The following is a 45,186-nucleotide window of genomic DNA, read 5'->3' as shown; positions in this document are numbered from 1 at the left end:
ACTCGCTACGACAAGTTGGCCATCGTCTACCGATCAGCGGTCGTCCTCCATGCAGTGATCACCTGGACAAGGCATTGTCAGACACGACCTAGTGCACGCACGTGACCCGGGACCAGGTTGACCGGACCGCCGAGCAGGAAGCGCTGGCCTTGGCGCCTGCACCGTCGAACGGCAGACTACCCGCGGCGTGCCATCAGAATGCCCCTGGCTGCTCACTTACTGCGCTCGAGCGCGTTTCCCCGCGCAGTTACTGAGCTCAAGGACGGCCGCAGTTGGTACTGCCCTCTGACGCCTTGCGTGGAGCTTATGGATACAAAGGCCGTGCTCAGGGAGCAGGTTTTGCCGCGACGCCGCCCCACCCGTATGAGCTCGCGCTGAGTTCGTCCGGCCAGGGTTCGTGGTCGGGTCGCCAGTGGGGTAGGCGGGTGATGCCGGGCTCGAGGAGGTGCCAGTCGCCGAACCAGGGTGTGAATTCGGCGCGGTCGCGTAGCCACATGGGGTTGCTGGTTTTCTGGTAGGTGGCGATCATGTCGCGGACGCCGGCGGTCTCCTTGTTCTCGGGGGCGTCGTCGATGCTGGCGTGGGAGATGGCCAGCCAGCTGCCGGGTGCGGCGTGTGATCGGTAGGTCTCGACGATCGTGCCGGGGTGGTCGTGGGGGCCGATGAAGTGCATGACGGCGATCAGCAGGACGCAGACGGGTTCGTCGAAGTCGATCAGGGCGTGGGTGGTGTCGTCGTCGAAGATGGCGTCCGGGTCGCGCAGGTCGTGTTGGACGATGCCGGCCCAGTCGGTGGCCTCGTCTTTCTCCAGGATCAGCGTGGAGTGGGCGGCGGCGACTGGTTCGTAGTCGACGTAGACGACGGTCGCGTCATGGTCGGGGGCTCGGTTGCGGATGATCTCGTGGACGTTGCCGACGGTGGGAACTCCGGAGCCGAGGTCGAGGAACTGGCGGATGCCGGCGTCCAGTGCGGCTTCGACGACGCGGTTCATGAAGGCTCGGTTTTGCCGCGCCATGGCGGGCATGCCGGGCCAGTGTTGCACTGCTTTTTTGCCGAATTCCCGGTCCACGGCCCAGTTGTGGTCGCCGCCGAGGTACCAGTCGTAGATGCGGGCGGCGGAGGGTTTGGTGGTGTCGACACCGGCCGGCGCCACGGGCGCGGTGTCATCGTCAGGGACCATGCGTGGAGGGTATAGCCGCCTCCTGCGCCTGACCAGTATCGGACCCGCGTAGGACGGGGCAGAGAGGAGATCGGCACCAGCCCGGCTCTCCTACGGCGAGGTGCACCTTCTCGACTGGGCCACCCGGCCGGAGTCCTCGGCCGTCGCCGCGCACCCGGCTCCCTTCGCCGATCGGCAACCTGCCGCGGCGTCCGTGGGAGTCTGCTCGTGTTGTGCCGCATGCCGTGACCGTTGTCAGAGGCAACGTTGGCAATGTCCTGCTCCGCATGGCATCACGTGAGCCGGTCACGGCATGCCGCGGCGCCCCGGAGCTGGTGGCGGGTCACCGCCCGGCGCCGTGGCTCGGCGTCGCAGGCGATGCCGAGCTCGGCGAACCGAGGGCCACCCGTGTCGGTGACAGTCAGCACGCGATCACCAGGGTGGCGCTGCACCCACTGTCGCTCGAGCAACGCCGTCAGCAGCGTCGCCCCCAGCCGGCCCGGCCACGTGCACCGAACCATCGGTCCAGTCTGCACAGCCACGCACCTCCTACGCCGAACCGTAGCGCCGCGACAGCTGGGACACCTCGAGCGCCGCGAGCAACGAATCATTCAGTGTGTGCACACGATCCCGCTCTCGCCGCATCCAGCGGCGACACGACACCCGCCCCGACCCACCGACCCGCGACCGCGAGAGCGAGACTTCCGGCCAGATGACTCCGGCAGACCCGCGCGACCTGAGAACGACTCTTCGCGCCGGCCTCCTGGGGAACCCGCCCGGGCGACGCCGGTGACATCGCGGCCATCAGGGCCTCGATCGCTGCCGCGACCTCGCGAGACCTCAGCTCGTGCAATCTCCGTCGGCCCGTCTCGCTGACCGTGACCAACCCGGCCGTCACCAGACGTCCGAGGTGCGCGGCCGCAGCCGGAGCCGACAGATTCGCCGCGGCCGCCAGATCGCGCACTGTGTGCACGTGGCCGTCCATCATGCGCAACACCATGGCCGACCGGGCCCGTGCCGCGATGGCACGCCCCGCGGCCGCAAAATCGACCTCCGCGGCCCCCAGCAGGAGAGAATACGCCGAGCCGGCCCGTAGCCGCACACGATCGACCCGGCCGATCGGTCGATCGAGGCGGCGCCGTGAGGTCAGCGGCTCACCCAAGGTTGTTCTAATCTCGGTGCAACGATGGGCTGCGGGTGGATCGGTTTGTGAGGTGCGGGTGTCGCTGGCGGAGGCGCGGATCCCCGAAGGCGTCGACGTCCGGTTGCCCAGCGCCGCCCGGGTCTATGACTGGCTGCTCGGCGGCACCCACAACTTCGACGCCGATCGCGCGGTCGGCGAAAAAGTCATCGCGGTCCTGCCCTCGGGCCGGCAGGTCGCCGCGTCCAACCGGGCGTTTCTGCGCCGCGCGGTCCTGTACATGATCACCCAGGGCGTCACCCAGTTCCTCGACCTCGGCTCCGGCATCCCCACTGTCGGCAACGTGCACGAAGTGGCCCAGAACGCCGATCCCGGATGCCGGGTGGTGTACGTGGACTACGACGAGGTCCGGTCGCCCACAGCCGCGTCATCCTCGAGGGCAACCCGAACGCCACCGTTGTCGCGGCCGACCTGTGCCGGCCCCACGCGGTACTGGGCACACCGGCCGTGCAGACCATGCTGGACTTCACCCGGCCGATCGGGCTGCTGCTGGTCGCGGTGTTCCACTTCGTCCCCGACCACCTGCGGCCACCCGAAATCGTCGCCGACTACCGCGCGGCCCTGCCGCCGGGAAGCCTGGTCGCGCTTTCACATCTGACCGCCGATCACGCGCCGCGGGAAATGGCGGCCGTGACCGCGGCGATGAAGCACAGCCGGGACCCGATGTATTTCCGCCCCTACAATGAAGTCGTCGCGCTCTTCGACGGCCTCGAGATCGTCGAACCCGGCGTCTTGAGCGCACCACTCTGGCGCCCGGAGCCGGGCATCCGCGACATCGCACCGGATGACGTCTACGCCGGTGTCGGCCGGCAACCGTAGCACCCCAAATTCCCGGGCCGCCCTCGACCGCGGACGGAGGTGCATCCCTCGGTTTACGGCGCGCAGCCAGGTCACTACGCTAGAGTGACCAATCGTGTGACGACCGTGTGCGAGGGTGGAGATGACGCAGTCGGAGTTCCTGGCACCGAGTTCGGTTCCGGTCGGCGTGGACCCGACCCGCGCCAGCATCGCCCGGGTCTACGACGCCGCACTCGGCGGCAAGGACAACTACGAGATCGACCGCGAGGTGCTGCGGCAGGTCGCAACGAGGGCCCCCGAGGTCGCCGACCTGGCCTGGTCCAATCGCAATTTCCTGACTCGCGCGGTGCGGTTCCTGGCCCAGCAGGCGAAGATCAAGCAGTTCCTCGACTGCGGCTCCGGCCTGCCCACCGCGGAGAACACCCACCAGATCGCGCAACGGGTCGATTCGGACACCCAGGTGGTGTATGTCGACAACGACCCGGTGGTCATCGCGCACGGCCGCGCGATCCTCGAAGAAAACCCGCACACCCACTTCGTGTCCGCGGACATCTTCCAGCCCGCCGACGTCCTGAACAACGAGGTAGTCCGCCAGCACTTCGACTTCACCCGGCCCCTGGCGCTGCTGCAGGTCGGGACACTGCACCACTACGTCGCCGACAACGGCGCCGAGCTCATGCGCGATTACATCGCCGCGCTGCCCAGCGGGTCCTTCGTCGTCATTGCGCACTTCTTCGACCCGGAAACCGATGAGCTGAGCGGCCTGGCCCGCAAGATGGAAGAACTGTTCATCCACAGCCCGATGGGGTCCGGGAAGTTCCGCACCGAACGGCAGCTGCTGGAGTTCGTGGATGGTCTGGAGATCATGCCACCCGGGCCGGGCAAGGAGCCGAAGCTCGAGCTGTGCGACTACTGGTGGCCTGACGGACCGAAACTCACCCCGCTCAACCAGGTCGAACGCTGCATCGCCGGCATCGTCGCCCGCAAACCGTAGCCAGGGCAGGTGCGCGCGGGGACGGCGTCCCCGGCGCCACGCCGCCTAACGCCGCGTATCGGCAAACTCGTCGTCGCGGATGGTGGCCGGATGGCCGGCCGGGTCATCACGCCGATCTTGGTCGTTCGCCGGGCCTGAGCACCCTTGCGGCGCCGACCTGATCGAGGTCGGCGCCACGGGCGGTTCAGCGCAGCTTGCTGAAGAACTCTCGGACGTCGCCGACGAGCAGATCGGGGGCTTCCATGGCTGCGAAGTGACCGCCGCGGTCGAATTCGGACCAGTGCACGAGGTTGTGTTCGAGCTCGATGGTGTGCCGGATCGACACGTCCATGGGGAACACCGCGACCCCGGTCGGGACCGGGGACCGCTCACTCGCGCCCCAGGCTCCGGCGTGCGCGGTCTCGTAATAGCTGTTGGCTGAGGACCCGGCGGTTCCGGTCAGCCAGTACAGCATCACGTTGGTGAGCAACAGGTCCCGATCCACCGCGTCCTCGGGGAGTTCGGCGGCCGGATCGGTCCACTCCTTGAACTTCCCCACGATCCACGCCAACTGCCCGACGGGGGAGTCGTGCAGCCCGTGCGCCAGGGTCTGCGGCCGGGTGATCTGGATCATCGCGTAGCCGGACTGCTCGGTCTTCATATAAGCGAGGTGCCCGAGCCGTGTCCGCTCGGCCTCGGTCAGTTCGCCCACGTCCGCCGGGTCGACCTCGGTGAACGCGGAGAGCCCGTTCGCGTGCACGCCGACGACCCTGCCAGGGTTGAGCCGGCCCAGCCCGGGTGAGATGACTGCGCCGGTGTCGCCGCCCTGCGCGCCCTAGCGGTCGTAGCCGAGCCGATGCATCAGCTCGGCGAATGCCCTGGTCACCCGGCTGGTGCCCAGCCGGCCTCGGCGGTCGGGCCGGAGAAACCGGTGCCCGGTATCGACGGAATCACCAGGTGGAACGCGTCTGCCGAGTCGCCGCCGTGTGTGACGGGGTCGGTCAGGGGGCCGATGATGTTCAGGAATTCCACGATCGTGCCGGGCCAGTCGTGGGTCAGGATCAGCGGTAGCGCGTCCGGCTCGGGTGAGCGCACGTGCAGGAAATGGATGTTCTGCCCGTCGATCTCGGTGGTGAACTGCGGGTAGGAGTTCAGCTCCCGCTCGTGGGCGCGCCAGTCGTAGCCATCGCGCCAGTACTCCGCCAACCCCTGGAGGTAGCTCGCTGGCACTCCGCGGCTCCAGCCGGCATCGGGCAGGTCCGCGGCCCACCGGGTCCTGGCGAGCCGGTCGGTCAGGTCGTCCAGATCGGCCCTGGGGGATGTCGATGGTGAAAGGCCGGATCTCGCTCGTGTTCTCCATGCCGAGAACTCTAGGAGCCAGTTAGGTCAGATGTGGTCCTAAGCGGGTGGCAGACTTTCGGCCATGTGGGAGACCTCGGCGCGGCTGCTGCGACTGCTCTCGCTCCTGCAAACCCGGCGCGACTGGTCCGGAACCGAACTGGCCGAACGGCTGGAGATCACCCCGCGCACTGTGCGCCGCGATATCGACCGGCTGCGCGGCCTGGGCTATCCCGTGCTGGCGACCGCGGGCACGGCGGGCTACCGGCTGGGTGCCGGCGCGGACCTGCCGCCGCTGCTGCTCGACGACGACGAAGCCGTCGCGGTCGCGATGGGCCTGCGCACCGCCGCCGGCGGCTCGATCACCGGCATCGAGGAGACCTCCGTGCGAGCCCTGGCCAAGCTCGAACAGGTACTGCCGTCCCGGCTGCGCCACCGGATCAACGCCCTGCAGTCGATGACGGTGCCCATGGCCAACACCGGCCCCACCGTCAGCCCGGACACCCTGACCGCCATCGCCGCGGCCTGCCGCGACTCGCTGCGCCTGCGCTTCGACTACCGCACCCACGACGGAACCAGCAGCGCCCGCACGACCGAGCCGCACCGGCTGGTGCACACCGGCCGGCGCTGGTACCTCATCGGCTGGGACGTCGACCGCCAGGACTGGCGCACCTACCGCGTGGACAGGCTGGACCCGTGCACTCCCACCGGCCCCCGGTTCACCCCACGCACCCCACCGGACCCCGATGTCAGCGGCTGCACCTCCCGGGCGATCTCCACCTCGGCCTACCGCTACCAAGCCCGCTTCACCCTGCACGTCAGCGCCGAGACCGCGGGGGAGCGGATCACTCCGACCACCGGCGCGCTGGAACCGATCGACGAGCACAGTTGCACCTTGCGAGCCGGATCCAACTCACTGGACGAGCTCGCCAGCTACGTGGCAGGCAAAGGATTCGACGTCCACGTCCACGAACCCCCAGAGCTTGTCGAGCACATCAAGACACTTGCCGTCCGGCTCGCCGGTAGCACGGACTGATACCGCGCTTGGGCCGGGCGGCAGGAGCAAGCCAGGCGGTTCCGGCCGCTGCTGGACACGACGTCCAGCGTCCTCTTCTGTTCATGAGCGGCACCTCGCGGCGAGTCGTGGGCAGCTGATCGGACTGTGCTGCCGCACGGTCTGCGCGAACCCGGTGAGCCGCGATATGGCGGCGGTCGGAGAAGTGGTGGCTGAACCCCGCCGTTGTCGGGGCTGGGTGCTCGGGCGCGGTCGACGCAGGAGACCTGCGCACAGACGGTTTTGCCGGCTGCCGCACGATCTGCTCGCCTGTCGTGGGCACCCGGCACGTGGTGGTCACAGCTGGAAGTAGGCGCGGGTGGTCGTGCCTGCGGTGCCGGTGTGGACGCGGACCAGGTCGGACATGTCGTTGACCAGTTGCAGGCCGCAACTGCGGTGCTGGTCCGGGGTGGTCGGGCGCCGTCCGGCCAGTGGGTCGGTGAGGGTGCCGTGGTCGTCGACCTGGCAGATGAGATATCCGTCGGCGGTCCAGATCCGTAGCCCGGCGGTGCCGCCGCCGTGTTCGATGCTGTTGCTGACGAGTTCGGTGACGACCATGTCCACGTCGCCGGTCTGGTCGTCGGGCAAGCCTGCGTGATGGGCGCGGGTACGGGCGAAGGCTCGGGCCTGGGGGAGGTCGGCGGCGTCGACGGTGAGCGCGGTGGCGGCGGGTGGCTCGGGCAGAGGCTGGTCGTGGTTGTCGATAATCTTGTCGGGTTCATAGGCGGTGCTGGTTCGCTGGCCGGCGTGCTCGATGAGCAGCGGGTGGGTGGCTTCGGCGTCGGCCAGGACGGCCGAGGGGAGGTGCTGGGTGTCGTAGGGGCAGAGGATGGTGACGTTCCGGCCGGTGAAGGCCGGGTTGATCAGGGCTTCGTGCTGGGCGCAGGCGGGGGTGCTCGTGGTGGCTCCGGTCCGGCCAGATCGATTCGCCGATGATGCGGACGTGGTGGCCGGGATGGGTGTCGGCGAAGGCGCGCAGCACACCGGGGATGATCCGGCCGGGGTTGCGTCCGGCGAGGCCCATGTCCACGAGTCGGACGCGGTCGGCGTCGGCGCCGAGTTCGGTGCTCAGCAGGGTGAGGTTGGGTTCGGGGACCGCGGCGGCGACGGGCTCGTCGGTGGCGAGTCCGGAGCGGATGAACGGGATGGTGCCTGCGAGGTAGGCATCGGTATCCCGGTAGAAGAGGGCGGGATGGGTGAACGGCTCGGAACCAAGTGATGCGGTGGTAGTGCTCATGGTGCTTCCCGTTCTCCGATCACGAACTTCGCCGACTCGGCCGGGCCCAGCAGCGTCAGCATCCTGCGCAGGACCGTTGGCGGGCGGGTGAGCGTCAGAGGTGCACTGCCGGGCTGGCGATGGGCTGCGGCGATCAGCATGGCGGCGCCGCGGGCGTCGATGAACGACAGCTGAGACAGCTCCAGCCGGGTGGGGGCTTTACTCGCGGTCGCCGAATCCAGGCCGCGCCGCCAGACGTCGTGGGTACTCCGGTCGATCTCGCCGATCACCCGCAGCCCACCTGCTGGGGCGCCGGCACGCTCGACAACCTCGGTCACCCCTCCGTCGCCTGCGGACAACCACGAGCAAGCTCGCGCGGTGTGGCGGAAGACGCGGAAGCTTTGCCGGGAACAAGGCCGCGACGCAGGCGCTCAACGCATCCAACGACAGCTCGATGAGCTCGACAGTTCTACCGACAGCCGCTAAACGGGGCGAGACAACCGGCCATGCCGTCCTGAATTCCACGGGCAAGCCTCCGAGCCTCCGGGCGCGTCGGCCAACTCGGATTGTCGAGAGATGGCATTGCGGACAGCGTTGCGGTAGTGCAGCTGGGCAGTCGTTAGTGCCGAAAAGGGGCTGACCTGGCCCTCAGATGTGGGTCGGGAAGTCGAGATAAATCGGGTGGATTCCTTCTCATCGAGGACTTTTGCCGGACAAGCAACTACTGCGCGAAACGGTTGAGCCCGGGGTTCATGAGCCTTTGCGTAGCTTCGCGGTGATCAGTCGGCCTAGCCGGGGAGTGAGCTCCTGGTGCGTCTCGGTCAGCTTCAATGCTTGAGCGAGATCGGGGCCGTGAAGGTCGACACTGGCCTCGATGAGGTCGGCGAATGCTGCGATGGCTCCACGGGCTCGGTGGACCGCGGCGAAGAAGCATGCGAGTCCGATCGCGAAACCAGGCCACCACCCGATGCCTACACCGGCATAGAGGACGGCCCAGCCGGCGAGCGTCGCCGCGTTGTCGAACGACGAGCCGGCGCTCCGGAGGTCTGCTCGGAGGTTGTCGGGAAGTAGCGTCCAGAGCCGCGGCCACGCCGAGGCGAGGTCGAGTTCGTACGTTGCGCGGACACGGGCGTCGACGGCCGCGATCCGGTCGCCGGTCCAGCTCGGACGCGTCGGCGGCGCGAGGGCGATGGCGTTGCGCCGTGCGGCGAGGCGTTCGACGGCGTTGTCGCCGGCCTGGCCAAGGACGGCGTCCGCGTAGGCGTCGGCGGCGGCCTGCCAGCGGCGGGCTCGTTTCCGCACCAGGGGAGCCAGCAGACGCCGTGTCCAGCCGGGCCACTGGCCGAGCCAGACCCGGCGCACCATTCCACCGAGGAACCGCGCACCCAGCGCGGCCGCGCAGGCAGCGAGCGCCAGGACAGGGATGAGCACCCACGGGCTCGCGCTGTCGCCCCGTCTGATCGTGGCGACCCGGCCTACGGTGTCGGACACGAACCGGCCGGCATCGAGTGCATGTGCGTGGCCGAGCGCGACGGCAGCGAGCGCTGCGCCACAGAAAAGCAGGCCCGGCAGCAGGAGCACGGTCAGCCATCGGTCTGCGAGTTTGCGGCCGACTTCGTCGAAGAACGCGTTCATGAGATTTCTTCACGCTGAAGCCGGCCACTATGCAAAACGCATTCGGGGGAACGGACCCCGGGCTGCCGCACCCAGGCACGGGAACACTTTCCGTGCGGGCATCGGTGAATTTCCGCAATCGGGTGACCGGAATCCAGGCCGGGAATTCTCACCACCCCGCCGTCGCCGGCTCTGCTCGTCCCGGCCTTCGGCAGCCGGAGGCGTCGGCGGAGTTCGTCCGCTCGCTCGGCGACGTCCTTGCCGGCCCGGGAATCGGAGAGCAGCGTCGCCAAGAGGTCCTCGGCGTCCGTGCCGGCCGATCGTTCCCGGATCACCGGCAGTGCCTCGCATAACCACGCGAGAGCGTCACGATTGTCCATATACTCCCACCTCCGGTGCGGTAGTGTAAGGCCGTTCAGGGTTGGGGGTGCTCGCTGATCCAGAATCCGATGGCCGCCGTCGAGGCGCGGATCTCGGCGTACCTGCAGGGCGGGGATCTCGGCCCGCTGCTCGAAGACGAGGCCGTCTCCGAAACGTACTCGCTTCTCGACACCATGACCGGGCATGAGGACTTTCCGGTGCTGCGCACCGCCGGGCTGATGTTCTGGTATCGCCACCGTGCCACGCCGGACCCGGGTGAGGCGACAGGCTCGCGCCGGGCCGCGATCTCGCTGCTGTGGCCGGTGTTCATGTCGGACCGGACGGCATTGCCGGCCGCGGTCGCCGGCTTCCTGGGCTCCACGGGCGGGGAGTTCGCCCGATCGGCCGCGGTGGTGGCCGAACTGAAGCCGCGGTGGGACGTCGGAGATCGCCGGGCTCTGGACGAGGCCATCGAGGCGGGGCTGGCGGCGTTTCGCTGTGAGATCGAGGACGATCTCGAGTTGCCGGACCTGTGGTTCGATCTCGGGTCCGCGCTGATGACGCGCTACTTCGAACGCCGTCTCGACGCCAGCGACGCGACGATGGCGGTCAAGGTGTTCCGGCAGGCCGCGGCCGCGAGCCGGACCGAGGGCCAGCAGCATTACGCGACGTCATACGGTGCTGCGATACTCCTCGAGTTGTACGACAGCACCGGGCAGCCCGAACACCTCGCCGGTGCGGTCGAAGCGTTCGCGACCGTCCGTGCGGCCGGGGCGTCCACGACCGGTGATCTCGTCGAGTTCGGGCAGGCACTGGTGCATCGGTTCGAAGCCGGGGGCGAGCCGTCGGATCTCGACGATGCGACCGCGGTGCTGACCGAGGCGTGGCGCTCCGCCGAATCGGACGACGATCGGCGCGACGACTGTCTTCGCTGGCTGGGTGCCGCGCACGCGGCGCGGTTCGGCGTCACCGGCAGCCATGCCGACCTCCGCGAGACGATGCGTTTCCTGCACTACGGCTCGCGCTACGACGAGTCCGTCGATCCGGCGCCGCACGAGGTCCTCCTCTCCGTGGCCACGAGCATCCTTGAGAACCTCCAGGATCAACCACACTCGACTTCCGGCTTCGATCGTGTGGCGATCATGCTCGGGGCCGCGCTGCGGGCAGCGCCCGAGAACCACCAGTCCCTCGTGGAGGTCTTGGGCGCCGTGCTGATGGAGAGGTACGCCCACACCGGTCATCCGGCGCAGCTCGACCGTGCACGCCGCGCCCTCCGCGACGAACGCTCGGCCGGGCTGTCCGAGAGCTGGGCGGAACCGCTGCTCCGTGCGGCGCTGTCAAGCACCGCCGTGCCCGAAACGGACCTCGCCACCATCCGATGGGCGGCGAGGGTGACGCGGTTCCTCGGTGTCGTGATGCCGGTGCACTGGAAGGACCGGGCGCTCGCCGGTGTCGCGCTCGCCGACTACCTGCGCAACGGCTACGAGGCAAGCGGCCTGATCGAGGAACTCGACGAGGCGATCACGACCGCGCGTGACGCGTGGTCGGAGCGGGATCCGGGCGATCTGGGTGTGTCCCAGCTAGCGGGTTTGCTCGCTTTGCGAGCAGAGCGCACCGGCCGAGCGGACGTAGACGAGGCGATCGGCATGCTGGCCGCGGCCCCGGACACCCAGCGGGTCCGCGCCGCGCTCGGGCCGGCGTTGCTCCAGCGGTGGGAGCTCGGCCACGATGCCGACGACGCGCGACAAGCCCTCACCGTGATGCGCCAGGTGGTCGCCGAGACACCCGAGCGCGACCTGAACCGGGTCAACCGCGTGACCAACCTGGCTGCCGCACTGCAAGTAAACTACCGCGTGTCCCGCGACGACGAGCACCTGGACGAGGCCATCGACCTCTACCGGACAGTCGTCGAGGCCACGCCCGAGCGGACACCGCACCACCTTGGCCGGGTCTACGAGCTCGGCCGGGCGCTCTACCGGCGCGGCCTCGACCGCGACGACGCCGTCGCGGCCAGCGAGGCCGTGGTCCTGTTTCGCCGGGTCGTCGACCACGACGTGGATGCCTGGCGAGTCAGGGCTTTCGACGACCTGATCGCGGCACTGGACGTCGCGAGGGCGCGGACGGGTGATCCCGACCTGCTGCGAGAGATGCTCGACCGACTGCGAGACATCGGCGACGATCCGGCCTTCGACGACGAAACTCGGCTGAAGTCGCACGAGTTCCTCGGGACAACGCTGTTGCGCCGATACGACCGGACCGCTGATCTGACCGATCTCGACGCGGTCATCGACACTCTGAAAACGGCGGTGGCCACACCGACGGCGGCGATGCCGGAGCGCCTGGAGGTGCTCGACCTCCTCGGTGTGGCCCTCCGCGTGCGGTGCGAACGCAACGGGCTGGAGGTGGATTCCGACGCAGCGGTGGACACCCACCGTGCAGCGCTGGAAGGTACCGAGGTGACGTCGGCGGAGCGCGTCCACCGGCTGGCGGCCCTGGGGCTGACGCTGTGCTCGCGGTTCGAGGTCACCCACGCCAGGGAGGATGTCGACGACGCACTTATCCTGCTGCGGCAGGCCGCGGCCGCGCTCCCCGCAGACGACGACGAACTGCCGAGGACCCTCTCCGACCTCGGGGTCGTCTTGATGCGCCGTTTCGGCGTCACCAATGACCAGGCCGAACTGGACGAGGCGATCGACCTGCAGCGGCGGGCGATCGCCGCCGCGGGCTTGGGCCACCCGGATCTGACTCGGCGGCTGCTCAATCTCGCCGGCCCGCTCCGGCTGCGCTACAGCCGCTTCGGCCGACTGGCCGACCTCGACGAGGCCATCAACGCCCTGCGCACGGCGGTCGCCGACGAGTCGTATCGGGCCGGCGAGCGACCGGAGCTGCAGGCCGATCTCGGTGTCAGCCTGCGGGCACGAGCGCGCCGTACGGACCAGGACGCCGACTTCGACGAGGCGGAGACTCACCTTCTGGCGGCTCTGGCGGCCCTGCCGGAGGGCCATGCCATTCGTCCCAAAGTTCTCTCCGGGCTCGCCACCGTGCGACTGCTCCGGGCCCGACGAACCGAACCGCCCAACCAGGACCTCCTCGGTGAGGCAATCGCGCTGGGACAGGCCGCGGTCGAGGCCGGAAACCCCGACCACTACCAGTACCAGGATTCGCACGGCAACCTCGCGGCAGCCCTGGCCACCCGATACCTCCTCACCGAAGATCGGCGAGACGGCACACGGGCGATCGCGATCCTCCGGGAGTTGGTCGACGGCACCGGCAGCGGCGCCGACCGGAGCAACTGGCTGATCAACCTCGGCCACTGCCTGGCCGTGACGGCGGGGGAGGACGAAAACGACTACGCGGCGGCGCTGGCTGCCTATCGCGAGGTGACGATCTCCGAGACGACCCCGGCCGACCTCCGCTGCGACGCCGGCAGGTCGTGGGGGCGGCTGGCCGGTCGGCGCCATGACTGGGCGGCCGCCGTGACCGGGTACTCGCGCGCGATCGAACTGCTGCCGCTCGCGGTCGCGCGGGGACTCCACCGCAGTGACCAGGAGTTCAAGCTCCGCGCCTTCGCCGGGCTCGCCCCGGACGCGGCCGCGTGCGCTATCCGCGCGGGCGACCCGGAACTGGCGCTGGAACTCCTGGAACACGGGCGCGGCGTGCTCCTGGCCCAGGCGTTCGAGACCCGTGACGACATCAGTGACCTCGAGCGGAGCCATCCCGAGCTCGCTCGCCGTTTCGTCGCCTTGCGGACCCAGCTCGACGCGCCGTCGACAGAGTTCGGCCGGGACAACGACCGGCTGCACCGGCTGGCCGAGGAGTGCAACGCTGTCGTCGCCGAGATCCGCGCCCTGCCAGGCCGGCAGCGGTTCCTGAAGCCGCCGAGCACGGACGACATCCTGCGCGCAGTGCCGGCCGGCGCGGCCGCAGCCGTGCTCAATGCCAGCCAGTTCGGTTTCGACGCGCTCATCGTGACAGCCGGAGAGCTCCGGCTCGTGCCGTTGACGACAGTGGACGACGAGACCCTGCGCCGGCGCACCACCGAGCTGAACGCGGCGATCCGGTTATTTCACGCGCAGAGCGCCTCGTACGACATCCGAGTCTCCACTGTCGACAAGGTGGTCGAGGTCCTCGGCTGGCTGTGGGACGTGGTCGCCGAGCGCGTCCTGCGCCACCTCGGTCCCACCTCGTCGCCGCTGCCCAGGCTCTGGTGGGTGCCGACCGGCCCGTTCGTCCAGCTTCCCCTGCACGCGTCAGGCCGCCACGACGAGCCCGGCGACCGCACCGCCCTGGACCGTGTCGTGTCCTCCTACGCCCTGACCCTCCGCAGCCTGGTGCGCGGCGAGCAGCGTCGCGCGTTGTCCGGCAACGAGAACGCGATCGTCGTCTCCGCGACCGAGGTGCCAGGATACCCACGGCTCACCGCCGGTGAAGCGGAGGCCGCCGTGGCCGCGACGCACCTGCCCGACGCCCGGCTCCTGGCGAGGGCCACGCCGGGCTCCGTCCTGGCGGCACTCGACACGGCTACGCACGCCCACTTCGCCTGCCACGCGACCGTCGATCTCGACGACCCGTCCGCTGGCCACCTGGTCCTTCACGACGGCAGCCTGTCGATCAGCGACATCGCGGCCCGGCATTCCAAGCATGCCTCCTTCGCATATCTGTCGGCCTGCGACACCTCGAGGACCAGTGACGATCTCGCAGACGAGTCGATTCACCTCTCCTCGGCGTTCCAGCTCGCGGGTTTCCAGCACGTCATCGCCGCACTCTGGCCGCTCTCCGACGCCACCGCGCGGGACATCGCCGAACTTGTTTACTCCGGCTTGGCCGTAGGGCCGGCCCTCGCGCTTCACGAAGCGATCCGCACTCTCCGCGACAACGACCCCGGCGACATCGTGAACTGGATCGCCCCGATCCATTCGGGAATATGAGGGCGCCTGCTGCGCGCGCGTGGTGCCAGCTCATCGCGGGCCGCGAGGCAGGCTGTCGCGGTTGATCGAGGACCTCATCCCCATGTAAGTCGTGATGTCGGCGGCGTCGAACAACCCGGCGGTGGTCTCGACGAACTGGTCGTAGGAGGGCTTGTGCTCACGCGGGGTCCGCCCGCGCCTCACCCAATCGGCCAGGACCATCAACGCCGGCCTCTCGTCGTTGACTGCGACGAAGCGACACACCTTCTCGACGAGTTCCTCGTGACGCCGGGTTTCCGCAGCCGCCACCGAAGCAAGCGGTTCCGTGGCGAGCAACTCCAGGACGCGGAGATTGCCCCACCGGAGGCCGGGGCGAAGGGAGCGGACCGGAATGTTCCCGTGGTCCCACTCGTCCTCCGCTGCGTCCGTTTCGTTCGACAGGCGCACCAGACGACTGGCAGCATCGAGGTAGTCACCGAGCATGCCGGGCGGATCACAGTGGAGACCCTCGGGCAGCTTGCGGTCGGCAAGGGTACCGCTGGCCGGCTGGACGAACTCCTCGGAGCGCACCCTTGTCTTCAACGACCTGCACTCCGGGTCGGCGTGCCAGCGCGTGCCGGTCTTCGTCGCCCACACCTGCAGTGTCGTCTCGGCCCACGGGCCGAGAGGGAGGTCGCCGAGGCTGAGCGGGGTCCTCGGTGTGCCTTCGTCTCGGACGAGCTTCAGCATGCAGCACTCCCGGAAGTCGCCGGATGCGCCGACGGTATCGTCGCCGAGCTCACTGGTTCTGACCGTGAATCTGGACGTCCGTTCTCCGGCATTGGCGACGTCGCCTTCAAGCCGAGCGACTCCGTGCTCGCGAATGTTGACGTCACTGCCGACCACGGGTCTCAGTTGCTGGGTCCGCTCGTCCTGGCCATCCCGCCGGTGACGAAGCTGCTGGTCCAGGTGGAGCGCCCGTAGCGCAGCGAGGACGAACGACCTGGATCAGCAGCGAGCATCGGCCACGATCGGCCGCTTGGACGGGCCCGGGTGCCGTCAGCATTCGTGGACATCGATCTTGCTCGGCGCCGTCACTTTTCGCGAGCAAGTGCCGTCGAAATTCGCGGACACAGCCAGCTCACCCGCCGTTACGTCTCCGAGGCCCGCGCCTGAGCTGCCAGCGGCCGATCGACACGACGAGCGTGGTCGAGTCGACCGACGTAGCGGTTGCCGGTTCGCCTTGTCTCCGCAGTGCCAGGATCAGCTCGGCGCACAATGACAACTTCGCCCGCACGAGAGCGTCCTGGCGATTGGTGAGGACAAGGTCTTCTCGAACTGCTTTCGAACCCAGCCAAGCCAGGAGCAGGTGCCACAGGCTGAACGCGATCACGAGTACCGCGGCCACGATCGGGCCGGAATCGAACTGGACGGTGCCCAGCCAAGCGACGGCGAACGCCAACGCCGACCCGAGCACGAGCGGGAGAAGGAATGACCGCCGATGCCCGTGCCAGAGCCAACGCCGGCCTGCGTGCCGATCAAGCTCGTGCCGGACGATCTTCGTCCATTTCGCCGAATCGTGGTCCGGGGCAGCCGGCCATTCCTCAAGTGCGGCCGGAGCCTGCATGCCCAGGCGCATGAGGTCGTCAGCAGTCTTCAGACCACGGACCGACGGCTTGCGCCGGAGATCGGCGAGGTTCTGTTCGAAGTCGTCGACCATCTCTCGAGGTGCTGGTCCTTCTTGTACGCGGCGTCGCAGGGTGGCCTCGAGGACGAGGGGGTTGGTGATCCAGGCGCGCAGCGGACGGGATGCCCAGAATCCGATGATCAAGCCGCCGAACTGAACCGAAACCAGTGCAATGCCGAGCAGGATGACGGGCAGGAGTGACGTCGTGAACTGGAATTCGCTGTTCACGACGTACATCGACGCTCCGAGGCCGGCGAACGCACCGGCCACCGTGTTGACCGGGCCCATCAGGGAGAGTTGAGCGGCGAGGCTGGCCCGGTTGCGCACGTCTTCGACGTGGTCACCCGTGGTCCACCGCAGACGTCGGTTGGATATGCGCGACTGGATTGGAGTGACGACGATGTACGTCACCAGCCACAGGTCGGTCACGAAGAGCGCGACGGTGGTGATGGCCAGCGCAACGATCACGACTGCGCAGGGTAGCCGTCTGGGGGTCCTCGGTCGTCACCAAACACGCACTGATCAACGGCGGCACCACTCGAACGGACGAACGAGTTCGCAATGGTCGCCGTGCTCTCTGCCCCAGCGTGCCTCTGACAGCCGGTGCATTGGTCGCTACGGTGGGATTCGGCAGTCGGCTGAGCGGGGAGGGACTGGTCGTGGCAGGAGGCTACAGGCCGCGTCGGGCTGTTCCGTTTCTCGATCGAGCTGCTCCTCGGCAGCTGATTCACGACTTCCTCGTCACCCGGCGTGACCCGGAACGGCCAGGCCTCGTGTGCCTGCACGCCAGGGCCGGGCTCGGGAGCTACAGCCTGGCCGCCGAGGTGTGCGAGGACCACCTGGGCTACGGCGGCGCCTACGTCGAGGTGCAGGCGACGGCGGCGGACGGCCAGGCTGTGCCACCCGGCGAGCTGCTGGGGCAGGCGCTCCGCGGCCTGGGGCTGGCGGAGGCGGAACTTCCCGGTTCGGACACCGAGCGTGCGCACACCTTCCAGCGCAAGTCCGCGGGCCGCCGGTTCGTGCTGCTGGTCAAGGACGTCGTCGCGGCCGAGCAGGTCGAGCCGCTCATCCCGCACGCCGCGCCCGATGCCGTGGTGCTCGTGACCAGCCGTCGTGCGTTGCGCCGGCTCTATCCGCACGGCTTCCTCGCCGTCGCGCTGGACGGTCTGCCCGCGGCGGAAGCGCGCGAGCTGATGCTCTCCAGCCTGGGCCCGACGGCCGGGCAACTGGAGTCCGGCCTGGTGGACGAGCTGTGCAGCCTGTGCGACGGTCACCCGCTGCTCATCCGGCTGGTCGCGGCGCATCTGCTGGGGCGGGCTCGTGCAGCCGAGCCGCTGGTCGCCCGGTTACGGCGGTCGCGCGCCGCCCTGCTCGAATTGGACGTCGCCCAGCCCGTCGCGTCGTCACTCAAGCTCGCCTACGACGGGTTGGCCGACCCGTTTCGCCGGGCATACCGGCGGGTGGCGCTCATTCCTGGACCGGGTTTCACCCCGGCCGCGGCCGGGGTCGCCTGCCGCACCGATGTGCTGAGCGCCGCCGAACTGCTGGACGAGCTGGTCGACGCGTGCCTGCTCATCTTCGATGAAGTGACCGGCCGCTACGCTTTCCACGCCGTGGTTGGCGAGCACGCCCGCCTTCGGGCCTTCGACGACGAGGACAGCGAAGTCCGGGACGCGATCGTCGCCGACGTCGCGGAGTGGTACCTGCGAGAGGCTGCGCCACGCGACGCGGCTCTGTCGGGACGGTGGCGTGTCGGTGAAGTCTTCACCGCCGTCTCACAACCGCTGCCGTCCAGAGACGACGCGATAGAGTGGTTCGACGCGGAGTGGCAGAACCTCGTGGCCTGCGTGAGTGCCGCGGAGCGCGTCGAACGCCACGACGTCGCCTGGCAGTTGTGCGTCGCGCTGTTCAAGTTCCTGCATATGCACGGGCACAGCTCGGCCTGGCTGGAGAGCCACCGGATCGGGCTTGCCGCTGCCGAGCGGGCCGGTGACCCCGCGGCGATCATGCAGCTGACCAACCAGCGTGGGGCGGCGTGGATCGCGGTCGGTGACCTCGAGGCCGCTCGCGCGGACTTCGTCGCGTCTCTGGCCGCGGCGGAGTCGGCAGGACACGTCTTGGGGAAGCAGTCGAACCTCGAGTGGCTCGGCAAGGTGTCGGCTCGCCAAGGCGATCTCGCGCAGGCGCTGGCCCGCTACGACGAGTCCGAGCGTGTGGTCGACACGTCAGGCGCGGCGATCCCCGCTGGCCAGGCGCCGCGGATGCGGGCGTTGCTGGACCTGCAGCGGGCACGTGCTCACCAGCGGGCGGGTGACGCGCCGCCTGCTCGCGCCGCGGTGGAGCGGGCCTTGACGTACTTCGGCGGCGCGTCGGGAGAGCGCGAGAACCGGGCGAAATGCTTGCTGGTCCTCGGGGACGTGCTGGAGGTCTCCGCACCGCATCGCGAAGCTGCCGGGTTATTCGCCGCTGACGGTCTCCGTCGGCTGGAAGCCGAGGCATGGCACCGGGTCGGCTGGCGAGACGCCGATCCTGAGGCGCTGGAGCGGGCGCGGGCCCTGTATGCGGAGTTGGGAGACCGCCGGGAGGATGACGTCAAGGCCGACCTTGACGGGTTACCGTGACTTCGACGGGAATCGATCCCACCTGGACGGTGAGAACCATGTCGAGTTCGTCGCTTCCTTCGAACCAGGGGAGCAGCGCGGAAGCGACGACCTCCGGATGGGCGGATTCGATGGTTGCGGTTGCACCACGGCGTGCGGTGACCAGGCACCGCCCCAGATCGACGAGCTGCACAACGAGGCGACAGACCAAGTGAGCCGCGAACACCTCCGTTGCGGCCGGCCCGTCCGCCCTCGTGAGAACGACAGCGGCGAGGTCGCAGAGGTCCCGGCGAGGGTGGTCGGCGGCGACGACGAGGTAGCCGTCCAGAGACGTGGGTTGGCCGCTCTGCGGTGATGTCACGTCGGCGGGCCAGCGGTCCAGCCGGAAAGCCCGGTCGCCGATCACTTCGGTGACAGCCCACCACGCCCGGCAGGGGACCTGGATCGGGGTGAGGTCCGAGGTGCGGTAGTCCGCGACGATCGCGGCGGTCGCCGGCTCCGGCAGGTGTATCAAATCGTAAAAGGTCCTGCGGAGGTTCGCGGCGGAAGCGCCTGGCGCGGACGTCGCGAGCCGCCGAACTTCTCGATGGTCGACGGGCGCCGTAATGGCTTCGTGGAGCTGGATCGGAAGCGGGCGGTCTTGGTCGAGCCGCCGGCCAGTCCGGCCGAGGGCGCCGATCGCCGACTCGGTTACGACGTCGTCCTCGGGGAAGGTGGCGAGGAGGACGGGTTTCCCGTGGGCGGCGGCGTAGCCGGTGACGGCGCCGTGGTCGCCGATGACGATGTCGGCGGCGAGCAGGGCTTGCTGCCAGCCGCGCGCTGGCGGGACGAGGCGGAGTCCGGCGCGCAGGCAGTCGCCGAGCCAGAGTTCGATTTGTGCCGGGCTGTGGGCGTACCAGACGTTGGGGTGCAATGCCGTGCAAACGAGGTGGTGGTCGAGGTCGAGTTCGGCGAGCACCCGGGCGGCCAGATCGGGGAACCGGCCGAACAAGGAGCGCGGTCCCCAGGTCGACGACACGAAGACGATGGTCTGGTGCCGGGACGCGCCGAGACGGTCCCGGTAGCTGTTGCGTGCGGCTGAGCTGACCACGAGCCGGTCGAAACAAGGATCTCCGGCGACGACAGCCGCGGGCGCCGCAGCCGGTACGGCCGCGGCGAGGCGCTCGATTTCTTCGTGATGGGCCAGCACGACCGCGCTGGGGACCACGGCCCCGCCTTGGATCAGCGTTTGGACGGAAAGACCGTACACATCACGGTTTCCGGTTTCCGGTTTCCGGTTTCCGGCTTCCGGCTTCCGGCTTCCGGCTTCCGGCTTCCGGCTTCCGGCTTCCGGCTTGAGTATTTAGTGTAGCCAATTCCATGTGACAATATGGCCAGGGGAGCAGCGATTTCGTGGAGGTTGCCACTATTGTGTACCGAAATGGCGAGGTCGAATTCGAGGGCGGTTGCCTGCTCCCACGGCAGCAACGCGACGCCGCGGCGGTTCAGCTCGTGCTCGACGCCCGCCTCGACCGCCGAGGCACCGGGAATGGTGTGCACGAGCTGTACTCGCCGGTCCGAGTCGAACACGGTCAGGACGTCGTCGAGGCGGTTCAACGCCGTGATCGTGTGGACGACCACGAGGACCGTCCGTTCGACCGGCGCGGTGTTCCAGCGCCGGCTCTGCGGCCCGACCGGGACCTTGACCCACTTGCCGGCTGACACTTCATCGCTCCCGCGTGCTGGTGATCTTCGGCCACCGTACCTCGGGTCAGGCGAGATCCGGCGGCAGTGACGTCGCCGGGCTGCGGCGTACTCGGCGCAGCTGGTCCCCGGTGAGGCCGGAGGTGGTCCGGAGGTCGGCTCCGGACAGGTCGGTGTTGACCAGTGTGGCGTTCCCGAGCAGGGTGCCGCCGAGGTCGCTTTCGCTGAGGTCCGCGTCGGTGAGGTCGCAACCGCTGAGGTCTGTCTCGCGGATCACCGCCCGGGTGAAGACCGCCCGGACGGCGTGCGCGGCGCTCACGTTCGCTCCGGTCAGGTCCGCGGTCCGCAGGACGGCCCGATCAAGCGTGGCGCCGCGCAGATCGGCCTGCCGCAAGGACGCGCCGGCGAGGTCGGCTCCGGTCAGATCGGCGGCGCTGAGGTCGAGCCGCGCGAGGTCCGCGTTCGGCAGGACGACACCGCGCAGGTCCAGTGCGTCGCGGTGAGGCTTGTCCCGGCCGCGCAGGGTGGCCAGGGCCGCGACCACGTCGTCGGGAACGTCGCCGGAGACGGGGTGGGTGCGCAGGTAGCCGGTGACGGTTCGCAGCACGCGATCGCGGTCCCGGGGTGAGTCGTGGAGGATGCGGTCGAGAGCGCGCAAGCCTCCGGCGCGGACCGTGACCTCCGTGGAGCCGAGCTGGTCGACGGCGTTGGTGAACCGGTCCGTGTACTGCTTGTCGCGATCGAGGACGAACTTGCGCCCCGTGTAGTAGAGCCCGCCGGCGACGAAGGCGGCGCTCAGCACGGTCGCGACCTGTCCTCGGATGGTGCCGACCGCCGCGATGCGGTCTTTCGCGTCGAGACGGTCGAGGTCGGCGCCGCCGAGCCAGCCGACGACCGGGCCGAAGAGGAACCAGAGAACGCCGGCGGCGAGCGCCAGAGTGGCGACTGCGAGCAAGGCTCGGAGAACAGCACGGTTCATCCCGATATTGCACTACGGCCGCGGACCACGCGATGACGGAGGGTGCCTTCCGTCGGTAGGGTGGCGGCGACCGGAGGGGGAAGAGCCGTTGCCGACGTCGCTCGTTCCGGACCACATCCAGGGCCGGAACCCGCATTACGTGAACCACGACCGGGAGCTCGCCGAGGCCGGCGCAGAAATCGCGGCCGCCGAGGGCAATCTGGTGATCGTCTTTTCGGGGGCGCCGGGCAGCGGAAAGACCGCGACCGCGCGTGAACTGGCGTTCCGGGTGAAACACCGGTTTCCCGGCGGTGCGCTGTTCGCCGACCTGCGCGGCGCGCTCGACCGGCAGGGCGCCGAAGCCGAAGTTCTCCGGACGTTCCTCGCCGAACTCGGCGAGGACGTGGCGAACCTGCCCGACCGGCTCGATGCGCTCCGGGCGCGCTACCAGGCTCGTACGGCGGGCGGAAGGGTGCTGCTGCTGGTCGACGGGGCCGCGCGCTCGAGCCAGGTGCGGACGCTGATGCCGGGGGACGGCCGGTCCCTGGTGCTGGTGACCGCCGGGCAGCCGCTGTCCGATCTGGTGGTCGACACTCCGGCGAGGTTCTTCGAACTGTCGCCTCTGACCGATGCTGCGGCCTTCGAACTGCTCGAACGGCTGCTGGGACCGGATCGGGTCAGCGCCGAGCGCGACGCGGTGCGCGAGCTGATCAAGCTGTGCGGGAACCTGCCCCTCGCGCTGTGTGTGGTCGCGAGCATTTCGGGCCGCTCGCGTGGCCGCCCGCTCTTCGGCACCATCGAGCGGTTGCGCGACGAGCGTCGTCGGCTCGCGGCGTTGTCACCGCCGACGGACTTGTCCCTCGACAGCGCGTTCACCACCGCGTATCAGCAGCTCGGCGGGCCCGCGCAGCGGTGCTACCGCGCTCTCGGCTTGCCCCCGCGTACCGGCGGAGTGACTGCCGAGGCGTTGGCGCACGCTTTGGACGAACCGGTGTACGAGATCGCCGAGAACCTGTTCGAGCTGTTCGAGCGCCGCTTCATCGAAGAAGCCGGCCAAGATCGCTACGCGGTGAACGATCTTGTGGCGCTGCACGCGGCCTACATGGATGTTCGGGCGCCGGACGAGAAGGCTGCCGAAACCGCACGATTGCTGGACTTCCATCACCAGCGCACCTACGACGCCGATGCGGTGCTCGCCCCGGCCCGGCCGTGGCGAACCACGTTGTTCCCCGATTTGCGCTCGCGGGGGACCTTCGCCGACGCCGCGGCCGCTTCGGCTTGGCTGGCGCAGGAGCGGACGACGCTGACGAAGCTCGTCGGCCACGCCTTCGCGATCGGAGATCTCGACCGCGTCTGCTCCTGGTGCGTCCTGCTGTGGCCGTTCCACGAGTCCGGCAAACACCTAGGTGACCTCTTTGCCACGCACGAGCTGGGCATCCAGGCCGCTGAGGCGGTGGGCAGACCCGATCTCGAAAGCCTCATCCGTACCCAGAAGGCGTTTGGGCACTACTGGCAGGGGGAGCTCGACACGTCGGCGTCCTCGTTCTCTTCGGCCGCCGACCGTGCCCGGGCAGCAGGTGATCTGGAACTGGAGGCGACCGCGCTGGAAGGCCTGGGACTGGTCCAGGTCGAGGAACGCTCATCCGACGCGGCGTTGACCCTGCGCCGGAACCTGGAGCTGGCGGTCGGCATCGGCGATGGTCGGCGGATCGCGCTGGCGAAGCTCCACCTGGCGAAGGCCGAGGAGGCCGAGGCCGGTCTCCGGCTCGTCGCCGACGCCAAATCGTACTTCGACTCCGCTGCGGACCAGGTCAATCAGGCCAAGTCGGCGATCTGGCAGGGGAAGCACCTCCTGGCTGCCGGCCGGGTCGACGAGGCCGTGCGGGTGCTGGAAGATGCCGTCGACCGCATGGCCGTGCGGGGGCGCCGGTTCGATCAGGCGGAAGGGCTGGTCGCGCTCGGCGACGTCCGGTCGGCGACCGGCGACGCCGCAGGCGCGCGGGACAGCTGGAGTGAAGCATTGAGCTGCTACGAGGATCTCGGCTTCTTAGTTCGGGCCGACGAGGTGCGCGGGCGGCTCTCCGGCTAGGCCTCGGACCTGTCGACGACGATCTCTACGACGCGGCCGCCGAGGGAGAGCCGCCAGGTACCCGTCATCACGCGATCAGCGGCGAGTTCGTGGAGCGCCACCGCCGCGAACAGATCGCCGTCGGCGCTGAGCCGGTGCAGCACGCCACGCCGGTCGCCGAGGAGCCAGTGACCATCCGCGGTCGGGGCCGTGGCCAGCGCCGCGCCTGGCGCGTGTTCGAGCGCTGTCCTCACCCACTGGGGTGTGCCGTCGCCCGGGGAGCCAACCACGACGTCCGCCAGTTCGTGCCACCGGCGGGAGGTCTCGCCGGGACCCACGACGAGCACCAGGGAGCTGGTGTCCGCGCGGTGGTGAAGGCCTTCGGCGGGGAACCGGGTCACCCGCGCGGAGGCCGGCCCGCTCGACATCACCTCGACCAGGTGCGAGTCGCACCGGCCGAGTTCGCGTGCGGGCAGCGGCAGCAGCGGTGTGTCCGCGGCCGTGGCGGGTTCTGAGAGGTCGAGAAGCTCGTACAAGACGGCACGCAGGCGGGCGGCGGAGCGGCCGGGAAGAGACGTCGTGAGCGATGTGATGTCCGCCAGCCGGGTCCCGTCGTGCCCGGCCACAGCCGTCCGCAGCTGCCCGGGCAGGTCGTCGAACCCGGCCAGCCGGGGAGCCCGGCGGAGGAAGCGGCCGATCGGCGAGTCGGGCGCCACGGTGTGCTCCGGCGCCACCGCCAGAACCACGGGGATGCCCAGGGCGGCCGCGTAGAAGGTCACCGAGCCGTGGTCGCCCACCACGATGTCGGCGGCGACCAGGCTTGCCCGCCAGTCGTCGACGTCGTCGAACACGATCACCCCGGCCCGGGTGCACCCGGCCAGCCACTGGCGCACCTGCCACGGTGAATGTCCCCACCAGACGTTCGGGTGCACGGCCACCGCGATCCGGAACTCGTCGGCCGGGAGGTGGTTTCCGAGCAGTTCCGGCAGCTCGGGAAGGTGACCGAGCAGTGAATCCCGTCCCCATGTCGAGGACACTATGACGAGTGTTTCCGCATCCGAGATTCCAAGGGCTCTCCGGTATGCACCCCGCTTGATCCGGGACGATGCCAGCTGGTCGAACGCGAGATCGCCGACGACTCTGGCTCGGCTTATCGCTGCGGGACAATCCCGCGAAAGCCGGTAGACTTGTTCCTGGTGCGACAGCGCCAGGACGGTCGCGACCACCTTGCCGTCATGGAGGAGCCAGTCGGAGGATAAACCGAAAACCGGTTTCCGGTTTCCGGTTTCCGGTTTCCGGTTTCCGGTTTCCGGTTTCCGGTTTCCGGTTTCCGGTTTCCGGTTTCCAAGTATTTATTGTAGCCCATTCCATGGGGGATGATCACCAACGGCGCGGTGAGCTGGGCCAGCGTCGGCCCGTGGCTGGCCGCCAAGGCCAGGTCGAACTCCTGCGCGACGGCCTCGCCCCAAGGGATGCGGCGCACGCCGCGCGCCAGGAGGAATTCGTCGGTTCCGGCGGGGAAGGCGGATGACCCGGGATCGGTGAAGGTCAGTTCCAGCCGGGTGTCCTCGGCGATCAGCCTGACGACATCGAAGAGGCGGCTCGCGGCGGTGACGTTGTGGGCGACGGCGAGCACGCGCTTCCTGGGAGCAAACGTCTGCCATCTTGCGTCGTCCGCCCTGGTCATCACGTTCGATCATGGTAGTTCGCCTTCGTCGCGGACCGTGCCGTGGGTGTGGCAGTTCACGCTGCACCGCCAGAGGTCGCGCCGACGGTGACGAGCGGCCCGGGTCGGATGTCCAACAGACGACATCGGTGTGCTGCCCGTGGGCTCGACGCCGTCGTGACCGCTCCGAGTGGGTGATCGTGGGCCGGCCGGCGACCCCGAACCGAACCGCTCGGTGGTTGTCAAACGTTGTGGCCGGCCGGGCCGATGATGCTGGCGAACGCCTGATCGCGGCGTTCGCAGATACCGTTCGCGATCTTGCGCAGCGAGGACTGCAACCAAAGATCAGCGGGCGAGCCCGCCTCGTAGTTGGCCTCCGCGATGGAGTTGACGCGGCCATCGTCTTCGAGTTGACGTACGCCGTCGTAGTTGCTCGTGGAGCCTTGGGTGGTGTACACCCCCAGTGTCATGCCGCCATGCTTGCCAACGACCGAGAAACAGGGCACATCGCTCGGACCGTCCGCGATGTAGATCATGTTGGGGATGGGAATGCGGCGATCCTCGTCCGCCATCCGGGAGTTGACGTCGATCTGCTCGACGTTCGCCCCCTTGTTGATCTCGAAGATCGCGCGTGTCTTGGTCGTGTTGTCGAGTACGTACCCGACCTGCGACAGCACGCCGGTTTCCGCCGCGCCGTCCGGTGCGTCGAGATAGCCGGCCTTGGGCGGGTCGGCCAGCAGTTCGCACGCCCAGACGCCGTCGACGTGTTCGTGGATCGGGTTTCCTTCGATCATCTGCCGCAGCCCGGTCGACACGATGTAGTGCTCGACTGTGATGTTGTGGTGCCGGTATTTCTCGTCCTCGGAGACCAACTTGCGCGTGCGCGCCATGAAATCCGGCATGCCGGGGGCCAGCGGGACCAGTGCACCCAGTTCGCGCAGCTTGGCGTTGGTGAGTCCGCCGAACGGGCCATCCTGAACGTAGCTCAAGACATGACCGAGATAGGCCGTGTCGGCGGAGACACGTAAGCCGCGCTGCCGGTAATGGCCGACCAGATTGTTGACTTCCCCCCAGAACTTCTGTGCGTCGACTCCGAAGGCGTCGAACAAAGGACCCTGCATGTACCCGGGTGTCAAGGTCTTGTCGAAGTCCCAGATGAACGCGACGACCGTCTGAGTGTTCAACGAAGGTGGCATGACTCAGGCGACTTCGGGCTCGGTGAAGGCCATGTCGCGGTCATCGCGCTCCCACCAGCCCTGCAAGCGAACCGGGAGGCCTCGAAAGACCTCGTGCGCTGCTCCCAGCGTGTGTAGCGGCACCAGCGCGTTTACCGCCCACCCCTGATCGGCGAGTACGAGCAGGGCCTGGCGGGCGACGTCCCAGTGCTCGTCGGCGGTGAACACGCACTCGACACGGCGCAAACGGGGTACCAGGACGACGGATCCCAGGGCGGTTCCGGTCACGGAGCGTCCGAGTTGTTCCGCGAGCGACGCCCACGCGATCAGTCGCGACTCTTCACCCGCGACGTGCCACGCCCGTACTGCGGCGTCGCACACTCGCCTCTCGAGAGCGGACGGAGTGTCCGGATTCGTCGGCGTGGACATGCCCCGTAGGCTACGTCGTCTGGGGCTCTCATGCTTGACACCACGCCATGACGGAGTCACGCGCGTCCGGGTCACGTTCCGGCGCCGGACCCAACGCCGTGTTCGCAGCCTTCACCAGAGGAACGATGCGGCGGAGATCTGCTCGATGAGAATGAGCCGCTACGACCCTGTGAATGCCGTCGCGGGGTCTCGGATCGCTGCCGAGCTCTTCCACACACCACCCGGCGCCGTAATGCTCGTAGCGAGCCAATGCGGCGGCCGGTCCAGCTGTCGCGGCTTCGTTGCGCTGCAGTTCCAGGAGCAACTCCTCGTCGCGCGGTCCGTCCGTCGCCCGCTCGGTCAGCTCGTCGACCGCCTCGGCGGCCCGGCCCAACCCGGAGCGGACAGCGCAGAGCCAGGACCAGCCACTGGCTGGTCGAAGCGCGGGCAAGTCCGCGGCGTGCTGAACGGATCGGCGCTGCCCGGGTAGTCGTTCGTCGTCCGGAGCGCCAAGCCCACCTCGGCGTAGGCGAGCGCGGTTTCGTGGCCCTCCCGGACAGCCGGGCGCAGGCCTTCGCGCTGAGCACCAGCGCGGCGGCGCCGACCCAGTTGCCGGCCAGGAGGGAGCCGGTAGCCGAACGGCGTGGCTTCGATGACGCGGTGGTCGAACTGGGTTCACGCGCGGGATACGAGCACCTGCATCGCCTTGGCAGGGTGTTCCAGCCCCTGCCAGGCGGTACTCGCGCCGGTCCCGAGGTCATCGGCGGGAGGGCGGACAAGCCGCCGACGGGCTGGCGATTTCTCGGCCACGAGTGATCCGCGGCGATAGGTTCAGCTCGATCGTCTCGGCTCGGGCTGGTGGGGTGTTGTCGTCGGGGAGGGTCCGGTCGTGCGGGCGCGTCGCGTAGGCTGATTGCGGCGCGCCGGGAAGTCTGGTCGGCATCCGGATTCGGATCGGAGGACCGGCTGATGCGCGGAGTCGAAACCGTCCTGTTTCTCGTGGTCGTGGCGACCGTCGTGGCCACGTTCGCCCGGCGGCTGCGCGTCCCCGCGCCGTCGCTACTGGTCGTCGTCGGGGTCGTCGTGGGGCTGCTGCCCGGTGTCCCGGTCGTGCAGGTGACGCCGGAGGTGATCAGCCTGGTCGTGCTCCCGCCGCTGCTGTTCGCCGCGGGAGAGGAACTGCCCTGGCGGGATCTGCGGGCCGTGGGACGGCCGGTCGCGGTGCTGTCGGTCGGGCTGGTGCTGCTGTCGGCCGCAGCGGTGGTCGGCATCGCGGTCGCGGTGACGCCGTTGCCGGTCGGGATGGCGTTCGTGCTGGGCGCGGTGCTGGCGAGCACGGACCCGGTCGCGGTGACGGCGCTGGCACGGCGGCTGGCGCTGCCGCCGCGGGTACAGGCGCTGATCCAGGCCGAGAGCCTGTTCAACGACGCAACCAGCCTGCTGTTGTTCCGGGTGGCGCTGTTCCTGGCCGTCGCCGGCGGGGCCGCGTCCTGGGGCCGGACGCTCGCGGAGTTCGGGGTGCTCGCCGGCGGTGGGGTCGCGGTCGGGGTGCTGACGGCGATCGGCGCGTTCGTGATCCGCCGCCGCACCGAGGACCCGGTGCTGGAAACGGTGATCTCGCTGGTCACGCCGTACGCGGCGTACGTGCTCGCGGAGTCGGTCGGCGGGTCGGGTGTCACGGCGGTCGTGGTGGCGAGCGTGATCCTCGGGACGCAGGCCGAGCGGCTGACGACGGCGCGGATCCGGTTGCAGGTCGGTGCCGTGTATCAGACGGGGGTGTTCCTGCTGGAGAGCGTCGTGTTCGGCCTGATCGGGCTGCAGCTGCCGGCCCTGGTGCGGCGCGTGGCGGGGGGCGGGGTGTGGTGGTTGCTGCAGGCGCTGGCCATCGCGGCGACCCTGGTTGTGGCGCGGCTGCTGCTGGTGTTCGTGCTCTCGGCCGTGCGGCAGCGGCGGGAGGATGGCCGGATCTCCTGGCAGGTGCCCGCGGTCGTGTCGTGGGCGGGCGCGCGCGGTGTGGTGCCGCTGGCGGCCGCGTTGTCGCTGCCGGTGGCAACCATGGACGGTTCGGAGCTGCCGGCGCGGGATCTCGTCCTGCTGCTGACGACGGCGGTGATCGTGCTGACGCTGGTGGTCCAGGGCTTCACGCTGGCCCCGCTGGTCCGCCGGGCGGGGATCGCGCTCGACCCCGCCGACTTGCGCACGGAGTACGGCAGCGCGCGCCGGAAGCTCGCCGAAGCGGGTCTGTCTCACCTGGATCACCTGGCCGAGACCGAGTCGGCTCCGGCGTTCGTGGTCGACCAGCTGCGGGCGGGCTGGCAGGCCCGGCTCGACCACCTCCGCGGCGACACCGGCGAGGAGGTGGCGGATTGGGTGCGCGGGATCGACTATCGGGCTTTGCGGCGGGAGCTGATCGATGTGGAGGCGGCCGAGCTGACGCGGCTGTTCGAGGCGGGCGAAATCACCGACGGCACCCGGCGGCGCATCCAGCGGCTGCTGGACCTGGAGTACGCGGGGCTGGAGGACTGAGTGGGCTTAACGGGGATCGTCGTCGTGGGTTTTCAGCCACGTGCCGGCGAGCCGCAGGAGGATGGCCACCAGTGCGAAGCTGCCCATCAGCGTCAACGTCCACCCGACATCGTTCATGGAACGGAGCATGGACCTCGTCTGCTGTCCGGGCAAGCCCACCGGGGCAACCTTCACGCCGTCTTGACCTCGGATCAAGCCTTCTTTGCCGAGAAGGAGCACAGCCGTCTCGGAGTGAGCGGCGGGGGGGGGGGTTGAGTGGCCAAGTCTCGCTCCGCTCGTCGGAGCGTCCGGGACAGCCGACTGTGCCGAATCCTGAGGACGAACACCACGATTGAGTCGACCACCTGCATGTACCCGGTTCGACGGGAATCGACGCCGACGGTGGCGCGGCCGCCGTGCAGTTCGAGGTCGACTGTTTGTTGTCTGAGTTGTGTCGTTGGCGCAATTCCTACAGGCCAAGCCTACGACGGCTCACGAGGTAGATCGCTCCGTTTCGTGAGCCGGGAGCCCGCGCTCGCCAAAACCTGCTTGCCCAGGGGCCGTCTCGACGGTCGAGAAGGTTCGTGACCACGCAACGACGACACGTCGTGTACACGCGCGCCACGATGCACTGGCGAGCGTCGGTTCGGTCGGTCCGCCGAGCGCCATTCGGCGACCACGTCGTTCATTCGCAGCGGCGTCGGCACGGTACTTGATCTCAGTAATTGCCGTGCCGAGTCGTCGTCAGTTCGAACACGACTTCGTTGCAGACCCCGGTGCCCGTGTAGAACGTCTTCCATCCGCGTGCAGGTGGCGAGGTCGCCGCAGCTCACGCAGGATCGTCATGCTGGGACTTGACCGACAACTGTGACGAGCTGGTTGATCAGATCGACGGAGCTGGCGTCCACTACGAGCCTGCAACGGTTGCAAGGGTAGAGCGGTTCGGGCCACTGATCCAGAGTCGGTTCGACCGCCAGACCTCGGCGGTTCACCGGCGCGAAGCCATCAGTGTCGGGGACGTTCCCGCAGCGACACTGCCATCGGTCTACGTCCAGAGCGATGATCGTGGCGATGCTGGCGGCCTCGAGTGCGGCCCTGGAGTTGTCGTTCACCCTTAGGCTCTTTCGGCTGATGCGTCCATGGACCTGAATGGAATGAGACAAGGTAAAATTCTTGCGCAGCAGTCACCCTCAGCGGTGAAGGTTCCAGCCGAAGTTGCTGTCCGGGCGGTCGACCCAAATGCGATTCGAGCCGTTTGGTCGTACCGTGATGCCAATCTGGCTCCAATCGGGGTAGCCGAGCTTGACCCAGGTCGCGGCCGCAGCTTCAACCCGAGGCCAGATGGCGGTAGGACCGCCTTGGCGGACTTCCCGACGGCCGTCTTGCTTGGGCTGGATGCGGACGGTGCACCAGGACCTGTCGGGCGCGGCGAAGGTGGCCCATTCCGGGCCCGCGTGAGTCTTGCCGCGGTAACCGAAGGTGATTCCGGCAGGGAGGTCGGCCTGGGCAAGGAACCAAGGGACGAGGGAGTTCCAGGGCAGCGGGTCGAGGGCGGTATCCGATCGTGTTCCGTCCGCTGGATCGCCGATCGGGCTGGGAGTGTCCGGCGCCGCGTCGATGGTGCGGATAGCCATGAATCCGGCCCAGTTCGAAGGAACCTGCCTTCAAGGCGATCCGGGTGGCGCTTGAGGAGGACGAGGTTGCCGGCGTGGATGGCGGGTTTGAAGTCGACGAGGAGCAGCCCGCCGAGGCTGAGCTGTTCGGCCCATGTCCACGGGATCGCCGGGAGGGAGCAGGTGGCGATGATGCGGTCGTAGGGCCCGTGCTCGGGCAGGCCACCGGCGCCGTCGGCGGTCGCGAGGAGAGGCGTGTGGCCGAGCTCGGCGAGGTGTTTGCGGGCAACCGCGACCAGATCGGCACCGATGTCGACGGAGTACACCTGCTCGGCGCCCAGACGGTGGGACAGCAGCGTGGCGTTGTAGCCGGTGCCGGTTCCGATCTCGAGGACTCGGTGGTCGTCGTGGATGCCGAGGGTTTCGAGCATCCGGATCATCAGGCCGGGTTTGGTGGAGGAGGAGATGGTGACCTGGTGGCCGTCGGTCGTGGTGGCGAGGGCGGTGACCAGGGGCTCGTTCCGGTAGACAGCCTCCAGCCAGTCGTTGTCTTCCTCGGTGGTGGTATTCCATGTGCCGTCAGGTTGCTGGGTGTAGAAGGCGGGGACGAAGAGGTGCCGCGGGGTTTCTTCGAGCGCCGTCCGCCAGACGGGGGAGTGCAGGACGTCGTCGGACTCGAGCTGGTCGGCTAGTTGCCTGGCCAGGGGTTGCCAGACAGGGGCGGTCATGCTGCTCCCTTGGTGAGCAGATCGGCGATGGTGTCGGTGATGGGTGCGTCGATGGCGTCCTCGATCCACCCGTACTGGCCGGTGGCGTTGCATTCGAGGAACACCCATTTGTCGTCCGGTCGGACGACGAAGTCGAACGCCGCATAAAGGAGGCGGAACTCGATGCAAAACTCCAGCACGGCTGCGACCACCTCGCACGGCGGGTCGATGCGTTCATAGTGCAAGGCGCCGTAGTCGTTGCGCCAGTCCAGGTAGCTCGCCGCGCTGCCGGCATGGATCGCGGCGGTGAACACTTCGTCGCCGACGACGATGACGCGGGCTTCGTAGGACTTCGGGACCCAGCGCTGGAACTGGTGGGCGCTGATCTCGATACCCCGGAGGTCGGCGAGGTCGGCCGCGTCGAGCAGGTGGGTGAAGGTCGTTTTGCGGCCGCCGTCTTCGACGATGGCGGCTGCTCCGAGTGCTTTGGTGACCGTCGGGCCGCCGGATGCGAAGCGCTGGACCGCGGCGGCGGTGTTGGTGACGAGCGTGTCGGCGACGGTGAGGCCGCATCGCGCCGCCGTGGCCAGTTGAACCGGTTTGTAGGCGGCGTCGGCGTTGCGTGCGGGGTGGTTGATCCACAGGACGGGCAGTGCGGTGAGCACGCCACCGACGCCGAGCTTGCTCTCGCTCATCGCCCAGTGTCGTTCGGTGGCCGTCAGGTCGTCTGGGAATGTGAACGCCGTGGGGCTGCGATACCAGATCGACCGCACGCTCTGCAGGTCGATCACCCTCCCGCCCGCGGTCAGTGTGCCCGTCCAGCAGCCCGCGGTCAGGTAGGTGTCGATGGCCGCCTGCTGGGGGAACTAGGCGGTGTCCATCCTCGCCACCGGGACGTTGCGCTGTTCGAGGGCCTTGACCATGCGGTCGGCACTGAAGTCGTGCTCGGCGGCGAGGATCAGGACCGTCATCAGTCATTGATCCAATCTTCGGCGCTGGGGCCGTCTTCACCGTCGACGCTGGAGGTGGTGTTCGCCGTCGGCGGCCCCATCCGGGGCAGGTCGATCAGCGGCCGTCCGGACGTGTCGACGGCCTTTTGGATCTCCTTGTCGTAGTGCCAAGTCAGGAGAGCGGTGCCCGGCCCGGCGGGAATAGCACGACGCAGACCGAATGGGCGGATGCCCGCCGGTGAAGCAACATCGTCGCGGCGGTCGGCGAAGCTGGAGCCGGCGAGCGCGAACCGAGCGCTGGCGGGAGCAAAGGGGTCGGTGTGCACGGGTCCTCCTGCGATCGCGTGGTGTGATCGAGCGGCTACGCAACCTTACTGCGATATGCGAAAGGTGGCAAGATTCTCCGCGCGGTGCACCCAGGTGAGTGCCGAGTCGGACTACGGTCGGGATGGACGGTCCACTCGGCGAAGGAGCAAGGGGAATGGCAAGCGCCTGGACGAGCGTGTCGATGCCGTACGTGAGTGGCCGGCCCGGCGACACGTGGAGTGCCGAGGCAGCTCAGCACGGTGGGAAAGGTACGCAACGGCTCGTCGACGTGGGTCAGGTCTCGGCGCGCGGTCCGGTCGCCGAGGCGTTGGGTGTCGGGGCAGGCGAGACCGTGGTCGTGCGGCGCCGCATCATGCTGTTCAATGATCGGCCGGTGGAGCTGGTCGAGTCTTACTATCCGCTCGCCATCGCGCGCGGTACCGGTCTGGCGGAACGCCGGAAGATCCGCGGTGGCGCCGTCGCCCTGCTGGCCGAGCTCGGCCACCGGCCCCAGCGCGTTCGTGAGGACGTAGTTGCCCGGCTGGCGACCGCGGAAGAGCGTGCCGAGCTGACGCTGGATGATCCGGCGTGCGTGCTGCAACTGTCGCGGGTCCTGTACGACCAAGACGACGTCCCCGTCGAAGCCAGTGTCATGACGATGGTTGCCGAGGGCCGACGCCTACGCTACGAGCTGACCCCGTGATCACGACTTCCCGAGGAGCCGGACTTGCCCCGCGCTCGTGACGACCGGCCGCGCCACCAGCAGATCGCGGCTGACCTGCGTGACCAGATCATGAGCAGGGTCCTCGCGCCCGGCGCGCAGCTCCCGTCCACCGCGGAACTGGTCAACCGGTACGCGGCGGCGAACGCGACCATCCAGCGGGCTTTGTCGACGTTGAAGGCTGAGGGATTTCTCGTCAGCCACGTCGGCAAGGGCGTCTACGTTCGCGACCAGCGGCCGCAGGTCATCGACGCCGCGGCCTACATAGCCCCCACCCAGGGCAAAGTCCGCTACCAGCTGATCTCGGTCGAGAACGTCATCACCCCGGCCGACGTTGCCGAGGCGCTGGCACTCGAGCCCGGCGAGGCGGCGATCGTGCGCACCCGGGTCCTCTTCCGCGACGATCAGCCGGTCGAGCTCTCCGCGTCGTACTACCCGGCCAGCATCGCCGCAGGCACGGACTTGGCGGGGAAAGGCAAGATCCGCGGCGGCGCGACGCACGTGCTGGCCGGCTTGGGCTTTCCGCAACGGAGCTTTGTCGACCGCATCTCGGCGCGGCCGCCGACCGTCGCGGAAGCCGAGACACTCGAGTTGCCGGAGGGAACACCGGTCATCCGGCAGCTCCGGACGATTTACAGCGACGGCCAGCGGCCCGTCGAAGCCTCGGTACTCGTCAAAGGAGCCCATCGGTACGAATTGCTCTACCGCGTGGAAATCGGCGCGGATGACGCCGGGTAACCTTGCCTGCTGTGTAAGTGATCTCGGAACTGGTTCTCGGACCAAAGCGGCTGAGGTCGCCGAGGACATCGACCGGCAGATGGCCGTCCAGAAGCAGTTCGTCCAGCAGTTGGACTGCGGCGAGCAAGTTCGCATCGCCGCAGCGGGCAGTATGCGCTTGAACATCCCCGGTCACGTGCCCGCCCAGCTGCGGCTCTCCGCGTACAGCAGCATCGTGGCGCTCGCGATCCATCGGATCTGGCACTCAAGCAAGATCGTTTGCGCGGTGCACCCGCAGATGCTCGAAGAGTTGGCCGACAGCAGTTCCGAGCACCTGCCCGGGCCGATCTTCGACATGCTTCCACACACGAATCCGCTCGTGACCTTTCCCCAGCCGATCGAAACGACCACCCCGGACGGCGCGAACGGTCGTGTTCTCGGTTTCCACGTCTACGGCAGCTCGGAAGAACCCGACAGCTCTGCTCAAGTCACGACGTCGGCCGAGACAGTCTCGGACTGATATTCGTCACCTCGTTGGTCGACGAGAAGGGCAAGCGGATCGACATCGACCTCGTGCGCGTCACCGTCCCCGTCGGGCAGGACACGTTCACCGTCGAAGACGCGGTCGAGCGAACTCTCGCCCGATTCGGGGCCGAGCCAGGCATGGTCCTGCGCTAGGACCGGATGAAGGTGTGGCTTACCGAGCTCGTGCGGACGGCGCTGGACGTTCTGCTGTACCTCGCCAGCGAAGAACCCGACACCAACGTCGTCCGGCCGGGCAAACGCCGCGGAGTCGGCAAAGGAACCAAGGCGCGTAAAGCCGGTGCGGATGATCAAGGTCGGGTGGCGGCTCGGCCCGGCGTTCCACGCTGCTCGTCGCGTTGCGGCCGATCAGGCTGTTGCTGTGACCGAGACCGGACGGCGGCGGCCGGTGCCGCACCAACGGCGGGGCATTTCCGCACCTATTGGACCGGCCACGGACGGACGACGCCGGTCCTCCGGTTCATCAAGCCGTTCATGGTGAACTTGGACCTGGCAGGCGAAGCCAAGCAGCAGCCGTTGGAACATCGGGTCATCGCCGTCGAACCCGCAAGACCGACTAGCTCAAGGCTATACCCGATGCTGGCCGACGTCGCCGATCGAGTCGTCCGGTACGCACCGGATGAGGAACCGCCAGCCACGTGGACCTCGCGTGTATTTTCTGTCGTCGGCGAGAGGTTGATGACGACCGTTCGCGATGATCTAGGCTGGCGAGATCGCCCACGCGCAGACCCGGGCCGAGCTACTGGGAGCCATCACCACGATTCTTGACGCCGGCCACGCATCGGGCGACCTCCGCTCCGACGTCGCCGCCGAAGACGTCGCCGCCTCCCTGATCGGCATCTTTGCGGTGGCCCCTGGTCCCAAGCACGAGGCTCAGGCCGGTCGCCTGCTGAACCTCCTGATGGACGGCCTCCGCCACACTGCCCGGGCCGGGCTCGTGAGGCAGCGTCAGCCGGATCGTTTGCCGAAAATCGCGTTGACGTGGGTTCGCCGGTCTTGGGGCCGAGATGGAGCCGGTCGGCGAGGTTATCGTTGGTACCGACATCGGCAAAGTGTTCGCTCGACTCGAGAGATGAATGACCCACTCAGGTCAGAGGCTGTTTGGCGGCCGGCTTCGAATGCCGACATGTTCCCCGGCACGTGTGGCCGCAAGGCCAGGCTGAGAACCAGCGCGCCGAAGGCGTTCCGTCCGGCTACGTGGTAGCGAGTGACGCGTCCGGCTGGTGACCACTGCCGTGGTCGCGATCCTGATCGCGGTCTTCGTCCTCCACCGACACTTACGTTCTCACCACCTCCGCCCACGTGTCCGTTCGACCTGCCGCGGCAGCCACTTTTGACCCCGTCGCCATGGTCGGTGCGCCGTACGTCTCGTACGCTGTGTCTTTACCAAGCTGACGTATCCGTGCGTCGGAAATTCACTGCGTACGGGGAGAAACGACCGTCGACACAGGGGGCGTCTTTGTCGACGACGGAACGACTGCGGTAATTCCTCCCCCTGCATGGACAGCGCCGATGTTGTCCTCCGCGCTGTCGACAGGCGCGCCGTTGAAGGACACCGTGCCTTTGAGCAGCGCCGGACCGTCGGTTTTTGCGCTACTTTCGTGACCGGCGTGAGTTCACGCCGGGCGTTGATGTGGACCAGCGGCTCGGCGTAACCCCAGAGCACGAACCCGGGTCTCGTCGTGGCGGTCCCACAGCATCAGGTCGCCGAGGCTGACCACAGGTCCGACGCTGAGGTACTCCCAGGCAACGGAGTTCTTCGAATCGCTGTAGGGCACGAACCCAGTGGGCAGTGCGCGTGCCCTCCTCGGCGGTGTCGAAGTACAGGCCGTCGAGGATCTGGTCGTCGGTCTGGGCGCAGGCCTAGAGGTGGGGCTACTCCAGGTCGGACTGCTTCTTGACTTCGCCCGGCCGGGCCCTCGAGCTTGATCCCGCACTGTGCGCCGGAAGCCAGACGAAGGACGCGCATTCAGTAGGCACGGTTTCGGCCGCCCATCCGGGTGTCCGGTTCCGGCCCAACCACACCCGACGGGCTCGGCCGGAGCGCGACCGCCGACTCGGTGTAGCAGTAGGAGCGTTAGTGGGTTCTTCGATTGCTTACCGGCGCAGGTGTCGTCGGCGGGGACGCCGCGCCGCGGTGTCCGCGTTGGCGCAGTCTCGAGCGACGAGGTCTTGCGGTCACGCACGAACCGAGCTTGCGCCTCCGGCGAGCTTGTCTTCCGACTCACTCTTGCCGGCATCTTGGCTAGACCGATCGCCGCACGACTATAGGCACGCACGTGACGTCGAGGCGCTCGAGCACGACTGAAGGGCCGGGATGACGGGGCGTCCGGACTCGTCCGGAGCCCCGTCCGTTCACCGGGTCACTGGTCGACGAAACACGCCTGCGGTGCCCAGCCGCGGGCGCCGTCGTTGGCGATCAGCCGGACCCAGCCGTTCCCGCCGAACACGCCGCACGCGTTGTACCGGCGACCGAGGTCGTAGCCGGGGCGCATCGGACGAGATCGCCCTTGCTGACGTGACCGATGATCTGGAAGCGGTCCCAGCCGCTGTAGACGTTCGAGTCACCGACCGCGACCATGAAGCCATTCGGGCAGTGCGCCAAGGCCCTCGCCGTGGCGGGCGGTGCGGCTGCCGCACTGGTCGCGGTGGCCGGTGGGGCGGCGAACGCGAAGGCGGCGAGCGCCGCGCTCACCGTCACGGCCGCCTTCGGCCACTTCGAGCGTCGCGCGACCCCATCGTGAGGCAGGGCCTGGTTCTGTCCATTGTCGGCTCTGAACTTCATGACACCTCCACTAATCGAGTTGACCTTTCACATTGCGTTGATAATTCGTATTATCTGCATGGATCACCCCGTTCTTCGCGAAGTCGTGTGATTCACCGGCCGCGCGGCGGAGTTACCGGGTTTGCCGAGCGGCACTGCCTGCGGTGGCAACCGAGCTACCGAGGGCGGTGCGCTGGTAGAGCACGCTGCGTCCGTTGCGGTTCGCGGTAACCAATCCGTTGCGGCGCAGGGTGGACAGGTGCGTGCTTATCCCGCCCGGGCTGGTGCCGAGCAGACGGGCGAGCTGAGTGGTCGAGCGCGGAGCGGCCAGTTCGCGAAGGATGCGGGCTCGGGTGGCGCCGATCAGCGACGTCAGCGCGTCGTCGCCGTGCTCGGCCGTGCCGGCGTCCTTGCAGGCTTTGCCGATCTCGCGCACGGGGTACTGCAGCTGAACGGTATCGGGCGAGCGGTCGACTACGACCGGCCGTGGCCAGGCGAACACGGAGTGCGCCAGGGTGATCGAAGCCCGGATCGCTCCGGCGCAGGCGTGGTGGCCCTTGGCGACGGTCAAGCGGCGCCATCGAGGGACCTCGGGATGCAGGTCGGCGAACACGTCGAAGACCCCGCCTCGCAACGCGCGCTCGGTGCGGTGGGCGATCTCGGCGTCGAGTGCCGCGCGCATGTGCGGGCGCACCGGCGCGAGCGCGCCCTCGTCATACCGCCGCAAGGCCGTTCATCAGCCGAGCTCGCCCCGGTTCGCCGCACAGCGGCTCCGGCACCGGTTCAGGAGCCCATGCCTGCGCCCGGTCCGCGTCGTAGCTGCTCACCGGCAGCGCAGCGACCTCGGCCAGTTGGTCCTCCCGCGAGACCTCCCGAATCGGGCTGGCCGGGTACAGGAAGTCGGGGAGTCCGCGAGCCGGGACCGCCAGGTGCAGTAGCTGCAGGTCGTCTTTTGCGACGTGATCGGGAACGTGACACAGCAGCGGTCGGAGCAGAGGCGCGGAATCGAGATCGCCGAGCGCCTGAAGGCTGCTGGCCAGCTCGCCCAGTGGGGAGAAACCCAGCCGGGCCGCGCCCAGTGCCTCGACACTCAATCCGAACTGGATCATGCGCTCGCCCCCTCCAGCCGCCGGTCGCCCGGCGACAGCCCCCGCTCTCGCCGTCCAGCATCGCGCTACCCGGACCGCGAACCAAATGATTCACTCATCGCTGAATCCTTACCCGTCGAACGGGCTGTCACTGTCAGCAGCTTGCGTGCGGACGACCACGAGTGTTTTGCCGTGGGATGAAGGCCAGGCAGGCGGTGGCGGCAGCGCGGATCGCAGCCGACGAGTGGGCACCGACCACTTGGAAGCTCACGCTCACCTCCTGGTTGACGGCTCGACGCTCGCGGAAGTCGCCGCCAGAGCTGATGCGGCGATCGGCGTTCACTCGCCGAGCTGGCGCGTTCGCTCGCGGAGCTGCTGACGTTCGTTTCCCGTGCTGCGACCGTTGTCGTTCCGGGGTGGAATGAAACCGGAGTGGGAATGGGTGCGTCGAAGGGAGCGGACGTGGCAGGATCGGTGCGGCAGCAGAACATCACAGTCGCTGTTCGTCAACTGGACGAGACCCGGGTGCTGGCCGTCACCGGAGAGCTCGACCAGAACACCGTCGGCCTCGTGCATGGCCATCTCGACGATGTCTTCGACGCCGATGCCGCGGCAGTCGTCGCCGACTTCGCCGGTGTGCGTTTCTGCTCGTCGGCCGGGCTGCACCTGGTCGAAGAACTGCACCGCAGATCAGTCGAGTCCCGGATCGCGTTCAGCCTGGTCGTGGTCAGCCCGATCGCCGAGACGCTTACCGTCCTGGACTTGCCCAGCCTGCGCCTTCATCCGACTCTGTCGGCCGCCCTGACCTTGGAGCCGCCAAGGTTCTGATCTTGCTCGGCAGTGCAGTCGACCTCGGCGTCGCCGCAGTCGACCTCCTGGCAGCCCGTGCTCGCGGTTCCGTCGAACTGGTTCACGCGCGTACGGTGGCGGGTACCGCACCCGACCAGGGGGGCACCCGCCATGGCCGCCACGACGTCGTCCACCTCAGCCCAGCGGACGAGGTTCTTCACGACCGACCCGGACGAGGCCCTGGACTTCATCGAAAACGTGTACACCGCGCGCCCTCCTAAGTGCGCGCCGCTGGACCGCACTTCACCAATGGCGTTTGCCCAGGTCAGCGCCGGGGAAATGAGCTTCATCGACTTCACCATGCCGCCGGACCTGACCTTGTCCCTCAGTGGCACCGACGATCTCTCGGTGACGACGCTCATCGCCGGCGCGACGCACGCTGAGCTGGGCAAAGACGTCGAACGCTACCTGCCCGGCGACGTCTGCCTGGGCAGCTACCCCCAAGGCAGTTACCAAGTCGCTTGCCACGGCCTGCGCGTCCACACCCTGACGATCCCCGCGGCGGCGCTCGCCGACAGTGCCGGAACACAACCTGGACGCCCGTTGAGGTACGAGACGTTGGCCCCGCGATCACCGGCTGCGGCCAGGCAGTGGAAACGCGTCGCCCGGTTCGCACGTGACCTCCTCGACGATGACGAGACAACTTCCAGCCCGCTGATCCTCGGAGCTGCCGCGCGCCTGCTGGCCGCGACTGCCCTCTCAGTGTTTCCCAACTTGGCGTACCCGGACCGGAACTCGAGCACGGGCATTGCCCCCAGCACACTGCGCCGGGCCGAGGAGTACATCCACGCCCACGCACACACCGACATCGGCTTGAGTGACATCGCTGTGGCGTGTCACGTCAGCGCCCGCGCAGTGCAGTACGCGTTCGCGCGCCACCACGACCTGACCCCGCTGCAGTATCTGCGGCATGTCCGGCTCACCCGCGCCCACCACGACCTCTTGGCCGCCGACCCCAGTCACGGCGACACTGTCACCGCCATTGCGGTCCGGTGGGGGTTCCCGCACCCAGGCAGGTTCGCTTCGGCCTACCAGCAGGTCTACGGCCGGTCACCCAGCAGGACTCTCCACGACTGAGTTTCGCGTATGCCTCCCCGGGCGGCTGTGCCGCGTCGGAGACGCTCCTGCAGCCCGGCCGGCGTGCGGTTGGGGTTGCGCGCGGCCATGGCGAGTCCTTCCCGGCCGGAGCCGAGCCTGTGCCCGCGAACGACGTGCGCGAGCGAGCTGTCGCCGGTGACTGGTCAGCTGGATGGCCGCGTACTGGCGCGAACCGCAGATGCCCCGGCTGTCACCTGTTCGGACGGTCTCCGGTGTCCGTTCCGCTCGTGTCTTGCGGCGGGTGAGTGGTCTGCAGTCCGCTAGGTCGGCGGGAACGATCCGAAGTCATCCAGGTCGGATATATCTTGTCGCCTCTCGCGCGGCTTCGTTGACACCCTCAGGCGTGCTTGCGGAACGCGCTTGGTCGACGTCACGGCCTTACCGGTGTCAACGGTCTTCTTGATCTCCAGGTTGGCGGACATCGTTTCTCCGGGTGCGCGGACATCGGTGTCACCCGGTGGTGGTGGTCAGCGGGATCACCCCCTTGCCGGCGAGAGCCTCGGCGAGACGGTGGGAATCGCCCTTGGTGGCGACCAGGTGAGCGTGGTGCAGGAGCCGATCAACGGTCGCGGTTGCCGTGGTTTTGGGCATGATCGTGTCGAATCCCGACGGGTGGATATTGCTGGTCAGGGCGATGCTCCGACGTTCGTAGGCGGCATCGGCGACCCGATAGAGCGCCTCGGCGGCCTCGGCGCTGACCGGGAGCAGCCCGATGTCGTCGACGACGATCAGGTCGTTGCCGCAGATCCGGGCGACGGTCCGGGCGATCGACCCGTCGACCTTCGACTTCATGATCGCCGCCGAGAGGGACTCGAGGGTGTGCCAGGCGACCCGCATGTCCTTCTCGATCGCCAGGTTCGCTAGTGCCTCGGCGAAGTGGCTTTTCCCGGTGCCCGACGGGCCGCTGAGCACGAGGTTCTCGTGCCGGCTGATCCATTCCAGGGTGATCAGCGCGTTCTGGGTGGCCTCGCTGATCGAGGACTCTTCCGGCCGCCAGGACGAGAGCGTTTTCCCATTGGGCAGCTGGGCTTTCTTGCGGCGCATGCGCCGCGTCGCGCCGTTGCGGCCGGTCGCTTCCTCGATCAGCAGGACCCGCAGGACTTCGGCCGGGTCCCAGCGCTGCGCCCGCGCGGTCGCCAGGACTTCGGGTGCGGCTTTGCGCGGATAGGGCAGCCGCATCCGGGCCAGGACCCGGTCGAGGTCCTCAGGCAGGGCGGGGTTGGTGGTGCTCATTCGCCCAGCGCCTCCCAGGCCGAGGTCCCCGGTTGCGCGGAGTGGTTCTCATCGGCGCGGACCACGTCCGTGACCGCGGCGGCGCTGGCGAGGTGATCGAGGATCGCGGGCAGGTCCTCATCGTTGAACCGGCCGGCGATCGCGGCCAGGCCCAACGCTTCGTCGACCCGCTGCGGATCGAGTGCGGCGGCGAGTTCGAGAGCCTTGACCATCTTGGTGCGGATCCGATGAACGCCGCTGGAGGCGGCCTCGATCAGCCAGCGCTGCGCGCCGGCGCCGAGGTTGAGAAACGCGATCTCGGTCGCGGTCCGCGGCCGGACCTTCGGCGGCCGCAGGGTGCTCGAGCACCGGGTGGCCGCATAGTGCTCATCAAGGATCCGCGGGTCCCCGGTGTCGAGAGCCGATGCCGCGCGATCTCGGCCAGGCCCGCGGCCGCTTGGGCGGTGACGACGAGCTCGTCGCCGACGACCCGGACCCAGACCTTGCTGCCCTGGTGACCGTCCGGCGTCGAATACCGCACCGACCCGAACCGGATCGTCTGATCGGTCTCGACCAGGCGTTCTTCGCCCAATGCCAGGGCATGCGGCCGCTCCAGCAGGACATGCAGGTGTGCTCGTTCCTGGGCGAGCCGGATCACTGGGGCGACGGCGGTCTCGCGATGGATCCGGGCGTTGGCCCGCTCGCACCACTCGCCGCAGGCGTCGGCCAGTTCGGTGAACGAGGCGTAGTCGGGCCGCAGGTTCGCCGAGGTCGGGACCAGGTCGGCTTTGGCGATCTTGACGGTGTTCTCCGCGCCGCCCTTGGACTCCGGGTCGAACGGCTCGCAGGTTTCGACCTTGCAGCCGTAGTGCCGGCCGGCGGAGACGATGTCCGGATGCCGGACCGGGACTCCGGCGACGCGGTCCATGGTGACCGTCCGGGGGTTGTCGGTCAGCAAATACGTTGGTGCGCAACCGGTCCGGCGCAACGTGGTGTCCAGACAGGACGCCAAAGCGCCCAGCGTCTGGTCCCAGACCGGGATCACGACCCGAAACCGCGGCCAGGACAGCCACGCGCAGAACAGCTGCGTCCGCCGGCCGCCGACCAGCGGGCCGCCGACCCGCGGGCCTTCTCCCCAATCGAACTGGCACCACATGCCCGGCTCCGGGATCCACGGACGGTATTTTCGGCGGTGGCCTGCCTTCCATGCCTGCTTGGCGCGGGCGACAGCGCGGCGGGTGGTCCGCTCGACGCCGGTGAATCCCATCGCGACCAGGCGTTCATGCACCACGTCGGCGCGGACCTTGCTTTCGGAGGCCTCGACCAGCTCCTCGATCTTCTCGGCGAACGGGTCGATCTTCGGGCGCTTCACCCGGCCGCTCGATCGGGTCACCGCCGGCGTCACGGATGGCGACATACCGGGCGACGGTCTTCTCATCCACCCCCGACCAGCTGCGCGGCCGAGTGAGCGCACCGTGTCAGATCGAACGCTTCCAGAATTTCCATGATTTCCTGTCAGACTTGGTCACGAGGGGTCCCTTCCGGGCCGAGCACGCACTGATCCACAACCAGAGCGTGACCGGCGGAAGAGACCCCTCACCGCATTGATCAACAGGGCGTGTCGCGCCCTCGCACCAAGTCCGTCAACCCGGAATTCTCATGTCCGCCGACCCGGAACGCGATGTCCGCCCACCCGGATCATCACGCGTCCGCCGACAACCGGACGCTGGAACCACGTGGAGCTGATGTGGTGTCCGTTCTTCACCGCATAGTTCGTGAACGTGCCGACGGCTGTGAACCCTTGGACAGATGTAGTGCGACAGAGGCGTCGTTCGGTAGGGCCACCGCAGCTAGGACACGGCTGGCGACAGTACCTGTGAGTGCATCGAGCAAGGCATCGTAGGGGCGCCCGCCGAGGCCGCGTCCAGTCGCGACGGGATCGAGGTAGATGCTCGTCTCAACGGTTTGCCTGAACGCTGGATGAAGCCGGAACGGGCTGCTGGTGACATAGCCGAGAACACGGTCGCGTTCGGTGGCGACGAGCAGACGGTGAGGACCGTAGCGGAGTAGGTGGCAAGCCATTTCCGACGTTCACCAAGTGTCGCCTCAGTCTCATCGAACGTGGCGTAACCGTGGCGAACGTAGTAGTTGTAGATCTCGAGGGCTTTCGGCAGGTCGACGTCCTGTCCGGGACGGATATCAATGCCCGTGTTCCTCGTCCTTTCTAGTCGAGTCGGCGAACCTTCGATCGCACGTCCGCGGCCGAGACGGTGGAACGTGACCACCGAGCCGGGGCGGCGTGGCTGGCGGCGTCGTCGATCGTAACCAGGCCAAGCAGGTCATGGGCGATCGCTCGTCGACGCCGGCGTCGGGCTCATGCTTGTGCGGCCGCAGCAGCATCGATTCCAGCGAGGCCCAGGGGCGCCGCTGGGTGGGTGCAGTAGGCGAACGACGTCGCGTACGGCAGACACGACTCGAACGGTCCCGACGACGCCTCGGTCCACCGGACGACGCTGCTCGCCGTCCTCGTCCGCGAACGCGACCTCCAGCGACTCGCCGGCCGTCCCACGCTCGCCGCCAGGAACAAGATCCAGTTTCGGCACCGCGATATTCTCCCGGCCGCCGAAGGCGACCCCAGGACCGCCGCAACCTAACCCCGGCCACCGCGCCCGTCACACGAACCGGGCATCCTGGTCCGTCATGGCACGATGACCCATACGACACCGTCGTGGTCCCGAACCACATGTATGGCCGCAACACCGACATCGCCTCCGCCCGACCGCCCCGCCCCGCCGAAGCGGCTGCGGTTCTTCGCCGCCGCCTTCACCGGCGTCCTGGCCCTGGCCGCCGCGCTGGCCGCCGGGCACCTGGTCGCCGGGTTCATCGGCATCAACGCTTCGCCCTACCTCGCGGTCGGCAACGGCGCGATCGACCTCACCCCGGTCGAGCTGAAGGACTTCGCCGTCCGCACGTTCGGCACCTACGACAAGCTGGTGCTGCTGGGCAGCATGGCCGTGGTCATGGTGGGGGTCGCCGCGCTGGCGGGTGTCCTGTCGCGACGGTCGCCGGTGCCCGGCACGGTGCTCATCGCCGTGTTCGGGCTGGTCGGTGCGTTCGCGGTGGACCAGCGCCCGGACTTGACGGCGGTCGCGCTGCTGGCCCCGCTCGCCAGCCTGGTCGTGGGCATCGCGGTGTTCCTGCTCCTGCACCGGATCGCGCCGCGCGTGTGGCGAGAGCCCGATTCAGCGAAGACCGGCACGTCCCGGCGG

General features: G+C 68.4%; 39 protein-coding genes and 6 pseudogenes. 17 read left to right on the top strand and 28 right to left on the bottom strand.

The window, feature by feature from the left end:
- Positions 1-325 precede the first annotated feature (325 nt).
- The gene (locus ACWEN0_RS48385) at positions 326-1,180 is read right to left on the bottom strand and encodes an SAM-dependent methyltransferase (RefSeq protein WP_451988503.1); all 855 of its coding nucleotides are present in this window, start codon (positions 1,178-1,180) and stop codon (positions 326-328) included.
- Between the two features lie 272 nt (positions 1,181-1,452).
- Positions 1,453-1,680 carry a hypothetical protein gene (locus tag ACWEN0_RS48380; protein WP_451988502.1) on the bottom strand — a complete coding sequence of 76 codons (228 nt, stop codon included), beginning with the start codon at positions 1,678-1,680 and terminating at the stop codon, positions 1,453-1,455.
- A 465-nt stretch (positions 1,681-2,145) separates the two neighbouring features.
- Between ACWEN0_RS48380 and ACWEN0_RS48375 the strand changes: the two are divergent.
- The 3 genes and pseudogenes from ACWEN0_RS48375 to ACWEN0_RS48365 form a co-directional block, all read left to right on the top strand.
- Positions 2,146-2,646 (top strand): annotated as a pseudogene (locus ACWEN0_RS48375) (SAM-dependent methyltransferase); the annotation flags it as partial.
- Positions 2,647-2,675: 29 nt separating this feature from the next.
- Positions 2,676-3,179 (top strand): SAM-dependent methyltransferase, encoded by a 504-nt coding sequence (locus ACWEN0_RS48370; protein WP_451988501.1) that lies wholly within the window; start codon positions 2,676-2,678, stop codon positions 3,177-3,179.
- 121 nt (positions 3,180-3,300) lie between these two features.
- Complete coding sequence (locus ACWEN0_RS48365; RefSeq protein ID WP_451988500.1) at positions 3,301-4,152, top strand: SAM-dependent methyltransferase; 852 nt, start codon at positions 3,301-3,303, stop codon at positions 4,150-4,152.
- Positions 4,153-4,336: 184 nt separating this feature from the next.
- Here the strand turns inward: ACWEN0_RS48365 and ACWEN0_RS48360 are convergent.
- Positions 4,337-5,491: pseudogene (locus ACWEN0_RS48360) on the bottom strand (epoxide hydrolase family protein).
- Between the two features lie 63 nt (positions 5,492-5,554).
- Between ACWEN0_RS48360 and ACWEN0_RS48355 the strand changes: the two are divergent.
- Positions 5,555-6,505: a helix-turn-helix transcriptional regulator gene (locus tag ACWEN0_RS48355; RefSeq protein ID WP_451988499.1), complete on the top strand. Its 951-nt coding sequence runs from the start codon at positions 5,555-5,557 to the stop codon at positions 6,503-6,505.
- 315 nt (positions 6,506-6,820) lie between these two features.
- Here ACWEN0_RS48355 and ACWEN0_RS48350 read toward each other — a convergent pair.
- From ACWEN0_RS48350 to ACWEN0_RS48340, 3 genes and pseudogenes are all read right to left on the bottom strand, one after another.
- Positions 6,821-7,760: pseudogene (locus ACWEN0_RS48350) on the bottom strand (anti-sigma factor RsbA family regulatory protein).
- Positions 7,757-8,077 (bottom strand): STAS domain-containing protein, encoded by a 321-nt coding sequence (locus ACWEN0_RS48345; RefSeq protein WP_451988498.1) that lies wholly within the window; start codon positions 8,075-8,077, stop codon positions 7,757-7,759. The pseudogene ACWEN0_RS48350 and the gene ACWEN0_RS48345 overlap by 4 nt, the downstream one beginning before the upstream one ends.
- 412 nt (positions 8,078-8,489) lie before the next feature.
- Positions 8,490-9,374 (bottom strand): hypothetical protein, encoded by an 885-nt coding sequence (locus ACWEN0_RS48340; RefSeq protein ID WP_451988497.1) that lies wholly within the window; start codon positions 9,372-9,374, stop codon positions 8,490-8,492.
- 428 nt (positions 9,375-9,802) lie between these two features.
- Here ACWEN0_RS48340 and ACWEN0_RS48335 point away from each other — a divergent pair, with 428 nt between their 5' ends.
- Positions 9,803-14,641 (top strand): CHAT domain-containing protein, encoded by a 4,839-nt coding sequence (locus tag ACWEN0_RS48335; protein WP_451988496.1) that lies wholly within the window; start codon positions 9,803-9,805, stop codon positions 14,639-14,641.
- Positions 14,642-14,671: 30 nt separating this feature from the next.
- On the opposite strand, the gene ACWEN0_RS48330 is transcribed toward ACWEN0_RS48335, so the two are convergent.
- Both ACWEN0_RS48330 and ACWEN0_RS48325 read right to left on the bottom strand, forming a co-directional pair.
- Complete coding sequence (locus ACWEN0_RS48330; RefSeq protein WP_451988495.1) at positions 14,672-15,505, bottom strand: hypothetical protein; 834 nt, start codon at positions 15,503-15,505, stop codon at positions 14,672-14,674.
- Between the two features lie 235 nt (positions 15,506-15,740).
- Positions 15,741-16,754, bottom strand: coding sequence for a hypothetical protein (locus tag ACWEN0_RS48325; RefSeq protein ID WP_451988494.1), 1,014 nt, complete (start codon positions 16,752-16,754; stop codon positions 15,741-15,743).
- A gap of 191 nt (positions 16,755-16,945) precedes the next feature.
- Here ACWEN0_RS48325 and ACWEN0_RS48320 point away from each other — a divergent pair, with 191 nt between their 5' ends.
- Positions 16,946-18,907 carry a hypothetical protein gene (locus tag ACWEN0_RS48320; protein WP_451988493.1) on the top strand — a complete coding sequence of 654 codons (1,962 nt, stop codon included), beginning with the start codon at positions 16,946-16,948 and terminating at the stop codon, positions 18,905-18,907.
- Here ACWEN0_RS48320 and ACWEN0_RS48315 read toward each other — a convergent pair.
- The 3 genes from ACWEN0_RS48315 to ACWEN0_RS48305 are packed head-to-tail and all read right to left on the bottom strand — an operon-like array spanning position 18,879 to position 21,524.
- Positions 18,879-20,093, bottom strand: coding sequence for a hypothetical protein (locus ACWEN0_RS48315; protein ID WP_451988492.1), 1,215 nt, complete (start codon positions 20,091-20,093; stop codon positions 18,879-18,881). The two genes, ACWEN0_RS48320 and ACWEN0_RS48315, sit on opposite strands and share 29 nt — an antisense overlap.
- A 14-nt stretch (positions 20,094-20,107) precedes the next feature.
- Positions 20,108-20,590: a hypothetical protein gene (locus ACWEN0_RS48310; protein WP_451988491.1), complete on the bottom strand. Its 483-nt coding sequence runs from the start codon at positions 20,588-20,590 to the stop codon at positions 20,108-20,110.
- 46 nt (positions 20,591-20,636) lie between these two features.
- Complete coding sequence (locus ACWEN0_RS48305) at positions 20,637-21,524, bottom strand: pentapeptide repeat-containing protein (protein ID WP_451988490.1); 888 nt, start codon at positions 21,522-21,524, stop codon at positions 20,637-20,639.
- 112 nt (positions 21,525-21,636) lie between these two features.
- On the opposite strand from ACWEN0_RS48305, the gene ACWEN0_RS48300 reads away from it, so the two are divergent.
- On the top strand, positions 21,637-23,616 hold the full coding sequence (locus ACWEN0_RS48300; RefSeq protein ID WP_451988489.1) for an NB-ARC domain-containing protein: 1,980 nt from the start codon (positions 21,637-21,639) through the stop codon (positions 23,614-23,616).
- Here the strand turns inward: ACWEN0_RS48300 and ACWEN0_RS48295 are convergent.
- From ACWEN0_RS48295 to ACWEN0_RS48275, 5 genes are all read right to left on the bottom strand, one after another.
- The gene (locus ACWEN0_RS48295; protein ID WP_451988488.1) at positions 23,613-24,632 is read right to left on the bottom strand and encodes a hypothetical protein; all 1,020 of its coding nucleotides are present in this window, start codon (positions 24,630-24,632) and stop codon (positions 23,613-23,615) included. The genes ACWEN0_RS48300 and ACWEN0_RS48295 overlap by 4 nt on opposite strands.
- A 113-nt stretch (positions 24,633-24,745) precedes the next feature.
- Complete coding sequence (locus ACWEN0_RS48290) at positions 24,746-25,282, bottom strand: hypothetical protein (protein WP_451988487.1); 537 nt, start codon at positions 25,280-25,282, stop codon at positions 24,746-24,748.
- A gap of 221 nt (positions 25,283-25,503) precedes the next feature.
- Complete coding sequence (locus tag ACWEN0_RS48285) at positions 25,504-26,445, bottom strand: HAD family hydrolase (RefSeq protein WP_451988486.1); 942 nt, start codon at positions 26,443-26,445, stop codon at positions 25,504-25,506.
- A gap of 15 nt (positions 26,446-26,460) precedes the next feature.
- The gene (locus tag ACWEN0_RS48280) at positions 26,461-26,865 is read right to left on the bottom strand and encodes a hypothetical protein (RefSeq protein WP_451988485.1); all 405 of its coding nucleotides are present in this window, start codon (positions 26,863-26,865) and stop codon (positions 26,461-26,463) included.
- 28 nt (positions 26,866-26,893) lie between these two features.
- On the bottom strand, positions 26,894-27,295 hold the full coding sequence (locus tag ACWEN0_RS48275) for a BTAD domain-containing putative transcriptional regulator (protein ID WP_451988484.1): 402 nt from the start codon (positions 27,293-27,295) through the stop codon (positions 26,894-26,896).
- 92 nt (positions 27,296-27,387) lie between these two features.
- Between ACWEN0_RS48275 and ACWEN0_RS48270 the strand changes: the two genes are divergently transcribed.
- On the top strand, positions 27,388-27,660 hold the full coding sequence (locus tag ACWEN0_RS48270) for a hypothetical protein (RefSeq protein WP_451988483.1): 273 nt from the start codon (positions 27,388-27,390) through the stop codon (positions 27,658-27,660).
- Positions 27,661-27,813: 153 nt separating this feature from the next.
- Entirely contained in the window at positions 27,814-29,370 is a 1,557-nt protein-coding gene (locus ACWEN0_RS48265) for a Na+/H+ antiporter (protein WP_451988482.1), read from the top strand.
- A 1,169-nt stretch (positions 29,371-30,539) separates the two neighbouring features.
- Here the strand turns inward: ACWEN0_RS48265 and ACWEN0_RS48260 are convergent.
- The 4 genes and pseudogenes from ACWEN0_RS48260 to tgmA form a co-directional block, all read right to left on the bottom strand.
- Positions 30,540-30,983, bottom strand: coding sequence for a hypothetical protein (locus tag ACWEN0_RS48260; RefSeq protein WP_451988505.1), 444 nt, complete (start codon positions 30,981-30,983; stop codon positions 30,540-30,542).
- 143 nt (positions 30,984-31,126) lie between these two features.
- Positions 31,127-31,690, bottom strand: a pseudogene (locus tag ACWEN0_RS48255) (methyltransferase domain-containing protein); the annotation flags it as partial.
- Positions 31,687-32,523: pseudogene (locus ACWEN0_RS48250) on the bottom strand (RimK domain-containing protein); the annotation flags it as partial. The pseudogenes ACWEN0_RS48255 and ACWEN0_RS48250, both read right to left, overlap by 4 nt.
- Positions 32,524-32,639: 116 nt before the next feature.
- Positions 32,640-32,945: a putative ATP-grasp-modified RiPP gene (gene tgmA / locus ACWEN0_RS48245; RefSeq protein ID WP_451988481.1), complete on the bottom strand. Its 306-nt coding sequence runs from the start codon at positions 32,943-32,945 to the stop codon at positions 32,640-32,642.
- A 155-nt stretch (positions 32,946-33,100) separates the two neighbouring features.
- Between tgmA and ACWEN0_RS48240 the strand changes: the two genes are divergently transcribed.
- From ACWEN0_RS48240 to ACWEN0_RS48230, 3 genes are all read left to right on the top strand, one after another.
- Positions 33,101-33,628, top strand: a complete 528-nt coding sequence (locus ACWEN0_RS48240) for a GntR family transcriptional regulator (RefSeq protein ID WP_451988480.1) — start codon at positions 33,101-33,103, stop codon at positions 33,626-33,628.
- A gap of 24 nt (positions 33,629-33,652) precedes the next feature.
- Positions 33,653-34,384 (top strand): GntR family transcriptional regulator, encoded by a 732-nt coding sequence (locus ACWEN0_RS48235; protein WP_451988479.1) that lies wholly within the window; start codon positions 33,653-33,655, stop codon positions 34,382-34,384.
- A gap of 79 nt (positions 34,385-34,463) precedes the next feature.
- On the top strand, positions 34,464-34,883 hold the full coding sequence (locus tag ACWEN0_RS48230) for a hypothetical protein (protein ID WP_451988478.1): 420 nt from the start codon (positions 34,464-34,466) through the stop codon (positions 34,881-34,883).
- On the opposite strand, the gene ACWEN0_RS48225 is transcribed toward ACWEN0_RS48230, so the two are convergent.
- Positions 34,847-35,200 (bottom strand): hypothetical protein, encoded by a 354-nt coding sequence (locus tag ACWEN0_RS48225; protein ID WP_451988477.1) that lies wholly within the window; start codon positions 35,198-35,200, stop codon positions 34,847-34,849. The genes ACWEN0_RS48230 and ACWEN0_RS48225 overlap by 37 nt on opposite strands.
- Positions 35,201-35,618: 418 nt before the next feature.
- Between ACWEN0_RS48225 and ACWEN0_RS48220 the strand changes: the two genes are divergently transcribed.
- Positions 35,619-36,110 (top strand): SbtR family transcriptional regulator, encoded by a 492-nt coding sequence (locus ACWEN0_RS48220; protein WP_451988504.1) that lies wholly within the window; start codon positions 35,619-35,621, stop codon positions 36,108-36,110.
- Positions 36,111-37,269: 1,159 nt separating this feature from the next.
- Here the strand turns inward: ACWEN0_RS48220 and ACWEN0_RS48215 are convergent.
- Positions 37,270-37,401: a hypothetical protein gene (locus ACWEN0_RS48215; protein WP_451988476.1), complete on the bottom strand. Its 132-nt coding sequence runs from the start codon at positions 37,399-37,401 to the stop codon at positions 37,270-37,272.
- Positions 37,402-37,485: 84 nt separating this feature from the next.
- Between ACWEN0_RS48215 and ACWEN0_RS48210 the strand changes: the two genes are divergently transcribed.
- Complete coding sequence (locus ACWEN0_RS48210; RefSeq protein ID WP_451988475.1) at positions 37,486-37,650, top strand: hypothetical protein; 165 nt, start codon at positions 37,486-37,488, stop codon at positions 37,648-37,650.
- Between the two features lie 153 nt (positions 37,651-37,803).
- Here ACWEN0_RS48210 and ACWEN0_RS48205 read toward each other — a convergent pair whose 3' ends face one another.
- Together ACWEN0_RS48205 and ACWEN0_RS48200 are read right to left on the bottom strand one after the other, a co-directional pair.
- Positions 37,804-38,397, bottom strand: a complete 594-nt coding sequence (locus ACWEN0_RS48205) for a helix-turn-helix domain-containing protein (protein WP_451988474.1) — start codon at positions 38,395-38,397, stop codon at positions 37,804-37,806.
- A complete protein-coding gene (locus tag ACWEN0_RS48200) occupies positions 38,384-38,779 on the bottom strand; it encodes a hypothetical protein (protein ID WP_451988473.1) in 396 nt (131 codons plus the stop codon). The genes ACWEN0_RS48205 and ACWEN0_RS48200 overlap by 14 nt, the downstream gene beginning before the upstream one ends.
- Before the next feature lie 441 nt (positions 38,780-39,220).
- Here ACWEN0_RS48200 and ACWEN0_RS48195 point away from each other — a divergent pair, with 441 nt between their 5' ends.
- Both ACWEN0_RS48195 and ACWEN0_RS48190 read left to right on the top strand, forming a co-directional pair.
- Entirely contained in the window at positions 39,221-39,586 is a 366-nt protein-coding gene (locus tag ACWEN0_RS48195; protein WP_451988472.1) for an STAS domain-containing protein, read from the top strand.
- A gap of 132 nt (positions 39,587-39,718) precedes the next feature.
- The gene (locus ACWEN0_RS48190) at positions 39,719-40,684 is read left to right on the top strand and encodes a helix-turn-helix transcriptional regulator (protein ID WP_451988471.1); all 966 of its coding nucleotides are present in this window, start codon (positions 39,719-39,721) and stop codon (positions 40,682-40,684) included.
- A gap of 471 nt (positions 40,685-41,155) precedes the next feature.
- Here the strand turns inward: ACWEN0_RS48190 and istB are convergent, their stop codons facing one another.
- The 4 genes from istB to ACWEN0_RS48170 form a co-directional block, all read right to left on the bottom strand.
- Positions 41,156-41,938 (bottom strand): IS21-like element helper ATPase IstB, encoded by a 783-nt coding sequence (gene istB / locus ACWEN0_RS48185; protein WP_451988470.1) that lies wholly within the window; start codon positions 41,936-41,938, stop codon positions 41,156-41,158.
- Entirely contained in the window at positions 41,935-42,150 is a 216-nt protein-coding gene (locus ACWEN0_RS48180) for a hypothetical protein (RefSeq protein ID WP_451988469.1), read from the bottom strand. Before ACWEN0_RS48180 ends, istB begins: the two co-directional genes overlap by 4 nt.
- A gap of 41 nt (positions 42,151-42,191) precedes the next feature.
- Complete coding sequence (gene istA, locus ACWEN0_RS48175) at positions 42,192-43,391, bottom strand: IS21 family transposase (RefSeq protein ID WP_451988468.1); 1,200 nt, start codon at positions 43,389-43,391, stop codon at positions 42,192-42,194.
- A gap of 287 nt (positions 43,392-43,678) precedes the next feature.
- The gene (locus ACWEN0_RS48170; RefSeq protein WP_451988467.1) at positions 43,679-43,999 is read right to left on the bottom strand and encodes an N-acetyltransferase family protein; all 321 of its coding nucleotides are present in this window, start codon (positions 43,997-43,999) and stop codon (positions 43,679-43,681) included.
- A gap of 665 nt (positions 44,000-44,664) precedes the next feature.
- Here ACWEN0_RS48170 and ACWEN0_RS48165 point away from each other — a divergent pair.
- Positions 44,665-45,186 (top strand): annotated as a pseudogene (locus ACWEN0_RS48165) (molybdopterin-dependent oxidoreductase); the annotation flags it as partial.

The organism is Amycolatopsis sp. NPDC004378 (assembly GCF_053602455.1).
The sequence above is the reverse complement of the archived record's forward strand: the minus strand, read 5'-3'. Positions and strand labels throughout refer to the sequence as shown.

What these genes read in the sequence shown, in the direction of transcription:
- ACWEN0_RS48215 (WP_451988476.1), bottom strand. Translation starts at nt 37,401, where the DNA reads ATGCGCCCCGGCTACGACCTCGGTCGCCGGTACAACGCGTGCGGCGTG.
- ACWEN0_RS48340 (WP_451988497.1), bottom strand. Translation starts at nt 9,374, where the DNA reads ATGAACGCGTTCTTCGACGAAGTCGGCCGCAAACTCGCAGACCGATGG.
- ACWEN0_RS48290 (WP_451988487.1), bottom strand. Translation starts at nt 25,282, where the DNA reads ATGACCAGGGCGGACGACGCAAGATGGCAGACGTTTGCTCCCAGGAAG.
- ACWEN0_RS48365 (WP_451988500.1), top strand. Translation starts at nt 3,301, where the DNA reads ATGACGCAGTCGGAGTTCCTGGCACCGAGTTCGGTTCCGGTCGGCGTG.
- ACWEN0_RS48190 (WP_451988471.1), top strand. Translation starts at nt 39,719, where the DNA reads ATGGCCGCCACGACGTCGTCCACCTCAGCCCAGCGGACGAGGTTCTTC.
- ACWEN0_RS48200 (WP_451988473.1), bottom strand. Translation starts at nt 38,779, where the DNA reads ATGATCCAGTTCGGATTGAGTGTCGAGGCACTGGGCGCGGCCCGGCTG.
- ACWEN0_RS48385 (WP_451988503.1), bottom strand. Translation starts at nt 1,180, where the DNA reads ATGGTCCCTGACGATGACACCGCGCCCGTGGCGCCGGCCGGTGTCGAC.
- ACWEN0_RS48180 (WP_451988469.1), bottom strand. Translation starts at nt 42,150, where the DNA reads ATGGTCAAGGCTCTCGAACTCGCCGCCGCACTCGATCCGCAGCGGGTC.
- ACWEN0_RS48280 (WP_451988485.1), bottom strand. Translation starts at nt 26,865, where the DNA reads ATGTCCACGCCGACGAATCCGGACACTCCGTCCGCTCTCGAGAGGCGA.
- ACWEN0_RS48240 (WP_451988480.1), top strand. Translation starts at nt 33,101, where the DNA reads ATGGCAAGCGCCTGGACGAGCGTGTCGATGCCGTACGTGAGTGGCCGG.
- ACWEN0_RS48355 (WP_451988499.1), top strand. Translation starts at nt 5,555, where the DNA reads ATGTGGGAGACCTCGGCGCGGCTGCTGCGACTGCTCTCGCTCCTGCAA.
- ACWEN0_RS48265 (WP_451988482.1), top strand. Translation starts at nt 27,814, where the DNA reads ATGCGCGGAGTCGAAACCGTCCTGTTTCTCGTGGTCGTGGCGACCGTC.
- ACWEN0_RS48335 (WP_451988496.1), top strand. Translation starts at nt 9,803, where the DNA reads ATGGCCGCCGTCGAGGCGCGGATCTCGGCGTACCTGCAGGGCGGGGAT.
- ACWEN0_RS48370 (WP_451988501.1), top strand. Translation starts at nt 2,676, where the DNA reads ATGCCGGGTGGTGTACGTGGACTACGACGAGGTCCGGTCGCCCACAGC.
- ACWEN0_RS48380 (WP_451988502.1), bottom strand. Translation starts at nt 1,680, where the DNA reads ATGGTTCGGTGCACGTGGCCGGGCCGGCTGGGGGCGACGCTGCTGACG.
- ACWEN0_RS48260 (WP_451988505.1), bottom strand. Translation starts at nt 30,983, where the DNA reads ATGGCTATCCGCACCATCGACGCGGCGCCGGACACTCCCAGCCCGATC.
- ACWEN0_RS48230 (WP_451988478.1), top strand. Translation starts at nt 34,464, where the DNA reads ATGGCCGTCCAGAAGCAGTTCGTCCAGCAGTTGGACTGCGGCGAGCAA.
- istB (WP_451988470.1), bottom strand. Translation starts at nt 41,938, where the DNA reads ATGAGCACCACCAACCCCGCCCTGCCTGAGGACCTCGACCGGGTCCTG.
- ACWEN0_RS48170 (WP_451988467.1), bottom strand. Translation starts at nt 43,999, where the DNA reads ATGGCTTGCCACCTACTCCGCTACGGTCCTCACCGTCTGCTCGTCGCC.
- ACWEN0_RS48210 (WP_451988475.1), top strand. Translation starts at nt 37,486, where the DNA reads ATGAAGCCATTCGGGCAGTGCGCCAAGGCCCTCGCCGTGGCGGGCGGT.